We start from the raw sequence: 54,384 nt of genomic DNA, 5'->3' as shown, positions 1-54,384 counted from the left end.
GGGCTGTCTTTTTGGGACGAGCAAATTTAAGTCCGCCGAACCTCTGCTTCATGAGACAACTGTCTTCTTCCTTGTCTTCCTGTTCTAAGTGGAGCCGCTTTCTCATCATCGTGTTCGGACTGCTGCTACTGGGTGCTTTTCGTGTGATGGAAGATGGTTGGTCCTGGCGGTTGGTCCTTGAAGCGTGCGGAACGATTGCATTCTTCTGGTTACTGGATATGGTCTTTTCCTCCGATCTGGCAGATAAAGTGCAGGACTGTGGAGATCATCTGTTGGTCAGTCGTGGAGAGGTCACGGAACGAATCCCGCTGACCAATCTACGGTCGGTCGAGGTGGACTCCGACGGGGAGGTCATGACACTTCACTTCGTCAAATCCACTGCGTTCAGTCGGAAGATTGCGTTCAGCCCGGTGGCAAGCTTGCGGCTCAATCCGTTTCGCGAGCATCCGCTGGTCGAGGACCTGATGGACCGGGTCCATGCGGCCAGGCTATAGCGGAAATTTTCCACCCATGCAATCCACCCCTGTCAACTCGTCCCAGGCACCGCACCCCTCTGGTGGATATTCCCAAGCGCTCGACGTGCGGGGCGCCACGCGCTGGCTGGTCATCAGCGGGCAGATTCCCGTGGACCGGGCCGGCGGGGTGCCTGCCAGCTTCGCCGAGCAGGCCGACTTGGTGTGGGCCAACATCCTGGCCCAGCTCGATGCCGCGGGCATGGGCGTGGCCAACCTGGTGAAGGTGACCACGTTTCTCTCATCGCGCCAATACGCTCAGGAGAATGGTGAGGCGCGCCGGCGCGCGCTGGGCGGCCATGCCCCGGCGCTCACGGTCATAATCGCCGGTATCTACGATGAGACCTGGCTGTTGGAGGTCGAGGCGGTTGCGGCGGAGTGATCGGCCTTTCCGTGACGTGCATCAGCATCGAAGGTGTGCAGCGACATGCCTGAGGAGCCAACCACCGGCTGGGGATCGCTGGACTGCGCAGTGACTTCGAAGAGTTCCACCGTATCCGATGCGCTTATTTCGGGTTCCATCCGGGAGCGCGACAGCTGAAACACCACGGTGGCCACGTACGTGACAAACGCTGCCATGAGCGAGTGGTGGACAACCGCCAGCCAGTAGGCAACGGGGCTATCTATCCGGCCCGACATCGCTTTGCTGCTTCTGGAAATCACGTTGATTTCGCCACTCCAGAGGCCGGTGGCCACCATGGCGATCAGTCCGACGGCCAGGACCACGACGGGAACCAGCGCGGCACGGGCAAACCAATGCCCATACCGGTCCCACCAGGCGTTGGTCTTGCGCAACTGTTTCATCCGCGCCTCGGATTCGACGAAGGAGCGCTCTAGGCTGGTAAGCGATGCGTCGAGCTCCCGCTGCCGCGCCTCGTTCAGGATCTGCCCACGCGAATGGGCGGCAATGCTTTTCAACTGCGCTGGCGTGAGTTGGGGGTGAGGGCGGGTCATGGCGAAATTCTATGCACAGTGCATGGCCCAGGGGCCACGGCGAAAGGCCCTTGGCTGCGCAGTGCATTGCAGTGCAGTGCTCTGGTTGTGAGGAGATCGTCTGCTGTGCTCACTTCCCGTCCGGAAACCGCTCCACATGCACCTTCCCCTTGCGGCCGAAATAGCTCACATGCCGCCCCGCCAGCCATACCATGTAGCCCACACAGCCCGCTGCGCGTGAGAGCTCAAGGAACTCGGGGTACATGACCTCGCCGCGCTGCGCGCCCCGGATGGCGACCTGCACACCGGCCGCGTCGAAGCCCTGTGTGATGGGCGTGGCAGGCTTCTGCAGGGCCACGGTATGCGTCTCGCCACCGGGCAGGTAGTAGGTGGTCGCGTTGCTGCGGTAGTCCGCAAAATACGCCTCCGCGCCGGCCTCGGTGAGGGCCTGCATGATGGCGCCGAAATGGGCCGTGCCGTCCTTGGATGATTGGGCGCAGCGTTCGATGGTGGCGATGGTCGTTTCGTTCATGGGCATCTCGCTGTGGTGGGTTCTCGGAATCAGCTTCGCGGCACTTCCTGCCACTGGTGCAGACGCACCATCTCCTGCAGCAGGCGCGCGAGGCGCTGGCGCTCGGCCGCAGGCAGGTGGCCGAAGAACTGTTCGTCGTTGGCATCGGCCTTGGCGGCCAGCACGGGCACCAGGGCGCGGCCGGCCGGGGTGAGTGACAGGGTGTGGCTGCGCGCGTCCTGCAGTGCATCCGCACGGGCCACCAGGCCCTTGTCCTCCAGCCGCGCCACCACCTTGGAGACGGCGCCCTTGGTCATGCCCAGGGCCTGGGTCAGCGTGGCGTGGGTGGCGGGGTTGTCGGCACCGTCCGCATCGAACAGCGTGCGCAGCGCCACCCAGTCGGTGACGGAAACGCCCGATGCCTCCACCGCCTGCTGGAACCCGGCCGACACCTGGTTGGAGACAAAGCGCAGCCAGTAGCCCAGGTGGGCTTCGAGCGGGCTGGGGTGGGGTGATGGGTTTTTCTTCATGTTTTGTTTCTGTGGAAACTATCTGCGGCTGAAATTTAGTTTCTGAGGAAACAAATTGCAAGTGCCGTAGTCGTGTAGCCTGCCGTACCATGGATTCCCTGATCACCGCCGCCGCCCGTGCGCTTGCCGCCGGCGATGCGCTGGGCGCCCTGCAGCGGGTGGCCCTGCGCGATGACCCGCCGGCGCTGGCGCTGCGCGGCATTGCCATGGCGCAGCTGGGCGAGCACCCCCGGGCGCGCGAGCTGCTGCGCCGCGCGGCCAGGGGCTTTGGCGCGCACGAGGAGCTGGCCCGCGCCCGCTGCGTGGTCGCCGAGGCTGAGGTGGCCCTGGCCCTGCGCGACCTGAAAGGGCCGCCGCATGCCTTGGTGGCTGCAGCCACGGTGCTGGCAACCAGGGGCGACCGGGCCAATGCCCTGCAGGCAAGGCTCATCGCCGCGCGCCAGTGGCTGCTGATGGGCCGGCTGGGCGAGGCTGCAGCCCTGCTGGCCCCCATCGACCTGCGGGAGCCGGGCATGCCGCCCGCGCTGGCGGCCGTGGCGGCGCTCACTTTGGCCGAGCTGGCCCTGCGCTCGCTGCGCGTGGCAGCGGCGCGCGATGCGCTGGCCCAGGCCCGCGAAGCGGCAGCGCGCGCCCGCGTGCCTGCGCTGCTGGCCGAGGTCGAGGAGGCCCTGGCCGCGCTGCAGCGCCCCGCCGCGCGGCGCCTGCTGCCGGGCGATGGTGATGGCGGCGGTGTGGCGCGCGAGCAGTTGCTGCGCCTGGACGACGTCGCGGCGCTGCTCGCCTCGGATGTGCTGGTGGTCGATGCCTGCCGGCACCGGCTGGGATCGGGGTCGCAGGAGGAGGAGGGCAGCGGTGCGGCCCCTACCTGGCTGTCCCTCGCGCGCCGGCCCATCCTGTTTGCCCTGGCCCGCGAACTCGCCCAGGCCTGGCCCGGCGATGCCGAGCGCGACGCGCTGATCGCCAGCGCCTTTCGCACCCGCCACCCCGACGAAACCCACCGCGCCCGGCTGCGCGTGGAGCTGGGCCGCCTGCGCGCACTGGTCAAGCCCTGGGCCCGCATCGAGGCCACGGCGCGCGGCTTTGCGCTGCAGCCCCTGGATGGGCGCCCCGTGGCGGTGCTGGCGCCGCCCATTGCGGGTGAGCAGGCCTCGCTGCTGGCCCTGCTGGCGGATGGTGCTGCGTGGTCCACCTCTGCCCTGGCGCTGGCGCTGGGCGACAGCCAGCGCACGGTGCAACGCGCCCTGGCCGATCTGCAGGCGCAGGGCCGCGTGCGCTCCATCGGCCAGGCGCGTGCGCAGCGCTGGCTGGCCCCGCCCCTGGCGGGATTCACGCCAATCTTGTTACTCCCCGCTGCGCTGCCGATTGAATAGAGTTCACCCATCGCCCCCCCGAGCCGGGGTCCAACCAACACGGAGCACTCCATGCCAATCACCGACTGCAGCCCCGACAGCGCCAGCCGCACCGCGCCCACAGGAGTCCCCGCCCGCTCCGCCGAGATCGTGCGCGAGTACGGCCCCTTTGCGGGCGCCCGCACCGTGGCCGGCGTCACGCACGACGGCCAGCGCGTATGGGCCGCGACGGGCGCCAGCCTGGTCGCCTTCGACCCCGCCAGCGGCGAGACCACGCGCACCCTGGGCCTGCCCTGCGATGCGGGCACCGCGTTCGACGGCAAGCACCTGTACCAGATCGCAGAGTCGCGCATCGACAAGATCGACCCGGCCACGGGCGCCGTGGTGGCCTCCATCCCCGCACCCGGCAAGGGCGCCGACTCGGGCCTGACCTGGGCCGAGGGCAGCCTGTGGGTGGGCCAGTACCGCGACCGCAAGATCCACCAGATCGACCCCGCCACCGGCGCCATCCGCCGCACCATCGAATCCAACGCCTTCGTGACCGGTGTGACCTGGGTCGACGGCGAGTTGTGGCACGGCACCTGGGAGGGCGACGCCAGCGATATCCGCCGCATCGACCCGCAAAGCGGTGCCGTGATCGAGCGCCTGCAGATGCCCACCGGTACGGGCGTGAGCGGGCTCGAATCCGACGGCGCCGACCTGTTCTATGCCGGCGGCGGCGAAAGCGGGAAAGTCCGCGCAATTCGCCGCTCCAAAGCGGCATAGCGCCCGGCGGGCCAGCCGCGGCCCGCTCTCCCTTATCTCACCAAAAGCCCGTGCAGCAATTGCCCCATGTTGGGCAGTTGGAGCCGCGCATGGGCGCCTTATTCCCAACCCCCAAAGGAGCATCGCATGACCACCGCCACCCACAACCCCTCACTCCACCACCCCGTCGTTCCGCGCAGCGATTGGCTGGCCGCGCGCCAGGCCCTGCTGCTGCGCGAAAAGGAGCTCTCGCGCCAGCAGGACCAGATCGCCGCCGAGCGCCGCGCGCTGCCCTGGGTGCGGGTGGACAAGCCCTACCTGTTCGACACCACCGCCGGCCCGCGCACCCTGGCCGATCTGTTCGACGGCCGGCGCCAATTGCTGGTGCAGCACTTCATGTTCGGGCAGGGGTGGGAGCAAGGCTGCCCGAGTTGTTCTTACATGGCAGACCACATCGACGGCATGAACATCCACCTGGCCCACCGCGACATCACCCTGGTGGTGGTTTCGCGCGCGCAGCTCCCGCAGATCGAGCGTTTTCGCGCGCGCATGGGCTGGCGCTTTCACTGGGTGTCATCGCGCGGCAGCGACTTCAACCACGACTATGGCGTGAGCTTCAGCACCGAGCAGGTGGCGCGCGGCGAGGTGCCCTACAACTACACGGTGCAGCGCTTTCCGGCCGAGGAGGCGCCCGGCATCAGCGTGTTCTGCAAGGAGCCGGGCGAGGGCACGGACGTATTCCACACCTACTCCACCTACGGCCGCGGTGTCGAGGTGATGATGGGCGCCTACCCCCTGATTGACCTCACCCCCGCGGGCCGCAACGAGCGCAACCCCGAGTACACGATGGACTGGGTGCGCCACCACGACCGCTACGAGGGCGCCGTGCCCTTCCAGCCTGCGCCATCGCCGCTGGCTGCAGCGCCGACCGCTGCCGCGACCACGGCCGGTAGCTGCTGCCACGCCCAGGCCTGATGCAGGCCGGGAGCCCACGGATGGACACGCTGTGGCCCTGGCTCGCGATGGTCGGCACGGGCGCCCTGCATGGGCTCAACCCCGCCACCGGCTGGGCCTGTGCCGTCGCCTGGGGCCTGCGCTCTGGCGGCAATCGGGTAAAGGCGCAGCCGCTGCGCGCGCTGCTGCCCATTGCCATCGGGCATGCCGCATCGGTGGTACTGGTGGTGGCTGCGGCGGTGTGGGGCTGGGCGCTGCCGCGCAGCGTACTGCAGGCCGCCGCAGGATGCCTGCTGGTGGCTGCTGTGGCGGTGTACCTGTGGCGCCGCGCACCGTGCAAAGCCCGCACATCGGCCGGGCATGCGGGGCTGGTGCTGGGTGCGTTTCTCGGGTCCACGCTGCACGGCGCGGGGCTCATGCTGGTGCCGGCGCTGGCACCGCTGTGCCTGGGCAGCGGTGCCGCGGGGCAGGGCATGGATGCGCCAAGCCCGCTTCTGCTCGCGCTTGCGGCGGTGGCGGTGCACATGGCGGCCATGCTCGCGGTCACAGGCCTGGTGGCCACGGGTGTGTGCCGCTGGGTGGCGCTGCGCCGGCGCACACCTGCCCAAGCCTAGCCCAAGCGCTTTTCCTGCCGCAGCTGCGCGCCAATGCGCCGGATCTCCGCCTCGCCTTGCGCCAACGCCTCGCGGCTGGTGTGCACCGAGTAGCGGCCCATCACCAGCTCGTGCGGGTGCTTCACGGCCGAGCCCAGCACGAAGTGCGTGTCGCCCCGGGCCGTGAAGTCGATGGCACCGTTCGACTCCTCGAACACCGCAAGCTCCCCGGTATCCACGGCGGCGCCTGCATCCAGCGCGCCCGCTGCCACCGCCACCCATGCCACCGTGTGGCCAGCAGGCGGCACATAGCGCCAGTGCTCGCCATCGCGCAGCTGCACGGCCAGGTAGGTCATGGGCGAGGGTGCCTCGATGGGGCTCTGCGCCCCACCAAGACTGCCCAGCAGCACGCGGGCCGGGCCGGCCTGCGGGATCTCCTGGGGCGCCAGGTACTGGCTCAGCGCGGGCGCATTCTCCAGCGCCGCGGGCAAGGCCACCCAGAGCTGAAAGCCCAGCGATGGCGCATCGCCCGCCGGCGCACCGGTATGCCACACGCCGTTGCCCGCGCGCATCCACTCCACGCTGCCTGCGTGCAATGTGCCGCTCTTGCCGGTAGTGTCCTCATAGGACATATCGCCCGCCATCAGGTAGGTCAGCGTGGCAATGCCCGAATGCGGGTGCATGCCAAAGCCGCGAAAGGCGGCAGGCGAGTCCGACGCGAACAGGTCCAAAAAGACGAAGGGCTTGATCCACTCCCCCACGTCGCCAGGGCTCACGAGCCGCGTGATGGGGCCGTGCATGTTGCCGCGCGTGCGGTAGGCGATGGCGCGGGTTACCGTGGTAGCAGGCGCTTCGGCCAGGTTCGTGGTCATACAGCCTCCCTTGCGCTCTTGAGCGCCTTGGCCCACCAGGCCATGTCGTCGAGCAGGCCTTTGGCCGACTGGGCCAGGTGCGGGTAGTCATCGAAGCTTTTGCCCTGCTGCCAGACCCCGAGGAATTCGACCATGCCCATGTGCACGGCGTTGCGCACGGGGGCCATCTGCAGCTCGGTGGCTACCAGGCGCAGTTGCTCCACGGCGCGCGCCGCACCCACGCCGCCATAGCCGACAAAGCCGATGGGCTTGCGCGCAAACTCCTTGTACGCGTAGTCGAACGCGTTCTTGAGCACGGCCGTGGGGCCGTGGTTGTACTCGGCGGTGATCACCACCAGCCCGTCCAGCGTGGCCAGCTTCTGCGCCCAGCGCTGCGCGGCCTCGCTCTTCACCGGCGCCCAGGCGGGCGACAGCGCCTCGTCGAAAAAGGGCATGGGGTAGTCGCGCAGGTCGATCAGTTCGGCCGAGACATCGGTGCGCTGGCTGGCGATGCCGTGGAACCACTGCGCCGGCTTGTCGGCAAAGCGGCCTTCGCGTGTGGAGCCGATCACGATGCCGATGTGGGGCAATTGCGAGATTGTCATAGGTGGCAGTCCTTTCTGGGAGTGGTGAGGGGCGATGCACCCCGATGCCATGAAGGTTAGGGCGTACCCCATTGGTTGACTAGATGGCACAATGGGATTGCACTCATCCATTAATGAAAGGTATCTGTGACCACACCCGCGCTCGACCTGAACGACGTAGCCCTGTTCGTGCAGGTGGTGCGTTGCGGCAGCTTTGCCGAGGCCGCGCGCCGCCTGGGCGTGCCACCCAACACCGTGAGCCGGCGCGTGCAGCAGCTGGAGGCGCAACTGGGCACGCGGCTGCTGCAACGCTCCACCCGCAAGCTCACGCTCACCAGCGCGGGCGAGGCCTTTCACGAGCGCTGCGCCGGTGCGGTCGATGGCCTGCAGGAGGCCGGGCAGGAGCTGCGCCTGGGCAACGACGAGCCCACCGGCTCGGTGCGCGTGGCGGTGCCTGCGGATTTCTTCGATTTCTTTCCCATGGAGTGGATCGCTACCTTCCTGGCCGCGCACCCGCGCGTGCGGCTCGACTTCGTGCTCAGCGATGGGCGCTCCGACCTGATCGCCGAGCGCATCGACGTGGCGTTTCGCGGCGGCGAAGTGGGTGATTCGGGCTACGTGGGCCGCCAGCTCTTTGCGGCCCGGGGCGACTGCCTGGTGGCCAGCCCCGCCTACCTGGCCGCGCGCGGCATGCCAGCCTCGCTGGCGGACCTGGCCGCGCACGATGCCATTACGGCCAGCCACGCAGGCAGCAGCGGCACCTGGCGCCTGGTGGGCCCCGATGGCGCCGTGCACGAGGTGCAACAGGCCAGCGGCCGCTTTGGCGCCAACACCGCCCAGGCCCTGCGCCGCGCCGCCGTGGCCGGCCTGGGCATTGCGCTGCTGCCGGCCGGCATCTCCCGGCTCGATGTACAGGCCGGCCTGCTCGTGCCCGTGCTGCCCCAGTACCAGCGCAAGGGCCAGGGCCTCACCGTGCTGTACCCCAGCCGCCGCCACCTGCCGCTGGCGGTGTCGGCCTTCATCGCGCTGGTGGTGGACAAGCTGGGCGATCTGGAGAAGACGCCCGAGGGGCGGTGCTGACGGGTAGGGGCCGCTGCCTTACCAATTCGACGGCACGTACTTGTTGCCCGCCGCCTTATAGCGCTCGATCGCGGCCTGCAGCTGCGCCTGCTGCTGGCAACCGCTGGCGCCGCACTCGCTCGCCAGCGTGGCCAGGCGCGCCTGCGCCTTGTCCAGGTCGCCCTTCATCAGGTACAGCTCGCCCGAATACTCCAGCGCATTGCGGTGGCGCGGGTCGATGCGCAGCGCCTCGGCGTAGTGCTTCTCGGCGGCAGCCAGGTCCGGCGCCTTGCTGTTGCGCAGCGTGTAGCCCATCAGATTGTGCCAGTCGGCACTGCCGGTGTCGTTGATGCGCTTGAGCTCATCGAGCGCCGCTGGCCACTGCAGCGACCGCGTCAGGTAGCGCGCCTGGGCCAGCTTGTCCGCAGCCGGGGCGGGTGCCGGGGCCGCGGCGGGCGCGGCTGCGGGCCGTGCGGGGAACACCGGCGGGTGGTCGGCTGCATGCGCCGCTTGGGCGAGCAGCAGCGCCAGCGTGGCGGCGGACAGGGTGAGCAATCTGGCGGTGGGGGCAGTGGGGGTGGTGTGGGCAGTCATTGCGTTCTTCCTTCTTCAAATGGCGGTGAAACAAAAGGCACCGAAGCTACTTACGGCGGCGGAGGGCAGACGGATCACCGGGAGGCAGATTTTTTGTGCGCTGCCTCACCAGACCTTGACGCAGTGCCCGATGAGCGCGAACGACCCCGAGGGTGCCCCCCCGGCCTGCACCGCTGCCGGCTCGAAGCTCACCGCCAGCTGCGACACCGTGAAGAACAGCTTTTCCGACGTGTCGGGCAGGGTGATGCGGGCCGAGCCGCTGGCCGGCACCACGCCCACCGGCAGCGGTGCGCCGCCGTCCTTGGGCAGCGCCCACAGCTGGGCCACCTGCCCGGCAGGCACGGCCAGCGGCTGCAGCAGCTTGACCGTGAGCTGGCGCCCCTGGCGGCGCGAGCTGGCCACCAGCGTGGGCTTGCCGCCGGCATCGAGCAGCAGGCCCACATAGCTGGCGGGCAGCGCATCGGCCCGGGGCTCCAGGCCCAGCATGCCGGGCGCCACGCGTACCAGCACCGCGCACAGCAGCAGGCCGGCCAGCGCGCCCGCTATGGTGCGTCCCGACAGCAGACCCCGAAGGGCCAACAGCAGCCGCTGCCAGCCCGATTGCGCCATTGGTGGCTGGGGCGTGCCGAACAGGCGCCGCTCGATCTGCTGCCAGCTCGCCTCGGGCGGCTGCCTTGGCACGGTAGACAGGTCCAGCACCGCCAAGCGCTGGCGCCAGACATCGACCGCCATCGATGCGGCGGGCGACGACTGCAGCACGCGCTCGAAGCGGCGCCGCGCGGGGCCGGCCAGCGTGCCCAGCGCGTACTCGCGGGCCAGCCGGTCCAGGCGTTCGGGCATCAGGTAGTTCATGGCTGATAGTTCATGGCTGCGTCACCCCCGCAGCTTCAAGGCAGGACTTGAGCTGCTCCAGCCCGCGCCGCACCCAGCCCTTGGCCGTGCCCAGCGGGGCATTGAGCACCTGGGCAATCTCGGTGTGCACCATGCCCCGGTAGTAGGCCAGCGCCAGCGCCTGGCGCTGCGCGGCCGGCAGCGCGCCCATGCAGCCGGCGATCTTGGCCTTCACCAGGCTGTCGTCCAGCAGTTGCTGGGGTTCGTGGGCGGCATCGGCGGCCAACCTGTCCTGGGCGTCCGGGGCATCCTCGCCCAGGTCGGTGGTCGCGGCCCGCTCGGCCTTGCGCGCGCGCAGCGCGTCGATGGCCTTGTTGCGCACGATGTTGATCATCCAGGTCATCGGCGCGCCCGCACCCGGCCTGTAAGCTGCCGCGTTGTGCCAGATGTTCACGTAGGCCTCTTGCAGCACGTCGTCTGCCCAGTTTTCATTCCTCAATATACGCAGCGCCACCGAAAACAGACTTCCGCAGGTGGCCTGGTACAGGGATTTGAACGCCGCGCGGTCTTGCAGGGCAACGCGCGCCATCAGTTCGGGCAGGGGGGTGTCTGGGGCCATGGGTGGAGCGTTGCGGGTGTTCCGGCTGAGGGCAGGTCTGGGCGCAGGATACCAGCGCGGCGGATGGGTACCGTCGGCAAGGCGCCGGCCCGCAAGCGGGGCGATTCACCATTGCCGGGCATAAAAAAACCCGCACTCCATGGTGAAGTGCGGGCCAATGTGCTGTGTCTCTGCCCTCCCACCAGTCAGGGCAGCAGCGTGTGCCAGGAGCGTAAGCCCTGGGCCATCAGAAGTTGTGGCGCACCCCCATGGCGAACGAGCTGAAGTCGTTGCCGGCAGCCGATACGCCGTAGTTGGCTGCCTGGTTGTTGTTGATGCGGGTGTAGTAGGTATAGATCTTGGTCCGCTTGCTCAGGTGGTAGTTGTAGCCCAGCGTGTATTGGGTGGCGGCCGTGTTGTCCACGCGCGAGTAGTCGCCGGCGCGGCCCACGTTCAGGTGGAACTCGGACACATTCACGATGTAGGCGGCCGACAGGCGCACGTTGGTGCGGTTGCCGCCGTTGGCGACGAAGGCGTTCTTGTCGCGTTGCACGTAGGCGCCCAGCACGAACGGGCCGGTCGAGTACGAAGCGCGCACGGCAAACTGGCTCTGGTCGTCGAGCTTGGAGTAGCCGGCACCCAGGCCCAGCGCGCCGATGGCGTAGTTGGCGGCCAGGTCGACGCTGTTCTTGCCGCCCGTGCCGCTCACCTTCTCGTGCATGGCCCAGCCGGCCTCGAACGTGGCGCCACCGAAGCTCGGGGTGCGGTAGGCGATCTTGTTCACGTCGCGTGCCGGGTAGGCATACAGCGCATCTGCCGACGAACCGGTGTCGTGGTTGTGGTTGCTGATGTAGTCAGCGGTGGCGTAGTACGACTCTGAGGTGAAGTTGCCCATGCGCACCATGCCGAAGCCGCCGGAGAGGTTCACCTCGCTCTGGCGCGCGAAGACACCGTGGGAGTCCGTGGCACCGGTGCTGGAGTCAAAGCCGCTTTCCAGCTGGAAGCCCGCCTTCAAGCCGCCGCCCAGGTCTTCCTGGCCCTTGAAGCCGAAGCGGGAGGAGTTGTTGAACAGCCCGGTCTTGGACACGTCGCCATCCTTCTGGCGCTCGAACGTGGTGTTGATCCGGCCATACAGGGTCACGCTGCTCTGGGCAAACGCAGCAGTCGTGCCCACCAGGGCCAGCGCTGCAATGGCGCAGCGATTCATCGTTTTCATTGGCAAGGTTCCCTCTATCAAATTGTGTTTGATGACAAATAATCACAAACCAGAAAATGCGGGTATGCATTTCCTGGTCGTCCCTATCAGCAAGTTTGATGCCGAGGACGCTGTGATCGTTGCAGGTTGCAACGAAGAGGGATGCTATTGCCCTGCACTACGGGCCGCCACAGGGGTAAGTACTGCTGGCCCACAGTGACTGTCATGTGACAGGCAACGTGGCACATGACACCAGGCCGCGGGCGTGAGCGCGGTCCTGCACCGCAATGACGCCACCCCGGGCGCGGCTTTGCACGTCGGTAGCGCACGAAGCGGCTGCTTCAGGCACAGCGGCTGCCGAAATGCCATCGCACCTTGTGCCGCTGTTTCCGTCCGCCCATTGACAATCAAAAATATGTGTAATAAAGTCATCTACACACAAGCAAAAAAGAATCAACTTTCTCCATGCCCACCAGTACCCGCTTCGCCGTTGCAGTGCACGTCCTGACCGCCTTGGCCGTCAGCGATGGCACGCCCATGCGATCCGAAGATCTCGCGTACTCGGTCAACACCAGCGCTGTGGTGATACGGGGCCTGCTGTCGCGGCTGGGCGAAGCCGGATTCACCCGTTCGCAACTGGGCGCTGGCGGCGGGGCGATGTTGGCCAAGGCTGCTGGCGACATCCGGCTGCTGGATGTGTACGAAGCCGTCGAAGACCCCGAGCTTTTTTCGCTCCATCGCACACCGCCGTGCGAGAACTGCGCGGTGGGCGGCAATATTCTGCAGGCGCTGCAACCCACCCTGGCCCGGGCGCGCAGCGCCCTGGAGCAAGAGCTGGCCAAAACCACCGTTGCAGATGTCGCTGGCGAAGTGGCCCGGCTCGGCAAGTTCTCCATCCCTCTCGTCTGGTGACTGCGGACGTCTATTTTTTGTTCAAAAATGTCATAGTGACAGTGACACACATTCATTAAAAACCAGAATTTCCTGGTTTTCATCGAGGGAGCTGCCTGGATTGCGAGGGGCGGGCAGCTCCGGTTTTTCATCCCCCTGCATACCTTCAAAGGAAATCAAATGACTATCGGCATCATCGGCTCCGGCGCCCTGGGCTCCAACTTCGCCCGCGCTCTCGCCAAAAACGGCATCTCGGCCACCATCGCCAACAGCCGCGGGCCTGAATCGCTGGCAGCGCTGGTCGCAGAGATCGGGCCCTCCATCAAGGCAGGCACCGTGCAAGAGGCTGCAAGCGCAGACATCGTGATGGTTGCCGTGCGCTGGACCGACGCGCAGAAAGTGCTGGGCGGCTTGCCGGCCTGGAACGGCCGCATCGTGATCGATGGCACCAACCCCGTGGAATTCATCGACCCCGCATCGCCGGACGCCAAAGACCCAGGCAATCCCCTTGCCGCCTATGGCATCAAGGCCGTGGACCTGGGAGGAAAGCACTCCAGCCAGATCATCCAGCAGTTTGCAGCAGGGGCCCGGGTCGTCAAGGCGTTCAACCACCTGGACGTCAACGTGCTGCAGCAGCCGGCGGTGGCAGGGGGCAAGCGTGTCTTGTTCTACTCGGGCGACGATGCCGCCGCAAAGGCCGAGGTGCGCGGCATCATCGAAGCCACCGGCTTCTTCCCGATCGACCTGGGCGCGCTCGATGTCGGTGGGCCGCTCGCCTCGCTGCCTTTCGGCGCGCTGTCGATGCACAACCTCGTGAGGATCTAGGCGCGGTCGAGGCCCTGTGCGGATTCGGCATGGCGATTTCTGCCAGCCGCAGCCCGCACAGCCCCGTCAACCCGGAATCCGCGCGATCACCTTGATCTCAAAGTCGAACCCTGCCAGCCAGGTGACCCCGAGCGCCGTCCAGTTGGGGTAGGGGGCGCTGGGGAAGACATCGTTCTTCACGGCCAGAACCGTCTCGAACTGCTTCTGCGGATCGGTGTGGAAGGTGGTCACATCCACGATGTCGCCGAGGCTGCAGCCGCCTGCCTTCAGCGTCGCTTGCAGGTTGGTGAAGGCCAGGCGCACCTGGGCTTCGAAGTCGGGCTCGGGCGAGCCGTCGCTGCGGCTGCCGACCTGGCCAGAGACGAACAGCAGATCGCCGGACTGGATGGCTGCCGAGTACCGGTGGTTGGCATACAGATCCTGGCGACCGGCGGGGAAAATGGCTTTGCTTTGGCTCATTGGGGGCTCCATGGGTGGGTTGGTGCAGTCACTGTAGCCCTGGCGATTGTTTGGATAAAGCCACCATCTCCTGCATCACTGTTTGTAAAATAAGGACAATCTTTGGGAGAGCCCTGTGGACAGGTTTGACGGCATGCGGGCCTTTGTGCGGGTGGTCGAGTCGGGCAGCTTCACCAAGGCAGCCGACAACCTCGGCTTGAGCCGCACCACGGTGACCCAGCTGGTGCAGCAGCTGGAGGCGCGCCTGCAGCTCAAGCTGCTGCACCGCACGACCCGCCGGGTCAACGTCACCACCGATGGCGCCGTCTACTACGAGCGGGTGGTGCGCCTGCTGGCGGAGCTCGAAGACATCGAAGGCAACCTCCCCGGCGCCCCCACGGCCCCGCGCGGCCTGCTGCGCGTGGACGTGCCCAGCCCCCTGGCCAACATCCTCCTGGTGCCGGCGCTGCCCGCTTTCCATGCCCGCTTCCCCGACATCCAGCTCGACATGGGCGCCAGCGACCGCAAGGTCGACCTGATCGGCGATAACGTCGATTGCGTGGTGCGCGGCGGCGAAATCAAGGACCAAGGGCTGGTCGCACGCCACGTGGGCGACCTGCAGCTGGGCGTGTATGCCGCACCGTCCTACCTGTCGCAGGCGGGCACGCCCTCGCACCCCGATGAACTGCGCGACCCGCGCCACCGCATCGTGCGCTACCGGTGGGACGGAGACCTGCCTTGCGCCATGCGCAAGGGCCGCGAGACGGCCAAGGTCGGCGGGCGCTACGTGCTGGCCATCGACGACGGCAACACCTACCTCACCGCCGGCTTGTCCGGCCTGGGCGCGCTGTGGCTGCCCCATTACATGGCCCGGCAGCATGTCGCCAGCGGTGCGCTGGTGCCGCTGTTCACGGACTGGCGCATCGATGCCATGCCCCTGTATGTGGCCTACCCGCCCAATCGCTATGTGAGCAAGCAGCTGCGGGTGTTCATCGACTGGGTGGTGGAGCTGATGGCGGTGCATGCGCCACGGGGCGGGTAGGGGGCTTGGTGCGAGTGGCGAGTCAGCTACCTTTGCAATCGATGAGGTTCAGTGGGCTGCTTTGTGCCCACTACAGCCGCTGCTACGATGGCGTCGATCGGTCGAGGCGAAGCCAGTGCCCGTAAAAACCCGATCCAGCCTGTGCGGAAGTTTGCAAGAGGAATTACATTGGGTTTTGTATGAGAAATTTTCCTTGGTGCGCTGCACTCGTACTGTCTGTTTTTGCTTCAAGCACTGCTACCGCCCATGATGCGGTCGAAAAATCCGGCCGAATTCATGCGGCCATAGGTGCGGTGTTCCCTGGTAATCAGTTCAGCATCCGAGGGGGTAATGAGGGTGATATGGATGGGGATGGCGTTAACGACTATGCGGCCATCGTTGTTCTTTCTGGGGCTAAAGACGGGCGACAGGAGGAAAGGCTGGTGGTTTTTTCGGGCGCACTGGATGGTGGTTACAAACCAATTTCCGTATCTGGCCAATTCTGCGAACCTGACAAGTTTTACAACATAAGCATGGAAAAAAATGCGCTGATTGTCCAAGCAGTCAGCTATGCCGATGCTTCTCGAGCGGAAAGCGTTACCCGAAAATTTCGATATAACGCAAAAATCAGTGACTTTGAGCTTATCGGTATGGAAGAGCTTTCCGTTGGATACGATAAAAATTCCAGCTACAGTGTCAGCGTCAACTACTTGACGAAAGTAGTCCGATACTCTCGTCACTTAGGTAAGAGCTACATCAAGCGGAGCACTACAGCTGACGGGGGTGAAAAAATTGTGGAGTACTCGCGCCGCTCCGGCAAGCACAAGGAGATCAAGGCGCAGTTCGAGAATTCGACAATATTCAGGTTGCAAGGTTTTGATTGCGGAGGCAACAGCGCGCCAGACACCGGTGTTTATATCGACGAAAATTTCAAAGTACACACCCGGACGTTGGCGCCGTGAAACCTATCAAGTGATTCCACACAGACAACGCACAGTATTCAATTACCGCTGCGCGGCCTTTGCTGAGTGCTGATGACCTGCGACATTGGGCGTCCGCTTTCACCTGATGCCACCGGTCGATCCTGGCTGGTTTTCGTCATGGTAGCGGCGGCTGAATGGCGCCCTTGGCAGTCCCAAAAGCAGTTGCAGAATGCGCAAACGAGTCCCTCGCGCCTTCATCAGCACACCAGGAGTCCTCGACGGCATGCGCAGCGCAGCACGCTGGCGGTGTCCAAGTGGCTTCCGGACCTTGCCACTGCCAGCCCGCCAATTGCACAGGGGAGCGGGCGCGGGTTGCTCGACGCTGACAGCGACTCAAGCCTTCACTTCAACCACCTGTTCAAAGCCGCCGAAGATCATGCGTTTGCCGTCGAAGGGCATGGGCGGGTTGCCGGGTGCGGACGGGTCCATGCGCGGGTCTTCCATCATCTTCTTCATGCCCGCGTCGCGTGTGGCCTTGTCCGGCCATTCGACCCACGAAAAGGCCACCGTTTCCTCGGCCGTGGCCTGGACCGCGCGGCGGAAATCGGTGACTTTGCCGTCTGGGACGTCATCGCCCCATCCCTCGATCACCCGGATGGCGCCCAGCTCAAGGAAGATCGGGTCGAGCTTGCGCGCGTGCTCGATGAACTTCTGCTTGTTGGCGGTGGGGACTGCAATCACGAAACCGTCGATGTAAGACATGTCTTGACTCCTGTTGGGTTGACGACCATCCGACGCGCCCGCCTCTGGGCGTAATCACACGACGAACGACCGTACGCCCAATCGACACGAGGCGCTTGGAAAGACACGGTTTTTTACCAGTGCTGGTGCGATGCCACTGCAGGACGCCTGTTGCGTCGGCTGCCGCTGCGCTGTCGGCAAGGTGCCCATTACCCCCGCGAACAACCCTATCGATGCCGAGAGTTCACGCTTCAGTGTTCCGCAGCTCCGTGCTCCGCCCACCCCTTGGCCACGCACTCCGCATCGAACTGCTTTGCCAGGTCGGCCAGCGCAATCGACCCCAGCCGCGCGATCAGCAGGGCCTCGGCCTGGCGCAGGGCGTCGTCCAGGGCGGCATTGACCACGCGCTCCACCGCGCATTTGGGGTTGTCGCTGCCATTGCCGATGGCAAACAGGTGCGGCCCGCCCACGGCGTTGTGGATGTCGAGCAGCGTCACCTGGGCCAGGTCGCAGGCAATGGTCCAGCCACCGCCATGGCCCTTTTCTGAGCGCACATAGCCCGCATCGCGCAGGCCCGCCATCGTGCGGCGCACCACCACGGGGTTGGTCTGCAGCATGGCGGCGATCTGCTCGGAGGTGAAGGGCGCATCGTGCCGCGCCATGTGCAGCAGCACGTGGAGCATTCGGGACAAGCGGCTATCACTGCGCATAAGGGTGGGTCCAGTCCTGGTGTGGTCTTGAATCATTGTAAGTTGCATGAATTGGCGCGCATGGCTATCATGAACCTTCAAAAGTATCATGACTCGAAAAAGGAACCCAACATGCACTACGACGCCATCGTGATCGGCGGCAGCTATGCCGGCCTGGCTGCCGCAACCCAACTGGCGCGGGCGCGCCGCCGCGTGCTGGTGGTGGACGGTGGCCAGCGCCGCAACCGCTTTGCCGAGCATTCGCACGGCTTTCTCACGCAAGATGGCACGCCTGCGGCCGACATCGCGGCCCAAGGGCGCGCGCAGCTCATGGCCTACCCGACGGTCGAGTGGCGCGAGGGCAAGGTCACGGCTGCCGAGCGGGCAGGGCAGGGCTTTCGCATCGAGGTGGATGGGGCAGCATCAGCGCCCGAGCCCATCGAAGCCCGCCGCCTGGTGCTGGCCACCGGTGTCATCGACCACCTGCCCGAGGTGCCCGGCCTGGCCGAGCGCTGGGGCCGCCATGTGTTCCACTGCCCATACTGCCATGGCTACGAGCTGAACCAGGGCCGCATCGGCGCCTTGGGCGTGTCGCCCTTCTCCATGCACGTCGCGCTGATGCTGCCCGACTGGGGCCTGGCCACCTTCTTCCTGAACGGGGCCTTCGAGCCCGATGCGGACCAGCTGGCGCAGCTGCAGGCACGCGGCGTGGTGCTGGAGCGGGGGCTCATCGACCGCATCGAGGGCGCCATGGACATCGTGATGCGTGACGGCCGCGTGATCCCGCAAGACGGCCTGTTCACCCTGACCCGCGTGGAGGTGGCCAGCCCCATTGCCCAGGCGCTGGGTTGCGAGTTCGAAGACGGGCCCCTGGGCCGCACCATCAAGACCGACGCCATGAAGGCCACCACCGTGCCCGGCGTGTACGCCTGCGGCGACGCGGCGCGCCAGGGCGGCTCGCTGCCGCTGGTGGTGGGCGACGGCACGATGGCGGGCGCGGCCACGCACCAATCGCTGATCTTTGGCGGGCACTGAAAAACGCGCTCATGTATCTGAAAGAAACCAATTGGTCTTAATAAAACTAATTGGTAGAAATAATTACCAAACGGTCATACAATCCGGTCGCGCCCATCTTGGCGTGTGAGTTCCATCCCCACATTGAGGAATGAAATCATGAAGAAGACCCTGGTTGCTCTGGCCCTTACCGCAGGCGCCACCTTCAGCGCAATGGCGCAAGACATCGTCGACACCGCCGTGAAGGCCGGTAACTTCAAGACCCTGGTGGCTGCAGTGCAGGCCGCCGGCCTGGTGGACACGCTCAAGGGCCCCGGCCCGTTCACCGTGTTCGCGCCCACCGATGAAGCCTTTGCCAAGATCCCCAAAGCCACGCTCGACGGCCTGCTCAAGGACAAGGCGGCGCTCACCAAGGTGCTCACCTACCACGTGGTGCCGGGCAAGGTCATGGCCAAGGACGTCAAGGCCGGCAAGGTCAAGACCGTGCAGGGCCAGGAGATCACCGTGTCCACCAACATGGGCGTGATGGTCGACCAGTCCAAGGTCGTCGCCACCGACGTCGCCGCCAGCAACGGCGTGATCCATGCCATCGACACGGTGATGATGCCCAAGTAAGCATCCAGTCGCGTGCGCGCCTGCCCGTGCACAGCCACCGGGCGGCGCAGATTCAAGGGGTCCTGTCCGGCAGGCCCCTCTCTTTTCATCCACTGTCTGACAGCGAGGAGAGATTCCCATGAACACTGCATTCAACCGCCGTACCGTCCTTATGGTCGCCGCCCTGGGGGGCAGCACCACCATGCTGCAGGCCTGCGGGGGCAGCGACGACGAACCACAGCGCAACATCGTCGAGCTGGCGCAGAACACCCCGGAGCTGAGCATCCTGGTCGAGGCCGTGGTGGCAGCGGGGCTGGCGCCCACGTTGAGCACTGGCAGCCTCACCGTCTTTGCACCCACCAACGCCGCCTTTGCCGCACTGCTTGCCGAACTGGGCCTGAGCAAGGAGGCGCTGCTGGCCAACAAGCCCCTGCTCACCGCCGTGCTTACCTACCACGTGCTCGGCAGCCGGGTGGTGCGCGCAGACGTACCCCTGGGCAAGGCCATCACCCCGGTGTCGGGCGGCTTCTTCAAGATCGAGTCCGCCAACGGCCTCAAGATCACCGATGGCCGCAACCGCGTCACCACCATCACCAGCACCGACATCCAGGCCAGCAACGGCGTAGTGCACCTGGTGGACCGCGTGCTGCTGCCTGCAGACAAGGACATCGTGGCCACCGCCATGGCGGTGCCCGACTTCAGCATCCTCGTCGAGGCGGTCGCTGCCGCCGGCCTGGTGGCCACGCTGAAAGGCCCCGGCCCGTTCACCGTGTTCGCGCCCACCAATGCCGCCTTTGCGGCGCTGCTGGCCGAGCTGGGCCTGACCAAGGAGGCGCTGCTGGCCAACACCGCCTTGCTGACCCGCGTGCTCACCTACCATGTGGTGCCGGCACGGGTGCTGAAGGCCGAGGTGCCCGTCAACACCGCCATCGCCACCGTGCAGGGCCAGAGCTTCACCGTCAACCCCAGCCTCGTGATCACCGACCAGAGCCTGCGCACCAGCCGCATCATCGGCACCGATGTGTTTGCCAGCAATGGCGTGGTGCATACGGTGGACCGGGTGCTTTTGCCCAAGTAGGCTGGCCGCACCCTCTGCGCAGTACCCCAGAAACCACGCCGCCGGGCTTCTGGGGGCTGCAACGGATTTTTTGAGTTCATCGCCCATGCCCACCACCGCATCCCCCTGGCTTCGCCGCGCCGCACTGGCCTTGCTGGCCTCCACGGCACTGGCCTTGGCCGCCTGTTCTTCCACGGCACCGCCGCCCGGCATCACCCCCGTCACGCCGTTTGACCTGGCGCGCTACGAGGGCCGCTGGTACGAGGTGGCGCGGCTCGACCATTCCTTCGAGCGCGGCATGACGGACGTGAGCGCCACGTACCAGCGCCAGGCGGACGGCAGCGTGCGCGTGCTCAACCGGGGCTTTGATACCACCAAGGGCAGCCAGGGCGGCGAATGGCGCCAGGCCGTTGGCAAGGCGCTGTTCACGGGCGATGCGCAGACCGCCTCGCTCAAGGTGTCGTTCTTCGGGCCGTTCTACGGCGGCTACCACGTCGCCGCGCTCGACGCCGACTACGGCTGGGCCCTGGTGGTGGGGCCCGACCGCAGCTACTGCTGGATCCTGTCGCGCAGCAAGCAACTGGCCCCGGGTGTGCGCGAGCAGCTCATCGCCCGCGCCAGCGCGCTGGGCATCGACACCCAGGCGCTGATCTGGGTGACCCAGCAACGCACCGACCCGCAGCCATGAGCGCAGCACCCCACACCCGCCTGCAGATCGCCGTGGTCGGGGCCGGCCTGGCCGGCCTGTCATGCGCGCAGGCACTGCTGCAGGCAGGCCACGCCGTGCAGGTGCTGGACAAGAGCCGGGGCCCCTCGGGCCGCATGGCCACGCGGCGGGCCCAAGACGAGGCCACCGGTGCCTGGCAGTGCGACCATGGCGCCCAGTATTTCACCGCACGCGACCCGGCCTTTCGCGCCGAAGTGGCGCGCTGGCAGGCAGCCGGCGTGGCCGCACCATGGCCTGCACGCCTGGCCAGCTTTGACGGCACGGCCTGGACCACGCCGCATACCCCGCTGGAACGCTTTGTGGGCACGCCGCGCATGACCGCGCCGGCCGCCTGGCTGGTACAGGGCCTTGGCGACAACGCGGCCACGCAGTGGCAGACCACCGTGCAGCGGCTGCAGCACACTGGCGATGGCTGGGCCATCACCTCGGCAGAGCAGGGCCTGCATGCGGTGCGCTATGACCGCGTGGTGCTGGCCATGCCCGCGCCGCAGGCCGCGGCGCTGCTCGCACCGGTGGCGCCCGATGGCGCTGCCCTGGCCGCCAGTGCCCGCATGCGCGGCAGCTGGGCGGTGATGCTGCGCTATGCCGCACCTGTGGCCTTGCCCTGGGATGGCGCCTTCATCAACGCCGGCCCGCTGCGCTGGGTTGCCCGCGACAGCAGCAAGCCCGGCCGCACCGGTCAGGAGACCTGGCTGCTGCACGCCAGCCCCGAGTGGAGCGAGGCGCACATCGAAGACAGCGCCGAGTCGGTCACCGCAGCCCTGCTGGCCGCATTTGCCGCGCTGGGCGGGCCGCCGCCCGTGGCCGCCACGGCCCACCGCTGGCGCTATGCCGACACCGAGCCCGCGCTGCACCAGGGCTGCTGGTGGAGCAGCACCCTGGGCCTGGGTGTTTGCGGCGACTGGCTGCACGGCGGCAAGGTCGAAGGCGCATGGCTCAGCGGCCGCGCGTTGGCGCACCAGATGCTGCAGCCCGCCTGACCGGCCCACGCCATTGATCGCCCCCCATGCGTATGCGCAAGAAGCACGACCTGCCGCAGAAAACCTGCCTGCACTGCGGCCTGCCCTTCACCTGGCGCAAGAAGTGGGAGAAGGTGTGGGACGAGGTCAAATACTGCTCTGACCGCTGCCGCAACGAGCGCAAGCGCGCCGGGGGCACGCCATGACCGCCCCCCGCACCGTGCTCTTCTGGTTCCGCAGCGACCTGCGCCTGCACGACCAGGGCGCGCTGGCCGCCGCCCTGGGCAGCGGCGCCACCCACCTGGTGCCCGTGCACTGCCTGCCCCCGGCCGACGAGGCAACGCCCTGGGGCTTTGCCCGCCGAGGGCCGCACCGCTGTGCCTTCGAGGGCGCTGCGCTGCGCGACCTGGCGGCCGGCATGGCCCGGCTGGGCAACCCCTTGCTGCAGTGCCAGGGCCAGCCCGCTGCCGTGCTGCCCGCGCTGGCCCGCGCCGTGGGCGCCACCACCGTGGTGTGTGAAGCGATTGCCGCCCCCCATGAGCAGGCCGAGGTGGCCGCCCTGCGCACCGCCGACCTGCAGGTGCAGACTGTGTGGCACAGCAGCCTGCTGCAGCCCTGCGATCTGCCCTGGCCCGTGGGCGACCTGCCTGGCGTGTTCACCACCTTCAGGCAGTCGGTGGAGCAGGCCGGCATACAGCCACCGCAGCCCCTGCCGGCGCCTGCGGCCTTGTTGCCACCGCCCGCAGCGCTGACCGATGCGGTGTGGCAAGAGGTGTTGCACACGGCCGGCGCCGTGGGTGCGGCGCAAGGGCAGGGCGGGCCCGGTGGCGGAGTCGGGGTGGGCGAGGGCGCCGGCTGCGACGTGCGCTCCTCCTTCCCCTACGGCACCCCCGCCTGCGATGGGGGTGAAACCGCCGCACTGGCCCATGTGCAGCAGTACCTGGCCAGCGGGCAAGCCCACACCTACAAGGCCACCCGCAACGGGCTCACGGGGTTGGCCTACTCCAGCAAGTTCTCGCCCTGGCTGGCCACGGGCGCGCTCTCGGCCCGGCATGCCATGGCCGCGCTGCGCCGGTTCGAAAGCGAGCACGGCGCCAACGAGGGCACCTACTGGCTCTGGTTCGAGCTGCTGTGGCGCGACTACTTTCGGCTGCTGCACCTGCAGCACGGGCGCACCCTGTACCGTGCGCGCGGCCTCTCGGCCCAGCCGCTGGCGCCCCACAATGCAGCCGGGTTCGCGCGCTGGTGCGCTGGCGATACGGGCGAGCCGCTGGTGGACGCCGCCCTGCGCGAGCTGGCCGCCACCGGCTACCTCAGCAACCGCCTGCGCCAGGTGGCCGCCAGCTACCTCATCCACGACCTGCAGGGCGACTGGCGCGCGGGCGCCGCGTGGTTCGAATCGCAACTGGTGGACTATGACCCGTACAGCAACCAGGGCAACTGGCTCTACATCGCCGGGCGCGGCACCGACCCGCGTGGCGGGCGCCGCTTCAACCCCGCCAAGCAGACGCAAGACCACGACGCCGACGGCAGCTACCGCCGCCTGTGGGGCACGGCATGAGCCCCGCACCCACTCATACCCTGCGCCTGGTGCTGGGCGACCAGCTCAACCCGCAGCACAGCTGGTTTGCCACACCCGATGCCGGCGTGGTGTACGTGCTGATGGAGGTGCGGCAAGAGACCGATTACGTGCTGCACCATGCGCAAAAGATCCTCGCCATCTTTGCCGCCATGCGCGACCTGGCGCGGCACCTGCGCAGCGCCGGGCACCGCGTGCGCTACGTGGCCATCGACGACGCCAGCAACCGCCAGTCCGTGCCCGGCAACCTGGACGCCCTCATGGCGCACTACGGCGCGCAGCGGCTTGAGTACCAGCACCCAGACGAATGGCGGCTCGACGAACAGTTGCGACACTGGTGCGCAGAGCAGCCCTTTGCCACACAGGCCGTGGGCAGCGAACATTTCTTCACCACCCGCAGCGAAGTGGCCGAGGTGTTTGAAGGCCGCAAGCAGTGGCTCATGGAGCACTTCTACCGCCGCATGCGCCACCAGCACGGCGTGCTGATCGACGAGGCCGGCGAGCCCGAGGGCGGCCAGTGGAACTACGACCACGACAACCGCAAGCCCTGGCCCGGCACCCCGGCCACGCCGCCCGATGCGCGGCCCGAGCACGACCACAGCGCCCTGTGGGCCACCATCGTGGCCGCTGGCGTGCAGAGCTTTGGCAACCCGCAGGCCGGGCAGCTGCGCTGGCCGCTGAACCGGGCCGAGGCCCTGGCCGCGCTCGACCACTTCATCGCCACCACGCTGGCGCACTTTGGCGAGTACGAAGACGCCATGAGCACGCGCAGCCCGCACCTGTTCCACTCACTGCTGTCGTTTGCCCTCAACACCAAGATGCTGCAGCCGCGCGAGGTGGTGCAGCGCGCCCAGGCCGCATGGCAGGCCGGCACCGCGCCGCTGGCGGCGGTGGAGGGCTTCATCCGCCAGATCCTGGGCTGGCGCGAGTACGTGCGCGGCATCTACTGGGCCCACATGCCCGGCTACGACGAGCGCAACGCCCTGCGCCACACCACGCCGCTGCCGCAGTGGTTCTGGACCGGTGATACCCGCATGCGCTGCCTGCAGCATGCCGTGGGGCAGTCGCTCGACGGGGCCTACGCCCACCACATCCAGCGGCTCATGGTCATCGGCAACTTTGCCCTGCTGGCCGGGCTGGACCCTGCCGCCGTGCACCGCTGGTACCTGGGCGTCTACATCGACGCCTTCGAGTGGGTGGAACTGCCCAACACCCTGGGCATGAGCCAGTTCGCCGACGGCGGCCTGCTGGCCACCAAGCCCTATGTCAGCAGCGCCGCCTACATCGACCGCATGGGTGACTACTGCAAAGGCTGCCACTACGACAAGAAGCTGAAAGTGGGCGAGCGCGCCTGCCCCTACAACGCGCTGTACTGGGACTTCTTTGCCCGCAACGAAGCCACGCTGGGCAGCAATTTCCGCCTGGGCATGGTGTACCGCCAGTTGCAGAAAATGCAGGGCCCGCAGTTGGAGGCGCTGCGTGGGCATGCCAGCCACCTGCGCGCGAACCTGGACGCGCTGTAAAGCGCAGCGTGCCATGCGTGTTTTGGTCAGGCGCTGGCCTGCGTATCGACGGAACGCACAGCGCTCTTGAATTGCATCGGCCCTCGGCCTAGACTGAGGTGCTGGAAAATGCGGCCAGGCGCTGTCGAGTATCCATGCCCCTCCCGCAAGTTTGCAATACTGGACCATTGAGGACCGCACAATGACGACCGTTGCCAGACGAGAAAAAATCCTTGCCGCACTTCAGACTGCATGCATCTGTATCGCGGTTGAATTGGTCATTGTGCTGCTGCTCGGCACCCTCACGGACTCGTACCTGGGCGCAGTGGCGGTATCGCTCGCCATCCTAGGCCCCGCATCCTTGTGGCTTGCTCCATCGGTGTACGGCCGCGTTCTCCGCTCGAATCCAGGAGTTGAGGCCAGAGCGTAAGCGAAGCTTGACGTCCTGGAGCGCCGAAATCCGCAAGCCATTTCCAGGAGGAGTCAGTGCCCGGAATATCCTGCCTGGTCCAGTTTGTCCCGCAGGTATCTGCGGGATACTTCACCACGTCAGGCGTCAACAAACATGCGCTGCACGGCTCTCGGTAGCTGAGCGGGCTGCAGCCAAGTTCTCAAACCGCAGCCCACTTGACCACATCCGATGAATGAAGCCGAACTCAATGCAGGACTCTGCGCCACGCCGCAATACCGCTACGCGGATCGCCTCGGCAATCAACTTTTCGTGGCTGGCCAGGTGCCTCTCGATTCCCATGGCCACTTGGTAGGCCCACAGGACCCGGGCGCACAAGCCTTGCAGTGCTTGCGCAACTTAGAGAGGCTCCTCGCAGTGCACGAATTTCAAGTCAAGGACATTCGACAATTGGTCGTGTACGTGATCGGAGATCAAGCAAGTCTCTCTGCGACATGGTCAGCGGTCGCAGACTGGTTTGGTGGCCAGGTTCCGCCAGCGACACTGCTCGGTGTTGCCGCACTGGGTTACGTGGGACAACTCGTAGAGATTGACGCCACAGTGATCAAGGCCTGAGGGCATCGCATCACATCACACGGCGCCTGACCCTTGCATCGATGGGATCGGCATCTATTGACGGGACAGAACACTGGCCTGACGCTTACTGTTCGCCGGTTTCGTTTTTCTTCTTCTTGTCTTGGTCGTAGTGCCACTTGATGGCGAAAAACATGCCCGTGCCGAACACGAGAACCTTGAACACAATGAAGACTACAGGGACCCAATCCATCTTTTCCTCGCTATCACTTGACACTATTTGCCGTGATCGTAGCAAGCCTGAAGGTAAATAGCGCTGGACTTTTTGTCTCACCCACCAGGAACAAGGCGAGCTCAATGGAGTGCTCCTGGAAAGGCCGAAGGGGTTAGGTAACCCAGCTGTCTGATCCTCCTGGTAGTCCAGGTTTCGTCCGCACCCCTCTGGCACAGCTGCATTGGCGCAGGTGCATTTGGGTGATAATGAGAATACTTCCCATCTGCAAACAGGGGCTGCCCTGGCCATCGGCCTGGCTGCCGGCGAGGGATCTGTCCTCCATCCGCTGGCCGTGGGCCGAAACGTGGTTGCCCACTACTACCGAGAACTGCTGCACTTCCTCACCCGCTCCGTGAAGGACCGCGACACGGCGGCCGACCTGGCGCAGGAGAGTTTTGTGCGCATGTACGCGGCCGAGCACGCGGGGCAGGCCATACGCGACCCGCGCGCGCTGCTTTACCGCACGGCGCGCAACCTCGTCACCGATCACCACCGCCGTGGGGTGGTGCGCGCCCAGGCAGGCGAGGTGGCCAGTGCAGGCGAACCTGCCGAAGCAGACGCATGCGCCGCACCCGCGGCCTTCGAGCCCGAGGTGGCGCTGTCCTCGGGCCAGGGTCTGGCGGCCATGCTGGCCACCATCGACGCCCTGCCTCCACGCTGCCGCGAGGCTTTCATCCTCTACAAGTTCGATGGCCTGTCGTACGCCGAGGTGGCCGAGCGCATGGGCATTTCGGTGCGCACGGTGGAAATGCAGCTGCAGATCGCGATGAAGGCCTGTTGGCAGTGCCTGGACGAGATCAACGGCCGCACGGCGCAGCGCGGCCGATGAGGGGCTGCAACAACTGTTTACCATCGCCCGGTACCGTGTTGGCGCCGGCCCGCGCGTCTACCTATTCGAATCCCTGCTTTCTGCCATGACCCCGCTGCAGCCCCCGCCAACCGATGACGATGCCATGCACCTGCGCGAGGAGGTGCTCGGCTGGTTCATACGCCGCGACCGCGATGGCTGGAATGGCGACGACGAGGTGGCCTTCCAGGCCTGGCTGCAGGCCGACGAACGCCACCGCAGCCGCTACACGCACTGGCAGGCGCGCTGGGAGGCGATGGATGCGATCCCGGCCGATGCGGTCGCGCAACTGCGTGGCCGGCTGGCACGCGACAAGGCCGTGCAGCAGGCCTATGCCCAGGCCGGGATGCCGGTTGTGGCCCGCCAGGGCGAGGAGGGGGATGAGAGGGAGGGGGCCGGACCGACGCGCCGCAGGTTGCTGGTGCCTGCCCTGGCCATGGCTGGCATGGCGGCCATCACCGCCGGAACGGGGCTGCTGGGCTGGCGCCAATGGCAGGCCCAGCCTGTGTTCACGCAGGCCTTCAGCACCGTGCGCGGGCAGCAGGCCGAAGTGCCGCTGCCCGATGGCAGCCGGCTGCGCCTGGGCACCGCCACGCGGCTGGAAGTCACTTACTACCGCCAGCGGCGCCAGGTGCGCCTGCTCGACGGCCAGGCCGTGTTCAGCGTGCAGGCCGATGCGGACCGCCCGTTCGAGGTGCTGGCGGCCGCCACGCGCATCACCGTGGTCGGCACCCGCTTCGCAGTGCGCCACACGCCGGACATGGCGGTTGACGCGGGCGTGCATGTGCTGGTGGAGGAGGGGCGGGTGCGGGTGGCGAGGGCGGCCGTCGCACCGGGGCCGGGCGAACTGGAGCTCACGGCCGGCCAGCAGGTGGCGAGCGATGCGCAGGGCGCATTGGCTGCCGTCATGCCCGTGCCGGGCGATGGCATCGCGCCCTGGCGCGAGCACCGCGTGAGCTTTGTTGATATGCCGCTGGGCCACGCACTGGCCGAGATGGAGCGCTATGGCAGCACGGGCCTGGTGCTGAGCGACCCGGCCGTGGCGGCGCTGCGCCTGTCCGGCACCTTCGACCCGCGCGACACGCGCACCCTGCGCAGCGTGCTGCCCAGCGCCTTGCCGGTGCGCCTGCAGGAGCAGGGCGCAGTGACAGAAATTCTGCCCGCTCGTTAAGGCGTGTCATCATTCATTTCACCCCCGCGAAAGTCTGCAGCGCGGTGCAGTGCAAGGCGCCCTGAGTGCCGTGTAGCAAGGCTACACAAGCGAAGGGCAACGCCGCAATGTGCCGCGCTGCAGGCTTTCCCTTCGGGCTGGCCCCGGCATGCGGCGTCTGCTTTGTCGCTCGGCTTGCCAATAGCCCGCTATTGGCTGCGCCGCGCTTCGCGCATCCATCCGCATGCCGGGGCAAGCGCGGGGGCGAAATGAATGATGACACGCCCTAGCCTTTGCTGCTTTGGCAAAAATTTCTGCGGATCTTTACCGTAGTCCAGTCCTCTGGCGCGTCTACCGGAACAGGACGCATTCCTGCCCCGACCCATGACCCGAGGATTTTCCGAAATGAACCGCCCGAACTTCCGGCCCGCACCGCTTGCGCTGGCCCTTGCCTTCGCTTTTGGTTGTGCTCCCGCCGTTGCCCAGAGTGTCCCTGCGGCTGTTGCACTGCAGATCCGCATCGCCGCGCAGCCCCTGGCCGAGGCCCTCAACGACTGGGCGCGCCAGACGCGCGTGCAGATCATCGTGCAGCAGAGCCTGGTGGCCGGCAAGTCGGCGCCGGCCGTGGCGGGCGTGCTCGCACCCCAGCAGGCGCTGGAGCGCCTGCTGGCCGGCAGCGGCCTGGTGGCGGTGCCCGAAGGGGCTGCCATGGTGGTCCGGCCTGCGCCCGCCCCGGGCAGCGGCGCGGCCCTGCCGGCCGTGACGGTCACCGCCGACGCCTCGCCCCAGGCCCCCACGGGGCCGGTGGCCGGCCTGGTGGCCCGGCGCAGCCTGGTGGCAACCAAGACCGACACGCCGATCATGGAAGTCGCGCAGTCCATCTCGGTGGTCACGCGCGACCAGATGGATGCGCAGGGCGTGCAGACGGTGGAGCAGTCGCTGCGCTACACCTCGGGCGTGCTGACCGAGGTGACGGGCTACGATCTGCGCTATGCGAGCCTGAACATCCGCGGCTTCGACGCCACGCTCTACCGCGATGGCCTGCGCGTGTTCAAGACCGGCACCTACGGCGACTGGCTCACCGAGCCGCAGGGCGTGGAGCGGGTGGAGGTGCTCAAGGGCCCCTCGGCGCTGCTGTATGGACAGGGCGGGCCAGGCGGGGTGGTGAACCAGGTCTCCAAGCGGCCCACGGCCGAGCCGCTCAACGAGGTCAACGCCTCGGCGGGCAGCCATGGGCGCTACCAGACGGGCTTTGACATCGGGCGCCCGCTCAATGCCGATGGATCGCTGCTGTTTCGCATCAACGGCATGGCGCGCGACGCCAAGACCCAGACCGAGCATTCGCAGGATGACCGCCTCTACATTGCGCCCGCGCTGACCTGGAAGCCCTCGGCCCGCACCAGCTTCACGCTGCTGGCCGACGTCACGCGCGACCACATGACGCCCAAGAGCTGGTGGCCCAACCAGTCGCTGCTGGGCAGCTATGTGGGCGGGCGCATCCCGGTGAATGCGTTCGCCGGGGAGCCCGGTTTCGATCGCTACAACCGCGACATGGTATCGGTGGGCTACCTGCTCGAGCATGCACTGGACGACAGTCTGACCCTGCGCCAAAACCTGCGTCATGCGAGCTACGAACTCGACTACCAGCACGTGTATGCCACGGCCGTGCGCCCTGACCAGCGCAGCGTCACGCGCGACTCGCTCATCTCGCGCAGCAAGAGCCATGTGACCACGCTGGACACCAGCCTGCAGAAGGACTGGGCCACCGGCGAGCTCCGGCACAAGCTGTTGTTGGGCATCGACTACCAGGACTTCTCAGGGCAGGAGGACATCGGCTTTGGCCGCGCGCCGGTGCTCGATTTCGTGAACCCGGTCTACGGAGAGGCCTTCACCGCGCCGGTGACGGTGCGCAACACTGCCAAGGTGCAGCAGGTCGGCCTGTACGCCCAGGACCAGATGCGCTGGGGCCCCTGGGTGGTGAACGCCGGCCTGCGCCACGACCGGGCCGAGACCGAGCGCGGCACCGCAGCGGCCACAGCGTCGGCACGCGATTCCAAGACCACCGGCAGTGCGGGCGTTCTCTACCTGCTGGACAGCGGACTGGCCCCGTATGCGAGCTATTCCACCTCGTTCGTGCCGGTGGTCGGCGCCAACTACCGCAGTGCGCCGCAACCCGAAAGCAGCGAGCAGTTCGAGGTAGGGCTCAAGTACCAGCCATCGGGCTCTGAGCAGCTGTACACCGCCTCGCTGTTCGACCTGCGCCGGCAGAACGTGACCACGCTGGACCCCACGTCGGCCGCGCTGCGGGTGCAGACCGGCGAGGTGCGCTCGCGCGGGCTGGAGCTGGAGGCCAAGGCCCGGGTCACGGCGGGGCTGGATCTGCTGGCCAGCTACACCTACCTGGATGCCAAGGTCACGCGCAGCAACGATGCGCAGGAACTGGGCAAGCGCCCGTTCCAGACCGCGCGCAACACCGCCAAGCTGTGGCTGGGCTATGCGCTGCCCGGTGATGGCCTGCGTGGCTGGAGCCTGGGTGTGGGCCTGCGTCGCGTGGGCCCTACGGTGGCCGATACCTACAACCGCTACTGGAACGAGGGCTACACCCTGGTGGACGCGGCGCTGCACTACGCCAGGGGGCCCATGCGCCTCTCACTGAATGTCGCGAACCTGGGCGACAAGGTCACCACCGCCAACCGCGCGCAGTTCTATGGACAGGGCCGCAGCGTGATGGCGACGGTAGGCTACCGCTGGTAGCCCTGGGAAGCGACTCCACGGCGGGGTACGGAACTCGCTGTTCATGGTGCTGAAAGCAGTGGCAGGGGTGCCAGGCTTGATGCCATGGAGAGCCGAATTGCGCGCGCCTTATTCCGCTGCGTCAGCCCCCTCGCGAGCCGGCCACGCCTGCATCGCCGTGGTGGCCACGCGCAGCAGCTTCTCGCGCGGCGCGCCGTCGCGTGCCAGGGTCGATATGCCCTGTATCACCGCCATCACATGCCCGGCCAGGGCATTGGCGTCGGCGTTGCTCGGCAGCTCGCCGCTGGCGATGGCCTTGGCAATGCGCTGCTCCAGCATGGCCTCGATGCTGCGGCGCAGGCAGGCCAGGGTTTCCTTGACCTCGCTGGCTGCGTCCGAGCAACTGATGGCCGAGCTGGCCAGCAGGCAACCAGCCGGCGTGTCCGCCCCGCTGGAGCCGATGGCCGCCGCCTGCAGCAGGCCCCAGGCGGCCTCGCGCGCCGAGGCCGCGCCGTCGATGATGGTCTGCGAGGTGACCGGGCCGCCGGACACATAGTGCCCCACGGCCGCCAGAAACAGCCCTTTTTTGTCGCCAAACACCGTGTAGATGCTGGACGGCGTGACCCCCAGCGCGGTGGTCAGGTCGTTGAGCGAGGTGGCCTCGTAGCCATGCTGCCAGAACAGCAGCATGGCCTGGTTTAGCGCCACGTCCCGGTCGAACGACAGGGGGCGGCCTTTGCGGCGGTGGGCAGCGGATTCCTTGGTTTTCATAGCGAGCACTATGAAATCGATTGCCCCATTTGGCAAGGGCTGCTATATTTTCCTATCAATCACTAGGAAATTAATCCATGTCCCTCACCGACTACCGCACGCTGGGCCGCTCGGGCCTGGCCGTCAGCCCCCTGGCGCTGGGCACCATGACCTTTGGCGCGCCCCGCTGGGGCTCGGGCGAGGACGCCTCGCGCAGTGTGTTCAATGCCTATGTGGAGGCCGGCGGCAACTTTGTGGACACGGCCGACGTGTACTCCAGCGGCGCCAGCGAGGAAATGCTGGGCGGCTTCATCGCCGAGCGCGGCCTGCGCGAGCGCGTCGTCATCGCCACCAAGGCGGGCTTCTCGGCAGGGCAGGGGCCGCATGCCGGGGGCAACGGCGCCAAGCATGTGCATGCCGCACTGCACGGCTCGCTGCGCCGCCTGCAGACCGACCATGTGGACCTGTACTGGGTGCATGTGTGGGACTCGGCCACCCCGGCCGAGGAACTGCTGGAGACCATGGCCGCCCTGGTGCGCAGCGGCAAGGTGCGCTACTGGGGCGTCTCCAACGCGCCAGCCTGGTACGCCGCCCAGTTGGCCACGCTGGCCGCTTTGCGGGGCCTGCCCCGGCCCATCGGCCTGCAGTATTTCTACTCGCTGGCCAACCGCGACATCGAGGACGAGCATGTGCCCCTGGCCGGCGAATTCGGCATGGGCATCGTGCCCTGGAGCCCGCTGGCCTTCGGCTTTCTGGCAGGCAAGTACGACCGGGCCACGGTGGAGGCCGGCGCACCCCGCGCAGGCGGCCTGCCGCGCGAAGTGGCCGCAGCCGGCCAAGAGCGCCCGGCCGGCGACAAGCGGCTGGACGGCGCCAATCCGTTCGGCGATTCCCTCTTCACCGAACGCAACTGGGCTATCGTGGATGTGCTGCGCCGCGTGGCCGCCGAAGCCGGGCAGACCCCCGCGCGCGTTGCCCTGGCCTGGGTCACCGGGCGGCCCGGCATCACCTCCACCCTCATGGGTGTGAGCAGGGTGGAGCAGGTGGCCGACAACATTGCCGCGCTGGATGTGGTGCTGTCCCCAGAGCACCGCGCGACGCTCGACGAGGTGAGCGCATCGGCGCCGCGCATGCTCTACAACCTGTTCACCCCGGCCGCGCGCCAGCAACTGGTGTCGGGCGGGGATGCGGTCGCGCCCTGGCGTGCCTGAGCTGCAGCGGGGAATGCCCGCGTTGCAACGGCCCTTGAGCTGCGCAGCAGCGCCGTAGCTTTACGCTGCGCAGACCTCTAGGACCAGCCCCCGCAGCCAGCGGTGCGCCGGGTCGGCATGCAGGCGCGGGTGCCACAGCAGTGACACGGTGATCTCGGGCACCGGCACAGGCAGGGCAAAGCTGTGCAGGCCCGCGCGCAGGCCGGCGGTGTGGCGCTCGGGCACGGTGGCGATCAAATCCGTGGCGCGGGCCAGCGCCAGCGCGGTGGCAAAGCCGCTCACGATGGTGGCGATATCGCGCACCAGGCCCAGCGGGCCCATCACCTGCTCGATGGGCCCTTGCTCCAGTCCGCGGCGTGACACGGCGATGTGCCGGGCGGCCACGTAGCGCTTTGTCGTCACCTTGCCTTTGCTCAGCGGGTGCCCCGCGCGCACCACGCCCACGAAGCGGTCGCGCAGCAGTGCCTGCACCCGCACCTCGGGGCCCATGGCGGGGCCGAGCACGCCCGTTTCCAGGTCCACCTCTCCATCGCGCAGCGGGGTGCTGTCCTTGTCGGGCTTTTGCACAAAGCGCAGGCGCACGCCCGGCGCCTCGGCCGCCACGCGGGCGATCAGCGCGGGGCCGAAGGTCTCGGCAAAGCCATCGCTGGTGCGCAGGGTGAAGGTGCGCGTGAGCTGCGCCAGGTCGGGGGCCTGGGCCGGGCGCAGCACGGCCTCGGTGTCGTGCACCAGCTGGCCCACGCGCTCGCGCAGCTCCAGCGCGCGGGGCGTGGGCACCAGGCCGCGCCCGGCGCGCACCAGCAGTGGGTCGCCCGTGGTCTCGCGCAGGCGCGCCAGCGCCCGGCTCATGGCCGAGGGGCTCAGGTGCAGGCGCCTGGCGGCGCGCGCCACATTGCCTTCGGTCAGCAGCACATCCAGGGTGACGAGCAGGTTCAGGTCGGGGCGGGGCACGCACCGAACATACCAGATGGCATGGCGTCCGGTGCACTGATCGAATGCAAATGCTGCGCCTTCCGCTATCTCCGATGGGCGCCTACGCTCGGTACATCCCTCTGAATCCTGCCGCCGCACCATGACCCAAACCGCCCCTACCACTCCCCCTAGCACCCCGTCCCCCGCCGCACCGCGCGGTGTGCTGGCCAGCCTGTCGCTGGCGATGCTGCTGTCCTCGCTGGGCACCAGCATCGCCAATGTGGGCCTGCCCACGCTGGCGCAGGCCTTTGGCGCCAGCTTTCAGCAGGTGCAGTGGGTGGTGCTGGCCTACCTGCTGGCCATCACCACGGTGGTGGTCAGCGTGGGGCGCCTGGGCGACCTGCTGGGCCGCAGGCGCTTGCTGCTGGCGGGCATTGCCTTGTTCACCGGGGCATCGCTGCTGTGCGGCCTGGCGCCATCGCTCTGGCTGCTGATCGCCGCGCGCGCCGTGCAAGGCCTGGGCGCCGCCGTGATGATGGCGCTGGCCATGGCCCTGGTGGCCGACGCGGTGCCCAAGGCGCGCACCGGCAGCGCCATGGGCCTGCTGGGCACGATGTCGGCCGTGGGCACGGCGCTGGGGCCCACGCTGGGCGGGGCGCTGATCGCGGGCTGGAGCTGGCCGGCGCTGTTCTTCATCAACCTGCCGCTGGGCGGGGCTGCGCTGTGGCTGGCACACCGCTGCCTGCCGGCGGACCGCGAGCGGGCCGCCACGCAGCGCCCGCGCTTCGACATCGCCGGCACCGTGCTGCTCGCGGCCACACTGGCCGCCTATGCGCTGGCCATGACGCTGGGGCGCGGCCATTGGGGTGCGCTGAACACAGCTTTGCTGGTAGGCGCCGGTGCGGGCCTTGCCCTGTTCGTGGGGGTGGAGCACCGGGCAGGGGGCCGCGCAGGCGGCGCCGCGCCGCTGGTGCCCCTGGCGCTGTTCAAGGGCCCGGCGCTGGGCGCCGGCTTTGCCATGGGGACGCTGGTCACCACGGTGGTCATGGCCACGCTGGTGGTGGGCCCGTTCTACCTGTCTGGGGCGTTGGGGCTGGGCGCTGCCCAGGTGGGGCTGGCCATGTCGTGCGGGCCGCTGGTGTCGGCCCTGGCCGGCGTGCCCGCCGGCCGCCTGGTGGACCGCCTGGGAACCCAGCGCACCACCGTGGCTGGGCTCATCGCCATGGCGGCAGGCTCGGCTGCGCTGGCGCTGCTGCCGGCGGTGTGGCCGGCTTCGGGCGTGCTCGGCTATGTGGCAGCGCTGGCCGTCATCACCGCTGGCTACGCGCTGTTCCAGGCTGCCAACAACACGGCGGTGATGGCGGCCACGGCGCTGCAGCCGCAGCAGCGCGGCGTCACCTCGGGCCTGCTCAACCTGTCGCGCAACCTGGGCCTGGTCACCGGTGCATCGGCCATGGGTGCCGTGTTTGTCTGGGGTGTAGGCGGGCAAGGGACAGCCGCAGCGATGCCCGGCGAGGTGCTGCGGGGCATGCAGGCCACCTTCGGCGCGGCGGCTGCGCTGGTGGTGGGGGCGATGTGCATTGCGTTGGTGGCGCGGGCGTCTTCGCGCCACGGGGACTGACAGGCCGGGGGAACCTCCTGCCGGGCAATGAGTCTGTTAGCGTGTCACCCTTTCACCGCATTGCATGAACCTCATCCAGCGCATTTCCGCCGCGATCCTTGCGGCCGTGGCCAGCAGCGGCTGCACCATGGCGGCCGACACCTTGTCGGGCTGCATTGCGGTAGGGCCCGGCCGGTTCGACCTGCGCACGGCCCCGGACCAGATCTATTTTGTCGAGGTCAACCGCGAGGTCATGGAGCAGATCAAGGCGCTGCAGGGCGATGCCCCCTTGTGGGTGGCACCCGTTCGGGTCAAGGCTTCTGTACGCAAGCACGAACAGGCCGGCCCCGCCGGCAAGTACGGCGCCATTGCCAAGGTCACCGAGCTGGCGGCATCGGACGATCTGACCCTGTGCCGTTGAGCGGGCATTGCCCGCTTGGTGTTTGCTGGCGGTGTGCGGTATGCTTTTTCGCATGACTGCCACACCCCTGCCCACGCTCCGCTCCCTGGCCGCCACCGCGGCGCTGCTGCTGTGCTGCCTTGCGGGTGCGGCGTCGGCCCAGGCTGCGGCAACGACCGCTGCCGCCGACCCTGCCACCGTCTACACCCATGGCGAGTTCCGCGCCGTCTCGCAGGAGCCGGGCAGCCGCGACACCTTTGCGCACATCAAGGTGGCGCCGGGCGTCAAGATTCCGTTTTCCACCATCACCTTCCGTGTGCGCGATGCGGCTCTGCTCAAGGGCCTACAGCCCGGCACGCGCGTGGAGTTCCGCTCCGAGCGGGTCGAGGGCGAGAACGTGCTGGTGGCCATCCGGCCGCGCCAGCAGTGATGGATGAACGCATTGGGGCTTTGGTCGCGTCCACCATCGACCACCTGGGCAATCCCGAACTTTCCGTGGCTGAGATAGAAGCCGCAGTGCTGGCCCTGTCGGATGGCGACGCCATGCTGGCGCGCCGGCTCATCGACGTGGTGCCCGAAGGCTTTGGCCTGGTGCTGGTATCGCACATCGAGAGCGCTCAGAGCATGCAACTGCCCACCGCATTCTCGGTGCAGAACACAGCGGGCGACTGGGTGGAGTTTCCCTTCCAGTGCGAGCCCATCTTCATCGCCGCCGTGCTGGCTGCGCAGCAGATGTTCCACACCGGCCCGCGCCTGAAGTTCCAGACCGTTACCGACCGCAGTGCCTTGCTCAACACGGTCAACAATGCGCTCAACAATGGCGGCTCGCTGGAAGCATCGACCCTGGCCGGGCCCCGTTTCCTGGGCATTGCTGCTGCTGTGTATGACCGAGTGGAGTAGCCAACGGTGGTGAAAATTCCGCGACGCAATAGAAGCCCTCGCAAGAGCTCCTTTCTGCTGGAACTCACCCAGCGCATCCCGCCCGGCTGGCTGGTTGCGATTGTTTTCTCTGGGGTCATCGGCTCATTTGCGCTGCTCATTGCATTTGCAAGCCTCTTTGTGCCTCCGCAGAGCAGCAGCGAAGCCGCGCAATGCCGTCAGCGCTGCCTGCCCCGGGCCGGCGTTATGCAGGATGACAAGGATTACCCCATGTCCGCCAGAGGCCAGTACCGAAAGGTATGCAGGTGCAACTGATGCCCGCACAGGCTTCCCGGGCCGTATCGGGGGTTCAGGGTAAGAGGGTATGTCCGACGTGACTGCGCACGGCACTCGCCAATAATCCGGTACCCTCCACCGCCAGCCAACACGCCATGGACCTTGCGCTTTCCCCTCCGCCGGATGACGTGAGCATCCTCACCGCGCTGGCCGACCCCCGGCGCCTGGCCGCCGTGCAGCGCACGGGCCTGCTCGACAGCCCGCCCGAAGAGAACTTCGACCGCCTCACCCGCCTGGCCTCTCGGCTCACGGGGGCGCCGGTGGTCTTTGTCTCGCTGCTGGACCAGGGGCGCGATTACCACAAGAGCCTTGTCAGCCCCGTTGCAGAGGCACCCGGCAGCAGCCGCGTGCGCATGGGCCGCACCTTCTGCCACTACGTGGCCGTGACCAAGGTGCCCCTGGTGATCGAAGACGCCACGCTGCTGCCTGTGTTTCGTGACGTGCCCAGCGTCAAGGCCATGGGCGTGCGCGCCTATGCCGGCGTGCCGCTGCTCACGGAAGAGGGCGACACCCTGGGCACCTTTTGCGCCATCGACTTTGTGCCCAAGCACTGGACCGAGCAGGATATCGACGTGCTCACCGAGTTCGCCCACTCCGCCCTGCGCGAGATCCGCCTGCGCATGGCCCTGCAGCACGCCGATGCCGTCAACCAGCAGCTGGTGGAGCAGATCCAGCGCGTGGACGAGCTGAACATGAAGCTCGAAGAGCTCGCCATCACCGACCCCCTGACCGGCCTGCGCAACCGCCGCGCCTTCGACAGCCACATGGCACAGGAGCTGGCCGTCGTGCAGCGCCGCGGCACGCCGCTGAGCCTGCTCATGCTCGACGTGGACCACTTCAAGCGCGTCAACGACACCCTGGGTCATGATGGCGGCGATCGCGTGCTGCAGGCCATTGCCGGCCACCTGAAGGCCTGCGCCCGCACGGTGGACGTGGTGGCCCGCGTGGGCGGTGAAGAGTTCGCCGTCATCCTGCCCAGCACTGGCGAGGCCGGTGCCCGCGAAGTCGGCGAGCGCATGCGCCAGGCCGTGGAAAACGGCCCATGGGACGAGATGCCCGTGACCATCAGCGTGGGCGTTGCCACGCTGGTGGATGGCGAAGATGCCGAACGCATCTACGGGCGCGCAGATGCCGCGCTGTACGCGGCCAAGCAGGCGGGGCGCAACCGGGTGCAGCAGGCGTAAGGCCAGTCGTCACCGGGGAGGCGGACGGCGGCCCCATTCCGCCCGCGCCGTTCATCCCGCGTTCATCTTCTGCTCATGCCCTTGTCATCTGGCATTCAGGCCGCGTCCATACCGCTTTGGTGAACTGTAGGTCTCCCAGGCAGCCACCCGGCAGCTGGGGGGACCAACCATTTCAACCAGAGAAAACCATGAAAACATCCATCTGTATCGCCGTCGCCAGCCTCCTGGTGGGCGCAGCTGTTTTGCCTGCCGCCGCCAAGGGCCCGGTCGTCAACCACGCCATCTCTGAAGGCGAGGTGCTGGCGGCCCAGCAGGCCTGGTGCAAGGCGCTGGTCGACATCAGCACCACCAACACCGCCAGCGGCCCGGTGGCGGCCAAGGCGCTGGCCGAGAAGGTGATCGACGCCGCCTACGGCTACCAGATGGGCGCCGTGCTGTTCAAGCCGACCCTGACCACCACGCCCCAGACCTTCCGCACCACCCGCGAGGGCGCGCTGGCCTATTTCGTGGGCGGCAACCCCGCCTACCCCAAGGACACGGGTTTTGCCCTCAAGGGCTGGACCCAATGCGAGATTGCCAATGCCGCCGTGTTCATCGCCGGTGACTCGGCCAACACCATGGGCAACGTGATGTTCACCGACAAGGCCGGCAAGGTGACCACGGTCGACAAGACCTGGGCCTTCGTCAAGGATGACGCGGGCAAGCTGCGCATCGTGGTGCACCACTCGTCGCTGCCGTTCACCGGCAATTGATGGGTGGCGGGGCCAGGTACCCGCGCCCCGCGCCCGGCCTGGCAGGCGCACCGCCGGCGCGCCTGCCAGGCTTCATAATCCGAGCCTCCCGACCAGGCCTTTCGCCCCCATGTACCGCGCACGACTCTCCCTGGCCTTTGCCGCCCTGGTGGCCCTGGTCTGCATCCAGGCCGCCTTTGTGTACTGGGGCGCCAACCGCGTCAATGACTACGCCCAGCACAGCCGGCTGGCCAGCGACATCCAGGCCGAGCTGCTGGACCTGTCTGCCAACAAGCAGCGCCTGCGCGTGTGGGCCATGCAGCGCCTGATGAACACCGATGCCCAGCCCGAGCAGCGCGAGCGCCTGGTGGCCTGCATGGTTGCCAGCGCCGCCAACCTCGACGACCTGGTGCGGCGCGACCTGGCGCTGTGGACCGAGCTGGTGCGCCGCGAGGGCGTCAGCATGCCCGCCGAAGTGCCCCAGCTCGTGGGCGTGACCGAGCTGCTGCGCGACAACATCCAGGCGGTGGAGGCGCGGCTGGCGCAACTGGTGCCGCTGGAGCAGGGCGCCGACTTTCCCGCCCTGTGGGGCGAGCTCACCCAGGTGTTCGACATGGCGCGCGGGCGCGACCTGCGCGAGCTGATCAACGGCGCCATCGCGCACCAGCGCGCGGCCGTGCCGGTGGCGCGTGCCGCCACCGAGCGCGGGCTCGATGTGCTGCGTGCGCAGGCCATCGGCATGGCCCTCATCACGCTGGTGGTGGCCGTGGTGCTGGCGCTGCACCTCAAGGGGCGCCTGCAGCGCCCGCTGGACCGGCTGCTCGAAGGCACGCAGGCCCTGCAGGCCGGCGCGCTGGACCACCGCGTGGCCACCGGCTCCAACGACGAGTTCGACCGCGTGGCCCAGCACTTCAACGCCATGGCGGCCGAGCTGCAGCAGCACCGCGCGCGCGCCGACGCCGCGCGCCGCGGGCTCGAAGACGCCGTGCAGGCCCGCACCCAGGAGCTGAGCGCCGCGCACGACACCTTGCAGCGCCTGGACCAGCGCCGCCGCCAGCTGTTTGCCGACCTGGGCCACGAGCTGCGCACCCCCGCTACCTCTATCCGCGGCGAGGCCGAGATCGCGCTGCGCGGCGGCGACAAACCGGCCGACGAATACCGCCAGACCCTGGCACGCATCGTGGGCGGGGTGGACCAGCTCACCCGCGTGATCCACGACCTGCTGCTCATCGCCAAGGCCGAGGCCGACCAGTTGGTGATGCACCCGGCCCCGGTGGACCTGCGCGCCTTGTTGGGCGACGCCGCAGAGCAGGGCGCCGCCCTGGGCGCTGAACAGGGCGTGCAGGTGCAAATGCTGGACGACCCCGAAGAGGGGTGCGATGGCAGCGGCGCACTGCCCACCGGCCTGGTCACCGTGCTGGCCGACGCCGACCGCCTGCGCCAGGCGCTGGTGATCGTGCTCGACAACGCGGTGCGCTATTCGGCGCGCGGCACCACCGTGCGCATCGGCCTGCAGGGCATGGCCGGGGCGAGTGGGGTGAGTGGGGTGAGTGGGGCGGTTCAGGTCGCGGTAGTGGTGCGCGACGAGGGCATTGGTATCGATGCGGACGAACTGCCCCGCGTGTTCGAGCGCTTTGTGCGCGGGCGCCGGGCGCGCGCCCACCGGGCCGACGGCACGGGCATCGGCCTGTCCATCGCCCAGGCCATCGTGCAGGCGCACCAGGGCCGCGTCGATATTGCCAGCGTGCCGCAGCAGGGTACGGTGGTGCGCATCGTGCTGCCGTTGGTGGCGGCCTCACCACCCGGCGCCGCGCAGGCCGCAGGCATGCAGCCGAGGGTGCTGGCATGAATAACCAGATCCTGGTGGTGGAAGACGATGCGCGCGTGGCCGACTTTCTGGTGCGCGGCCTCAAGGCCGAGGGCTACCGCGTGGAGCTGGCCCGCACCGGGCCCGAAGGCCTGGCCCTGGCGCGCAGCGCCGAGCCCGGCGTGCTGTTGCTGCTGGACCTGATGCTGCCCGGCCTGAGCGGGCTGGAGCTGTGCCAGACCCTGCGCGCCGAAGGCCGCCACATGCCCATGCTGATGCTCAGCGCGCTGAGCAACACCGAAGACAAGGTCAACGGCCTGCGCCTGGGTGCGGACGACTACCTCACCAAGCCCTTTGCCTTCGAAGAACTGCTGGCCCGCATCGAGGCCCTGCTGCGCCGGGGCCGCGAGCAGCGCCCGCGCGCCAGCACCCTGCAGGTGGCCGACCTGGTGCTGGACCTGGAGCGCATGCAGGCCAGCCGCGCCGGCCAGCCCATCGCGCTCACCGCCCGCGAGCTGGCCTTTCTGGAACTGCTGATGAGCGCGCCGGGCCGCGTGTACAGCCGCGAACGCATCCTCTCCAACGTCTGGGGCACCAACGAAGATCCGCTGACCAACGTGGTCGACGTCTACGTGCGCCGCCTGCGCAGCAAGATCGACGAGGGCCACGCGCTGGCCCTGATCAAGACCGTGCGCGGCTTTGGCTACCGGCTGGACGCGACGGCGGATTGATCCTGGCCTGCGGTTGCTGGTTCAGGTGGACAACGAGCCAAACCGTCAGCCAGGGCGATGCGGCCAGCGCCACCAGGTTGGCCCAAACAGACAGCTTCATGGGGCTGCGTGCGTAGACCGCCCCCAGAAAATGCAGCAGCCCCAGCGCGCAGACCCCGATGGCCGCCGCGCATGCCGCAGCGGGTCGTTGTGCGGGTGCCACCAGCGCGCAGAGAAACACCGCCATCAGGCCGGGCATCGATGCCCCGCCAATGTCCAGCACCAGGCGGGCGGCCAGCAGCAGGCCGCATCTCACGCTGACAGGGTCACTGCCGTAGCCTGCCAGCGGCGGCGGGCAAGCCGCCATGGGGGTGTGTGCGAAGACCCACCACATCCAGCAGCCGAGCAGCACTGCGCCGACGAACACAACGGGCAGGGCGCACCAGCGAAGCCCGGTTTTCAGATAGTGCATAGCTTCTTGTAGAGAACGAACGGTGCGCCAGTGTTGCCCCGTTCTGTGAGGCCTGTATGAAGTGCTGGTCCGCGCTATGCTCTCCAAGGCACATGCCACTGGCGGCCACTGCAAGACCGCCCTGGCTCGCCGATCACCCCACCTGGCTTGCATGACACCTGACCACACCACTGCGCCCCCCGGCGCCGACTTCCCCTTCTACAACGGCCAGCCCGTGGCGCTGGGTGCGCGCCAGTGGTGCTTCATCCTGCTGGCCTTGGCGGCGGCCTATGGAGCGCTGTACATCCCCGCCATGGTGGCGTGGCGCGTGTCTGGCGGGTGGGCTGCCGTGGTCCCGGCCCTCGTGTTCCCGCTGTTGCCGCTGCTAGCACTCAGGGCGGTGGCGGGGCCGCAGTGGCAGGTGCTGTTCAGGCGCATGGGCTGGCGCGACCTGGGGCTGGCCGTCGGCCTGGTGTTCCTCAGCATCGGTGTGACGGTGGCCGTCGCCCTCATCGTCGCGCACTTCTTCGGCGCCGTGCCCAATCCCGTGATCAAGGCACTGGCCGGCATGGGCACGAAAGAAAAGCTGGTCTTCATGGCCAGCACCATCCCGCACCTCATTGGCGAAGAGATCCTCACCGTGCTGCCCTTCCTGGCGCTGCTCACCTGGCTGGCCGGCCCGCTGCGCTGGCCACGGCGCCGGGCCATAGCAGGCGCTTGGGTGTTGGCGTCGGTGCTGTTCGGCGCCCTGCACCTGCCCACTTACGGCTGGAACGTGGCGCAGAGCCTGATCATCATCAGCACCTCGCGCGCGGTGCTGTGGCTGGCCTACCTGCGCACCAAGAACCTGTCGGTCGCTGCCCTGGCGCACATCCTCAATGACTGGTTGCTGCTGGGCTTTGTGCTGGTGCTGGGGGCCGTGATCGGCTGAGCAGGGTCAGCACCGCACCCTGGGCGATGGCCGCACCGCCTGCGCCACGAGCAAGGCCGCAAGCCAAGGCGACGCTGCGCTGGTCACGCCCACGGCGACGACCAGGGCCGCAGGCCGCAGGCTGTGCGTACTGACCAGCATGTACAGCAACGCCAGGGCGCTGGTACCGATGGCGGCGATGCGTGCGGTAGTCACCTTGTTCGCGGGCGCCATGGCGGCGCACAGCAGCACGGGCAGGGCGCCCGTGAGGGCCGCGCCAACGATGTCCTTGGCCAGGTAGACCACCAGGGGCCAACTGCATTTCTTGTCGCCGCTGGCGCCGCCGTACCAGACCAGGTCGGGCGGGCAACGGGCCAGCGAGAAGTCGCCGAGCTTCAGCCACAGCCAGATGCCCAGGCCCATGGCGCCGGCGAAGACGAAGGGTTGGGCGGCGCGGCGCAGCGGGTGGGGTACGAGGTTCATTGGGGGCGTATACAACGGGTGCACGGGCATGTGCATGCCGAGTGTTGCCCACGGCGGTGAGGCCAGTGTGAAGTGTCAGTCCTCCGAAATGTTTTTTAATGCGCTTTCTACCGCACCCTGCCCGTACCCCCATGACCCTTGCGCAGACCCCCGCAGCCACGCCTGGCGGCGCGGACTTCCCCTTCTACAACGGCCGGCCGCTCGCCCTGGGTGCGGGCCGCTGGTGCGTGCTGCTGCTGGGCGCAGCGCTGGGCTTTGCCGCGCTCTACCTGCCCATGCCTGCAGCCTGGGGGGGCTGGGGATCGATGGTGCCGGCCATCCTGTTCCCGCTGCTGCCCTTGCTGGCGCTGCGGGCGGTGGCCGGGCCGCACTGGCAGGTGCTGTTCAGGCGCGTGGGCTGGCGCGACGTGGGCCTGGCCCTGGGCGTGGCGCTGCTCAATATTGCGGTGACCGTGTTGGTGGCCCTGCTGGTCGACCGCCTGTTTGGCGAGGGCACATCCAACCCCGCGTTCGGCGCACTCGGGCACATGGACACGGGCGAGCGCGTGGCCTTTTTTGCGCGCACCATACCCCAGCTCGTCGGCGAGGAAATCATCACCGTGCTGCCCTTCCTCGCCGTGCTCGGCTGGTTGTCGGGCCCGCTGGGCCTCAGCCGGGGCCAGGCCATCGTGGGGGCCTGGCTGGTGTCTGCGCTGATCTTCGGCGCCCTGCACCTGCCCACCTATGGCTGGAACGTGGCGCAGTGCCTGCTGGTGATCGGCTCGGCGCGGCTGGTGCTGTCGCTGGCCTACCTGCGCACCAAGAACCTCACGGTGTCGGCCATGGCCCACATCGCCAATGACTGGCTGCTTTTTGCCGGGGGCATGGTGCTGGGTAGTGCCGTCGGCGCCTGAGCGGCCATCTTGGTACGCGACGTGCGGCCCATCTTGGCCCTGCAGCGCGCTCTTGTTCTTCGTTGCCTTACCATCCCATGCGACCTGCAGATTGCCTGCAGCGCAATGCATGCGCGTGCACCGGGCTGCAGAACACAATGACAAGGAAAAGATGCCATGGGCGCGTATGACTATGATTTGTTCGTGATCGGCGGGGGCTCCGGCGGCGTGCGCGCCGGCCGCGTGGCCGCATCGCTCGGCAAGCGCGTGGCCGTGGCCGAGGAGCACCGCTTTGGCGGCACCTGCGTCATCCGTGGCTGTGTGCCCAAGAAGCTGTTCGTCTACGCCTCGCAGTTCCACGAGCACTTCGAGGACGCTGCGGGCTACGGCTGGCAGGTGGGTACGCCCACGTTCGACTGGAAGGCGCTCATCGCCGCCAAGGACAAGGAGATCGCCCGGCTCGAAGGTCTGTACCGCCGTGGCCTGGACACCAACGGCGCCGAGATCATCGACAGCCGCGCCGAGCTGGTCGACGCCCACACCGTGCGCCTGGTGGCCAGCGGCAAGACCGTCACTGCCGAACGCATTGTCATCGCCACGGGCGGTGCACCCAACCCGCATGCTGCGCTGCCGGGGCACGAGCTGTGCATCTCGTCCAACGAGGCCTTCGACCTGCCGCAGCTGCCGCGCGCCATCCTGATCGCCGGCGGCGGCTACATCGCCGTCGAGTTCGCCAACATCTTCCATGGCCTGGGCGTTCAGGTCACGCTGATCTACCGTGGCCAGGAAATCCTCTCGCGCTTTGACCACGACATGCGCCAGGGCCTGCACAAGGCCATGGTGGACAAGGGCATCCGCATCCTGCTCACCGATGTCATCGAGAACGTGGCCCAGGTGGAGGGTGGCGGCGGCCTCATCGCCACGACGAAGAACGGCGAAACCATCGCCGTCGACACCGTCATGCTGGCGCTGGGCCGCGACCCCAACACCCGCGGCCTGGGGCTGGAGGCGGCCGGCGTTGCCATGGACGAGCGCGGCGCCATCATCGTCGACGCGTACTCGCGCACCAACGTGCCCAGCATCTGGGCGCTGGGCGACGTGACCAACCGCGTGCAGCTCACGCCCGTGGCGATCCACGAGGCCATGTGCTTCATCGACACCGAGTACCGGGGCAAGCCCACCGTACCCGACCACGACCTGATCGCCACCGCCGTGTTCTCGCAACCCGAGATCGGCACCGTAGGCCTGTCGGAGGAAGATGCCGCCCAACGCTACGCCGAGGTCGAGGTCTACCGCGCCGAGTTCCGCCCAATGAAGGCCACGCTGTCCGGCCGCGCGGAAAAGACGATCATGAAGCTCGTCGTCGATGCCGCCAGCCGCAAGGTGCTGGGCGCCCACATCCTCGGCCACGACGCGGGCGAGATGGTGCAACTGTTGGGCATATCGCTCAAGGCCGGCGTCACCAAGGACGATTTCGACCGCACCATGGCCGTACACCCCACGGCGTCGGAAGAGCTGGTGACCATGTACCAGCCGAGCTACCGCTTGAGGGATGGGCGACGGGTCTGATGGGCTGCGGCGCAGGGCGGGGGCACTCCACGGCTTTGCAGTCAGCCTTGGCTTTTGCACAGGACTGCAATCGTGAGGAGTGCATGCATCAGATGCGCGTCACGGGCCGATGATGCATGACCTGCCCAGCTGTGACCCGCCGCAAGGGCACCAAATCCGATTGAATGCTGCGCTGTTCGAGCGCGTGCTGGTGTGCTTGCAAACCATTCGGTAGCCGTTTGTGAGTAGTACATGCTGGCCGCAGACGCCGGCATCCGGAGCCCCCGATGGAGAGATTCCTCAAGTCGATGCACAAGCGGCTTATTGAATGTCGGGCATGCAGCATATGCAAGCGCTGTCGAGGTGATTGTGCGGGCCCATCATGTTGACCGTTGTTCCAATCGAGCTTTGACTGCTCCCATTGTTAACAACTGTCCAAACCACATTCTCCACAAAGCGGCTATTGATTTTTTCACCTACACTTGGTTTCAAATTGCATCGTTGCGACTGCGTTTTCCATATGCCCCAGTGAGTTTTTTCGCAACCGGCCACCTCAGTTGCATCAAAACTGACGAAAAGTGCGAGGCATTTTTCTGGTCGCCAGCCCGCGGTATCTCGATCTGCAAGTCAGATTCGCGATCCTGCCCTTGATGCCAGAAGCGAAGGAGAGTCAAAGTGTCAGCAGCCGCGTTACCCCCCAATGAATCTGACCGCGTTCGGTCGTTGTCTGCGCTTGGAGTCCTGGACTCAGCGCCTGAGCGCGAGTTTGATGCGCTGGTGCAGGCGGCAGCGCTGGTGTGCGGTGTGCCCATTTCCCTCATCAGCCTGATTGACACCAATCGCCAGTGGTTCAAGGCGAATGTCGGGCTTCCAGGGGTCACCGAGACCCCCCGCGAGGTGGCCTTTTGCGCACACGCAATATTGGAAGATGGAATCTTCGAAGTGCCCGATGCGACGCTTGATCCTCGCTTTTCTGGCAACGCGCTGGTTACAGGCGCCCCCGATATCCGATTCTATGCAGGCGCCACGCTGCGCCTGCGCGACGGGTCCCATGCGGGCACTTTGTGTGTCATCGACCGCCAACCCCGCAAGTTGGACGCGCAGCAGCGCGAGATGCTTGGCCATCTGGCAGTGGCCGCTGTCCAGGCCCTGGAAGGCCGGCGTGCGTTGCTCGCCGAGCGCGAACTGCGCGAAGTAGCCACGCGCGCAGCGGTTGTGCTGCACAACAGCTTGGATGCCATCGTCACTCTGTCGATGGACGGCAAGGTTACCCACTGGAACGCTGCTGCGAAGCGCCTGTTTGGGTACAGTCCTTCCGAGATGCTGGGACAGTCCGTAACGAAGCTGGTGCCGCCCCATCTGGCCGTCGCAGAAGGCGACTGGAAGGCCAAGCTGAGCAAATCGTTGAATGGTTTCAACTATCAAACCAGCCGGATGCACCGAACTGGCCATCCAATAGCTGTTTCGATTAGCCTGGCGCCGATTCGCAATGCCTTTGGTGAGCTGACGGGTGCAACCGAGATCATCCGTGATATCCGGGAACAAGTGCGCGCTGCTGAAGTTCTGGCCGACAGTGAGGCCCGTTTCAAGGCCCTCAGCGAGGTGTCGCCATTGGGGGTATTCGCCGCTGATTCACATGGTGCCTGCACCTACACCAACGGTCGCTGGCAAGGCATCTACGGGCTTACGTCTGAGCAAAGCCTGGGCGATGGCTGGGCAACAACCTTGCACCCAGATGATCGTGCGTCCGTGTTTGCCGAGTGGCAGCGCACGGCAGCATCGGGTGTCGAGTTCGACATGGAGTTCCGAATTCTGCGCCCCGACGGGCAAACGCGCACTGTGCGCTCGCGCGCCAGAGGCCATGTGGGCAGTGATGGACATGTGACAGGCTATGCGGGCGCTGTCGAAGACGTCACCGAGCAGCGGGCCACAAGTTTGAAGCTGGTGACCAGTGAGCTGCGTCTGCGCCGCTTGTACGAGTCAACGCCTGCAATGCTGCACTCGATCGATCCCAAAGGCCATCTTGTGACGGTGACAGGCCATTGGCTGGACACCCTTGGCTACACGCGAGAAGAAGTGATCGGGCGCCCATCCACCGACTTCCTCACGCAAGCTTCAAGACAACACGCCAAATCCATTTTGCCGCGGTTCTTTGAGCAGGGGCGTTGCGACGATGTGCCTTACCAGATGGTGTGCAAGAACGGCAGCATCATCGACGTCCTGTTGTCGGCCGTGCTTGAGCGTGACGCTGCAGGCCAGCCGCTGCGCAGCATGGCTGTTGTAAGGGACGTCACCGAGCGGCTGCGCGTGGAGCGAGCGTTGCACGAAGAGCGGTTCCGGTTGGCGTCCATCATCGAGGGGACATCTGCCGGCACCTGGGAGTGGAATGTCCAGACTGGAGAAGTCAAGGTCAATGAGCGCTGGGCCAATATCCTCGGGTGGTCGCTGAAAGACCTTGGTGCGGTAAGCAACCAGTTCAGGGCCGATATTGCTCACCCCGACGAGCTGGCGCAAACTCGACAGCTGTTGCGAGACCACTTTGGCGGTCGCCGTGATGTTTATGTGGCGGAGATCAGGTTGCGCCGGCGCGATGGCAGTTGGGTCTGGGTAGAGGATCGTGGGCGCCTCATGACACGCACGCCGGATGGACGCCCAGAGTGGGTATTCGGAATACATGTGGATATCACCGAACGCAAGCGCCAGGAAGAGGCGCTGCGCAAAAGCGAGCAATTGCTGAACCGCACCGGCGAAGTTGCCGGCGTGGGCGGCTGGGAGCTGGATCTACTGACGGGTGTGTTGGCTTGGTCGGCCCAGACGCACCGAATCCATGGTGTACCCCCCGGCTACCGGCCGGTGTTGTCAGATGCCATCAACTTCTACGCACCCGAGGCACGTCCGGTTCTCCAGGCCGCAATCAACCGGGCAATGGACACCGGGGAGGGCTGGGATCTCGAGCTGCCCTGCTTCAAGGCGACCGGAGAGCAAATCTGGGTGCGCGCAGTGGGGGCTGCCGAATGCGACGGCGGCAAGCCAGTCAGACTTTCTGGGGCACTCCAGGACGTCACAGCACTGCGCAATCTCTCCAGGGAACTTGCTGCGCAGCATGAGCTACTGCGGGTTACGCTTCAATCCATCGGTGACGCTGTCATCACCACCGACGCCTCCGGCACGGTGACGTGGCTGAATCCGGTGGCCGAACGCATGACGGGCTGGCTCAATTCGGAGGCCAAGGGTCGTGCGGTTGATCAGGTTTTTCACATAGTCCACGAAGAGACCCGCAGGCCTGCGGAGAATCCTGTCGGCATCTGCCTGCAGCAGGGCAAGGTGGCTGGCTTGGCAAACAATACCGTACTGATCTCGCGCAATTGCGAGGAATTCGGCATTCAGGATTCAGCCTCACCCATTCGCAATGATCGTGGTGAAATGCTGGGTGTGGTCCTTGTATTCCACGACGTGACCGAGCAGCGCCGCATGAGTGGTGAGATGAGCTACCGTGCCACGCACGATGCTTTGACGGGACTGGTCAACCGCGCCGAGTTCGAGACCCGGCTGCGCCGAACGTTGAACAAGGCGCATGAGGATCGTAGCGAACATGCGCTTTTGTTCATCGACCTGGACCAATTCAAGCTGGTCAATGATGCCTGCGGCCACTCGGTGGGCGACCAACTGCTGCAGCAGGTAAGCAGGCTGCTGGGCGAGACCGTTCGCGCGCGCGACACGCTGGCCAGGCTGGGCGGTGACGAGTTTGCGGTGATTCTTGAAAACTGCTCGACTGAGCAGGCGCAGCGAGTGGCGCAGCAGATCTGCGAGCGCATGGATGACTTTCGCTTCATGCACGATGAACGGCGCTTTCGCATTGGTGCCAGCATCGGCCTCGTTCCCTTGGACAGCCGCTGGGGCACTACCTCTGCAGTCATACAGGCCGCTGACACCTCATGCTATGCGGCCAAGGAAGCCGGCCGCAACCGGGTGCACGCCTGGTTCGATACCGACCAGGCCATGCGCGCACGCCACGGCGAGATGCAATGGGCTGCGCGTCTGGAACAGGCCTTGGACGAGAGTCGCTTTGTGCTCTATGCGCAGCGTCTTGAAGCCCTCGACCAACAGTCCCACGGCCTGCATGCCGAAGTGCTGCTTCGCATGATAGACACAGACGGAAGTGTGGTGCAACCCGGTGCCTTTTTGCCGGCCGCCGAGCGGTTTCACTTCGCCTCGCGGATCGACCGATGGGTTTTGCGCCATTCCATAGACACGCTGAGTTCACTGACGAGCCTTTCACCCGTCGATACCTTGTGCGTCAATCTGTCGGGGCAGTCCATCGGCGATAGAGCTTTTCACCGCCAGGCCATTGACACTTTGACCGCTGCGGGACATGAAGTGTGCAAGCGGCTTTGTCTGGAGATCACGGAGACTGCAGCTGTCACCAACATGGCTGACGCCGCGATATTCATTGATCAAGTTCGTGCGTTGGGTGTGCGGATCGCGCTTGACGATTTCGGCGCTGGAGCATCGTCGTTCGGCTACCTGAAAAACCTCAAAGTCGACTTTCTCAAAATCGATGGGCAGTTCATCCGTGACCTCATCGATGATCCGCTTGACGATGCTGCCGTGCGATGCTTCGTTGATGTGGCGCGAGTGGTGGGTGTCAAAACAGTCGCCGAGTTCGTCGACCGATCCGAATTGCTTGATCGGGTGCGCGAAATCGGCATCGACTTTGCGCAGGGCTTTCTGCTGCACAGGCCAGAGCCCATACAGTTGGTACTGGGCATTCTTCAGCCTGGACCGGTGGTGGAGGTCTTTAACGAGGAGCAGGCGCAGCAGAAGGTCTCCAAGCGAAACGCTCAAAAACCCAGGATCGTTAGGTAGTACCGACAAGCCCAGTGTGGGTACCTGGGCGCCGGGCGTGCTGTCCGGCCAGGCCGGTTTTGCAACGAGGTCGACTGCCCAAAGCGGGGCGGTTGGCGCGCTTGGAGTTTTTTTGCTCTATTGCCCTATGCGTATTGTGCCAGGCCGTGGCCGAATGACCAGTTCTCCTTGGCCACTTCGACCAGGCTGATGAACACATCGTCCGGCCGCAAGCCGGGGCTCTCGCCCAGCAATTTGGCGATGCGCTGGTACAGCGCCTTCTTCTGCTCCAGCGTGCGCGTGTTGTTGGCGGTGATCTGGATAAATACCAGATCATCACTGCGCGCTACCCCCATGTAGGTGGGGTTGTAGCTGAAGTTGGCCGCATCGTGCTCGGTGATGACCATGAACTTGTCATCCTCGGGCACATTGAAGGTCTCGCGCATGGCCTGGTACAGGCTGTCGCAAAGGGCCTGGCGGTAGGCCTCGGGTTTGCCGGAGCGCATGGCGATGTGAAGCAGGGGCATATCGGTCAACTCTGTAAAGTGGTGATGGCGCCATGCTAATCATCACGGTTTGTTATTGCAATTTATACCAGTGATAATGGTTGCATATGGCCAAAGACGCGCAGCAACCGCAGCCCCAGCAACAACACCGCCCCCTCGACCTCGATGCTGTCGAAGCCTTCGTACGCATTGCCGAGCTGGGCAGCTTTACCCGCGCGGCCGAGGCCATGCAGACCACCCAGGCAGCAGTGAGCCTAAAACTCAAGCGCCTGGAAGACCGCCTCGGCTGCCGCCTCATCGAGCGCACCCCGCGCCATGTCGAGCTGTCGGCACGCGGCGCGGCCTTTCTGGCACCCGCACGCGAACTGCTCGCCGTACACCAGCGCACCCTGGCCACCTTTGCCGAGCAACGCGACCGCGAGCGCATTGCCATCGGCATCAGCGACCACGTGGCCGGGCCCGACCTGCCCGCCCTCATAGCCCGCATGAACGCACACGACCCGGGCCTCGTGATCGAGATCCGCATCGGCTCATCGGGCGATCTGCTCCAGGCCTACGACCGGCGCGAACTCGACGTAGCGATCGTGCGCTTTCACGCCGACCGCAGCGATGGCGAGGTGCTGGCCGAAGAGCTCTTTGGCTGGTTCGCTGCGCCCACATGGCAGCACCGCGCGGGCGAGCCACTGCCCATCGTCACGCTCGCTGAGCCTTGCGGTGTGCGGGTGATGGCCAGCCAGTTGCTCGACGAGGCTGGTGTGCCCTGGAGCGAGGCGTTTGTGGGGGGCGGGGTGGCGGCTGTGTCAGCGGCTGTCATTGCCGGCCTGGGCGTGGCGGCGCTGGCTGCGCGCATGCTTCCACTGGGGGCGGTGGATGTGGGTGCGCGGCTGGAGTTGCCGGCGTTGCCGCGGCTCCCGGTGGTGCTGCATTCGCGGGTGCGGGGTGGGCGGGGGAGGGAGGCTGTGGGGGTGTTGGGGCTGGCGTTTGGGGGGTAGTGCGGCAAGTCCGGCAAATGCTGCTGGCGCTATGGTTTCCTATACCGACAAACGCTGCAAAGCCAACTCACCGGCCCCATTGGTGGCGTGCATGCAACTCAAATCGGTGAACCGTCTCCCCCATTTGGGTGGAATGCGCAACGCAGCGTATGGACGGCCATGCCCGAGATCATTCGTCCTCTCGGCGTCGTTCATTTCGTACGGCAGAATGCTCCCACAAAATGATAGGGAGGGCTGTGCGATCTTTCGGCGCTACTTTCTGCACCGTCGATGGTGAACTGGTTGGTCGCTGGGACATGTCGGTGTCCAGGCCCTCCGCCAAGTGGCTTGAATACTGCGAAGAGATCTTGGCGGCAGGAATTTAACGTCCAGCATATGCAAAATCACACAGTGGGGTTTCATCAATCCGCCGGTGGAAAAATAACTACTCAAGTCGGGCCATGGAATTTTACACGATGGCCTTTGGAAATTTTGGGGAAATGCAGGTCATTTTTCGAATGGTCGACCATCGTGCTAGATACGACCAGAAATGCCCACATCTTCTGAAGGCGATCAGCATGGATATTTATTTGGGTGACGGCGTGGGGCCGGAGTGCTACTGACAGCACATTTCCTGTGGAATGGCGAGCAGGTTGCTCGATCAAGTCCGATTTCACGAATTTCAAGGAGTCAAGAGGAATGAAATTTCTAAGGGTTGTTGGTTTTCTAATATGCTCGATGTGTTTGGGAACGCTTGCTGCGCAAGGTACATCCCCTTCTATTGCGCCAATTGACTATGGTATCAAGGGGATCGGAGCCTTGAGCCCTGATCAGAGTCGTGCTTTGTTGAACTGCTATCTTGCCGGAGACGCAGCCACAAAGATAGTCGAACTCCGCGGCGAAGGAAAGAGCAGCGATGAAATCATCAAGCACTATGAAAAATCGGTGGATAAGGGTTGGATGAAGCTCATCCATGACGTGCTGCCCTTTGTCGTCAAAGACAATCCACCAGCATCGACTCAAGTCGAATATGGGAGCAATTTCTATGGGAAGTGCTTGGATGAGGATCTGAACGAAAAAGCCCTGCAGGTGGCGTTGTACTGCTACAGGTTGAATCAGTTCTCATTGCTGGCGTTTAGTTTCCGGAGTATCGGAGATCCGATGGAGGCCGCTTATACAAAGATGCCTGTTCATGAAAAAGTTAAATTGGTTACTGACGAACTTCTGATGCGAGCCAAAAAAACTGACAAATCCAAAGAAGTGCAATTTCGAGCGCAGACGTATTACGGGTGCCTGGGGCATCCGGAAATAAATCCGATGGCTCCAAGATAAGTAAGCGTGCGGTGAATATACTTTCGGCTGGAGCGAAGGGGCAGGCATCACGGCCAAGGCGCTCCTGGCGAGCAGGCTCATAAGGCACCCGTGTATATCAACTTGTCCAGCCCTGGCATGACGGTCCAAAAAACCCTACATGACAGCGTAGGAGAGGCCACCAACGCTGAGCGCTCGCAAGAACTGCGGATTGTCTAGGAGCGAGCCCAGCCTTACCAATCGCCTGTACAGCCCCTTCTTGTACCCCCATGGCGTTGAGAACCATAGGCAGAGAGCCCTCCAAGGAGGGCGGCGATCAGTCTTAACCTCCACAATAGACTGGCGCAGATCTGGGCTACCCGGTGAATTGCCGACTACATCAAAATTGGGACACATAATGAACTACGACGCTCTTCACACACAGCTCGGACGCTTTGTGCTGAAGTTTCAAACGGTAGAGGCTGCAATGGTCGAACTGACCGTGCAGATTGTGAATGCGGACTCAGAGTACGTGGCGACCCTCGTAGCGGAGTTGGAGTTCAATGCGAAGGCGCGGGCGCTTGATGTTATCTACACACGCCATGCCCAGATCTTTGGCTTGTCTGAAAAAATCCCGCACGCGGAGTTTCATAAGCTAATGGTCAGAATTCAGAAGCTCGCCACGCGACGCAACGATCTCGTTCATTCGTTTTACAACCTTCTGATCACCGCTGATGGTGAGGAAGCTTTGGCGCGTACCCCTACGCGATTGAGGCCAAGTGATGGTGTGAGGGAACAAGAAGGAGAAGACATACTTCCAGATAAACTTGAGGCGGAGATTGCGGAGATGGGATTGATCCTCAATCCACCGAACTTAAGCCAATCTACCCCTTGTAAGCCATATGCGAATGCGGCTTCACATGGCGCCTGGGTCTGGGCTGAGATCGGCCCGCCACCCGGCGCACCAGATTCTTGCCCGGCAACGCAATCGCCTCTGCAATCAAGTCCTGAATGACCAGCAGCGCACGCGCTAGCCAACGCCGTATCACGAGCGTTGCGTATGCGGGGCGGCGTCCGGTAGCGCCTTGACGGGGCCGCTGTTCAGTCCAGCGCCACTGCCAGCAAGCGCGAAGCGCACGCCGGATCATCCGCATCCGTGACCATCAGCAGCCGGTCACCCGCCGGCGCAATGCCCTCGACCTTG

General features: G+C 66.2%; 60 protein-coding genes (2 of these 60 only partly in view). 42 read left to right on the top strand and 18 right to left on the bottom strand.

Annotation, left to right across the window (positions count from 1 at the left end; genetic code table 11):
* The 3 genes in view from QYL93_RS08250 to QYL93_RS08240 are tightly spaced (at most 20 nt apart) and all read left to right on the top strand, a layout consistent with a single transcriptional unit that may run on beyond the window.
* Positions 1–30, top strand: the 3' portion of a protein-coding gene (locus tag QYL93_RS08250) for a hypothetical protein (protein ID WP_305743208.1). Its footprint begins 420 nt before the window's first position; 30 of the gene's 450 nt are visible here — the last part of the coding sequence; the start codon falls outside the window, past its left edge; its stop codon occupies positions 28–30.
* A gap of 20 nt (positions 31–50) precedes the next feature.
* Positions 51–494 carry a hypothetical protein gene (locus tag QYL93_RS08245; RefSeq protein ID WP_305743207.1) on the top strand — a complete coding sequence of 148 codons (444 nt, stop codon included), beginning with the start codon at positions 51–53 and terminating at the stop codon, positions 492–494.
* A 16-nt stretch (positions 495–510) separates the two neighbouring features.
* Positions 511–894, top strand: a complete 384-nt coding sequence (locus QYL93_RS08240; RefSeq protein ID WP_305743206.1) for a RidA family protein — start codon at positions 511–513, stop codon at positions 892–894.
* Here the strand turns inward: QYL93_RS08240 and QYL93_RS08235 are convergent.
* The 3 genes from QYL93_RS08235 to QYL93_RS08225 form a co-directional block, all read right to left on the bottom strand.
* A complete protein-coding gene (locus QYL93_RS08235) occupies positions 846–1,466 on the bottom strand; it encodes a hypothetical protein (RefSeq protein ID WP_305743205.1) in 621 nt (206 codons plus the stop codon). The two genes, QYL93_RS08240 and QYL93_RS08235, sit on opposite strands and share 49 nt — an antisense overlap.
* Before the next feature lie 109 nt (positions 1,467–1,575).
* Positions 1,576–1,977, bottom strand: a complete 402-nt coding sequence (locus QYL93_RS08230; RefSeq protein ID WP_305743204.1) for a DUF1398 family protein — start codon at positions 1,975–1,977, stop codon at positions 1,576–1,578.
* A gap of 29 nt (positions 1,978–2,006) precedes the next feature.
* Positions 2,007–2,486 carry a MarR family winged helix-turn-helix transcriptional regulator gene (locus QYL93_RS08225; RefSeq protein WP_305743203.1) on the bottom strand — a complete coding sequence of 160 codons (480 nt, stop codon included), beginning with the start codon at positions 2,484–2,486 and terminating at the stop codon, positions 2,007–2,009.
* An 89-nt stretch (positions 2,487–2,575) separates the two neighbouring features.
* Between QYL93_RS08225 and QYL93_RS08220 the strand changes: the two genes are divergently transcribed.
* The 4 genes from QYL93_RS08220 (at position 2,576) to QYL93_RS08205 (ending at position 6,147) form a co-directional block, all read left to right on the top strand.
* The gene (locus QYL93_RS08220) at positions 2,576–3,856 is read left to right on the top strand and encodes a helix-turn-helix domain-containing protein (protein WP_305743202.1); all 1,281 of its coding nucleotides are present in this window, start codon (positions 2,576–2,578) and stop codon (positions 3,854–3,856) included.
* 51 nt (positions 3,857–3,907) lie between these two features.
* Entirely contained in the window at positions 3,908–4,600 is a 693-nt protein-coding gene (locus QYL93_RS08215; protein ID WP_305743201.1) for a hypothetical protein, read from the top strand.
* A gap of 126 nt (positions 4,601–4,726) precedes the next feature.
* On the top strand, positions 4,727–5,554 hold the full coding sequence (locus QYL93_RS08210) for a thioredoxin family protein (RefSeq protein WP_305743200.1): 828 nt from the start codon (positions 4,727–4,729) through the stop codon (positions 5,552–5,554).
* Between the two features lie 20 nt (positions 5,555–5,574).
* Entirely contained in the window at positions 5,575–6,147 is a 573-nt protein-coding gene (locus QYL93_RS08205) for a hypothetical protein (RefSeq protein WP_305743199.1), read from the top strand.
* Here QYL93_RS08205 and QYL93_RS08200 read toward each other — a convergent pair.
* Positions 6,144–6,998, bottom strand: coding sequence for a pirin family protein (locus QYL93_RS08200; RefSeq protein WP_305743198.1), 855 nt, complete (start codon positions 6,996–6,998; stop codon positions 6,144–6,146). The two genes, QYL93_RS08205 and QYL93_RS08200, sit on opposite strands and share 4 nt — an antisense overlap.
* On the bottom strand, positions 6,995–7,582 hold the full coding sequence (locus QYL93_RS08195) for an NADPH-dependent FMN reductase (protein ID WP_305743197.1): 588 nt from the start codon (positions 7,580–7,582) through the stop codon (positions 6,995–6,997). The genes QYL93_RS08200 and QYL93_RS08195 overlap by 4 nt, the downstream gene beginning before the upstream one ends.
* Positions 7,583–7,708: 126 nt before the next feature.
* On the opposite strand from QYL93_RS08195, the gene QYL93_RS08190 reads away from it, so the two are divergent.
* Positions 7,709–8,641, top strand: coding sequence for a LysR family transcriptional regulator (locus tag QYL93_RS08190; protein WP_305743196.1), 933 nt, complete (start codon positions 7,709–7,711; stop codon positions 8,639–8,641).
* Positions 8,642–8,659: 18 nt separating this feature from the next.
* On the opposite strand, the gene QYL93_RS08185 is transcribed toward QYL93_RS08190, so the two are convergent.
* From QYL93_RS08185 to QYL93_RS08170, 4 genes are all read right to left on the bottom strand, one after another.
* A complete protein-coding gene (locus tag QYL93_RS08185) occupies positions 8,660–9,214 on the bottom strand; it encodes a lipopolysaccharide assembly protein LapB (protein WP_305743195.1) in 555 nt (184 codons plus the stop codon).
* Between the two features lie 105 nt (positions 9,215–9,319).
* Positions 9,320–10,066 (bottom strand): anti-sigma factor domain-containing protein, encoded by a 747-nt coding sequence (locus tag QYL93_RS08180; protein ID WP_305743194.1) that lies wholly within the window; start codon positions 10,064–10,066, stop codon positions 9,320–9,322.
* A gap of 10 nt (positions 10,067–10,076) precedes the next feature.
* Positions 10,077–10,664, bottom strand: coding sequence for a sigma-70 family RNA polymerase sigma factor (locus tag QYL93_RS08175; RefSeq protein WP_305743193.1), 588 nt, complete (start codon positions 10,662–10,664; stop codon positions 10,077–10,079).
* A gap of 226 nt (positions 10,665–10,890) precedes the next feature.
* Positions 10,891–11,859: a porin gene (locus tag QYL93_RS08170; RefSeq protein ID WP_305743192.1), complete on the bottom strand. Its 969-nt coding sequence runs from the start codon at positions 11,857–11,859 to the stop codon at positions 10,891–10,893.
* 444 nt (positions 11,860–12,303) lie between these two features.
* On the opposite strand from QYL93_RS08170, the gene QYL93_RS08165 reads away from it, so the two are divergent.
* Together QYL93_RS08165 and QYL93_RS08160 are read left to right on the top strand one after the other, a co-directional pair.
* Positions 12,304–12,750 carry an Rrf2 family transcriptional regulator gene (locus QYL93_RS08165; protein WP_305743191.1) on the top strand — a complete coding sequence of 149 codons (447 nt, stop codon included), beginning with the start codon at positions 12,304–12,306 and terminating at the stop codon, positions 12,748–12,750.
* Between the two features lie 159 nt (positions 12,751–12,909).
* Positions 12,910–13,554 (top strand): NADPH-dependent F420 reductase, encoded by a 645-nt coding sequence (locus QYL93_RS08160; protein ID WP_179679967.1) that lies wholly within the window; start codon positions 12,910–12,912, stop codon positions 13,552–13,554.
* A 66-nt stretch (positions 13,555–13,620) separates the two neighbouring features.
* Here QYL93_RS08160 and QYL93_RS08155 read toward each other — a convergent pair whose 3' ends face one another.
* On the bottom strand, positions 13,621–14,013 hold the full coding sequence (locus QYL93_RS08155; protein WP_305743190.1) for a RidA family protein: 393 nt from the start codon (positions 14,011–14,013) through the stop codon (positions 13,621–13,623).
* A 115-nt stretch (positions 14,014–14,128) separates the two neighbouring features.
* On the opposite strand from QYL93_RS08155, the gene QYL93_RS08150 reads away from it, so the two are divergent.
* Complete coding sequence (locus tag QYL93_RS08150; protein WP_305743189.1) at positions 14,129–15,034, top strand: LysR family transcriptional regulator; 906 nt, start codon at positions 14,129–14,131, stop codon at positions 15,032–15,034.
* A 179-nt stretch (positions 15,035–15,213) separates the two neighbouring features.
* A complete protein-coding gene (locus QYL93_RS08145; protein WP_305743188.1) occupies positions 15,214–15,975 on the top strand; it encodes a hypothetical protein in 762 nt (253 codons plus the stop codon).
* A 354-nt stretch (positions 15,976–16,329) separates the two neighbouring features.
* Here QYL93_RS08145 and QYL93_RS08140 read toward each other — a convergent pair whose 3' ends face one another.
* Together QYL93_RS08140 and QYL93_RS08135 are read right to left on the bottom strand one after the other, a co-directional pair.
* Positions 16,330–16,698 carry a DUF1428 domain-containing protein gene (locus tag QYL93_RS08140; RefSeq protein WP_305743187.1) on the bottom strand — a complete coding sequence of 123 codons (369 nt, stop codon included), beginning with the start codon at positions 16,696–16,698 and terminating at the stop codon, positions 16,330–16,332.
* A 230-nt stretch (positions 16,699–16,928) separates the two neighbouring features.
* Entirely contained in the window at positions 16,929–17,387 is a 459-nt protein-coding gene (locus tag QYL93_RS08135) for an Rrf2 family transcriptional regulator (protein ID WP_305743186.1), read from the bottom strand.
* Between the two features lie 111 nt (positions 17,388–17,498).
* On the opposite strand from QYL93_RS08135, the gene QYL93_RS08130 reads away from it, so the two are divergent.
* The 13 genes from QYL93_RS08130 (at position 17,499) to QYL93_RS08065 (ending at position 30,805) form a co-directional block, all read left to right on the top strand.
* Positions 17,499–18,401 carry an NAD(P)/FAD-dependent oxidoreductase gene (locus QYL93_RS08130; protein ID WP_305743185.1) on the top strand — a complete coding sequence of 301 codons (903 nt, stop codon included), beginning with the start codon at positions 17,499–17,501 and terminating at the stop codon, positions 18,399–18,401.
* Between the two features lie 138 nt (positions 18,402–18,539).
* Complete coding sequence (locus QYL93_RS08125) at positions 18,540–18,995, top strand: fasciclin domain-containing protein (RefSeq protein ID WP_305743184.1); 456 nt, start codon at positions 18,540–18,542, stop codon at positions 18,993–18,995.
* A gap of 118 nt (positions 18,996–19,113) precedes the next feature.
* On the top strand, positions 19,114–20,052 hold the full coding sequence (locus QYL93_RS08120; RefSeq protein WP_305743183.1) for a fasciclin domain-containing protein: 939 nt from the start codon (positions 19,114–19,116) through the stop codon (positions 20,050–20,052).
* An 85-nt stretch (positions 20,053–20,137) separates the two neighbouring features.
* A complete protein-coding gene (locus QYL93_RS08115) occupies positions 20,138–20,719 on the top strand; it encodes a lipocalin family protein (protein WP_305743182.1) in 582 nt (193 codons plus the stop codon).
* Positions 20,716–21,738, top strand: a complete 1,023-nt coding sequence (locus QYL93_RS08110) for an NAD(P)/FAD-dependent oxidoreductase (RefSeq protein ID WP_305743181.1) — start codon at positions 20,716–20,718, stop codon at positions 21,736–21,738. Before QYL93_RS08115 ends, QYL93_RS08110 begins: the two co-directional genes overlap by 4 nt.
* Before the next feature lie 26 nt (positions 21,739–21,764).
* Positions 21,765–21,923: a DUF2256 domain-containing protein gene (locus tag QYL93_RS08100; RefSeq protein ID WP_305743180.1), complete on the top strand. Its 159-nt coding sequence runs from the start codon at positions 21,765–21,767 to the stop codon at positions 21,921–21,923.
* A complete protein-coding gene (locus tag QYL93_RS08095) occupies positions 21,920–23,278 on the top strand; it encodes a DASH family cryptochrome (protein ID WP_305743179.1) in 1,359 nt (452 codons plus the stop codon). Before QYL93_RS08100 ends, QYL93_RS08095 begins: the two co-directional genes overlap by 4 nt.
* A complete protein-coding gene (locus tag QYL93_RS08090) occupies positions 23,275–24,819 on the top strand; it encodes a cryptochrome/photolyase family protein (protein ID WP_305743178.1) in 1,545 nt (514 codons plus the stop codon). Before QYL93_RS08095 ends, QYL93_RS08090 begins: the two co-directional genes overlap by 4 nt.
* Positions 24,820–25,000: 181 nt before the next feature.
* The gene (locus tag QYL93_RS08085) at positions 25,001–25,228 is read left to right on the top strand and encodes a hypothetical protein (RefSeq protein ID WP_305743177.1); all 228 of its coding nucleotides are present in this window, start codon (positions 25,001–25,003) and stop codon (positions 25,226–25,228) included.
* 210 nt (positions 25,229–25,438) lie between these two features.
* The gene (locus QYL93_RS08080) at positions 25,439–25,822 is read left to right on the top strand and encodes a RidA family protein (protein WP_305743176.1); all 384 of its coding nucleotides are present in this window, start codon (positions 25,439–25,441) and stop codon (positions 25,820–25,822) included.
* A 536-nt stretch (positions 25,823–26,358) separates the two neighbouring features.
* Positions 26,359–26,883: an RNA polymerase sigma factor gene (locus QYL93_RS08075; protein ID WP_305743175.1), complete on the top strand. Its 525-nt coding sequence runs from the start codon at positions 26,359–26,361 to the stop codon at positions 26,881–26,883.
* Between the two features lie 85 nt (positions 26,884–26,968).
* Positions 26,969–28,072 carry a FecR family protein gene (locus tag QYL93_RS08070; RefSeq protein ID WP_305743174.1) on the top strand — a complete coding sequence of 368 codons (1,104 nt, stop codon included), beginning with the start codon at positions 26,969–26,971 and terminating at the stop codon, positions 28,070–28,072.
* A gap of 384 nt (positions 28,073–28,456) precedes the next feature.
* The gene (locus QYL93_RS08065; protein WP_305743173.1) at positions 28,457–30,805 is read left to right on the top strand and encodes a TonB-dependent siderophore receptor; all 2,349 of its coding nucleotides are present in this window, start codon (positions 28,457–28,459) and stop codon (positions 30,803–30,805) included.
* A 108-nt stretch (positions 30,806–30,913) separates the two neighbouring features.
* Here QYL93_RS08065 and QYL93_RS08060 read toward each other — a convergent pair whose 3' ends face one another.
* Entirely contained in the window at positions 30,914–31,555 is a 642-nt protein-coding gene (locus tag QYL93_RS08060) for a TetR/AcrR family transcriptional regulator (RefSeq protein WP_305743172.1), read from the bottom strand.
* 77 nt (positions 31,556–31,632) lie between these two features.
* Here QYL93_RS08060 and QYL93_RS08055 point away from each other — a divergent pair, with 77 nt between their 5' ends.
* Positions 31,633–32,745, top strand: a complete 1,113-nt coding sequence (locus QYL93_RS08055) for an aldo/keto reductase (RefSeq protein WP_305743171.1) — start codon at positions 31,633–31,635, stop codon at positions 32,743–32,745.
* Positions 32,746–32,805: 60 nt separating this feature from the next.
* Here the strand turns inward: QYL93_RS08055 and QYL93_RS08050 are convergent, their stop codons facing one another.
* On the bottom strand, positions 32,806–33,696 hold the full coding sequence (locus QYL93_RS08050; protein WP_305743170.1) for a LysR family transcriptional regulator: 891 nt from the start codon (positions 33,694–33,696) through the stop codon (positions 32,806–32,808).
* Positions 33,697–33,817: 121 nt separating this feature from the next.
* Here QYL93_RS08050 and QYL93_RS08045 point away from each other — a divergent pair, with 121 nt between their 5' ends.
* The 8 genes from QYL93_RS08045 (at position 33,818) to QYL93_RS08010 (ending at position 41,325) form a co-directional block, all read left to right on the top strand.
* Positions 33,818–35,278 carry an MFS transporter gene (locus QYL93_RS08045; protein WP_305743169.1) on the top strand — a complete coding sequence of 487 codons (1,461 nt, stop codon included), beginning with the start codon at positions 33,818–33,820 and terminating at the stop codon, positions 35,276–35,278.
* Between the two features lie 64 nt (positions 35,279–35,342).
* Positions 35,343–35,678: a hypothetical protein gene (locus QYL93_RS08040; RefSeq protein ID WP_305743168.1), complete on the top strand. Its 336-nt coding sequence runs from the start codon at positions 35,343–35,345 to the stop codon at positions 35,676–35,678.
* Positions 35,679–35,730: 52 nt separating this feature from the next.
* Positions 35,731–36,087, top strand: a complete 357-nt coding sequence (locus tag QYL93_RS08035; protein WP_305743167.1) for a copper-binding protein — start codon at positions 35,731–35,733, stop codon at positions 36,085–36,087.
* Positions 36,087–36,557, top strand: a complete 471-nt coding sequence (locus QYL93_RS08030; RefSeq protein ID WP_305743166.1) for a hypothetical protein — start codon at positions 36,087–36,089, stop codon at positions 36,555–36,557. The genes QYL93_RS08035 and QYL93_RS08030 overlap by 1 nt, the downstream gene beginning before the upstream one ends.
* A gap of 410 nt (positions 36,558–36,967) precedes the next feature.
* Positions 36,968–38,056 (top strand): sensor domain-containing diguanylate cyclase, encoded by a 1,089-nt coding sequence (locus tag QYL93_RS08025; RefSeq protein WP_305743165.1) that lies wholly within the window; start codon positions 36,968–36,970, stop codon positions 38,054–38,056.
* Positions 38,057–38,244: 188 nt separating this feature from the next.
* Positions 38,245–38,808: a hypothetical protein gene (locus QYL93_RS08020; RefSeq protein ID WP_305743164.1), complete on the top strand. Its 564-nt coding sequence runs from the start codon at positions 38,245–38,247 to the stop codon at positions 38,806–38,808.
* Between the two features lie 109 nt (positions 38,809–38,917).
* Positions 38,918–40,636 (top strand): cell wall metabolism sensor histidine kinase WalK, encoded by a 1,719-nt coding sequence (locus tag QYL93_RS08015; protein ID WP_305743163.1) that lies wholly within the window; start codon positions 38,918–38,920, stop codon positions 40,634–40,636.
* Positions 40,633–41,325, top strand: a complete 693-nt coding sequence (locus tag QYL93_RS08010) for a response regulator transcription factor (RefSeq protein WP_305743162.1) — start codon at positions 40,633–40,635, stop codon at positions 41,323–41,325. The genes QYL93_RS08015 and QYL93_RS08010 overlap by 4 nt, the downstream gene beginning before the upstream one ends.
* Here the strand turns inward: QYL93_RS08010 and QYL93_RS08005 are convergent.
* A complete protein-coding gene (locus QYL93_RS08005) occupies positions 41,276–41,776 on the bottom strand; it encodes a hypothetical protein (protein WP_305743161.1) in 501 nt (166 codons plus the stop codon). The two genes, QYL93_RS08010 and QYL93_RS08005, sit on opposite strands and share 50 nt — an antisense overlap.
* Positions 41,777–41,927: 151 nt before the next feature.
* Between QYL93_RS08005 and QYL93_RS08000 the strand changes: the two genes are divergently transcribed.
* A complete protein-coding gene (locus tag QYL93_RS08000; protein ID WP_305743160.1) occupies positions 41,928–42,686 on the top strand; it encodes a type II CAAX prenyl endopeptidase Rce1 family protein in 759 nt (252 codons plus the stop codon).
* 6 nt (positions 42,687–42,692) lie between these two features.
* On the opposite strand, the gene QYL93_RS07995 is transcribed toward QYL93_RS08000, so the two are convergent.
* Positions 42,693–43,148 carry a hypothetical protein gene (locus QYL93_RS07995; protein ID WP_305743159.1) on the bottom strand — a complete coding sequence of 152 codons (456 nt, stop codon included), beginning with the start codon at positions 43,146–43,148 and terminating at the stop codon, positions 42,693–42,695.
* A gap of 131 nt (positions 43,149–43,279) precedes the next feature.
* Here QYL93_RS07995 and QYL93_RS07990 point away from each other — a divergent pair, with 131 nt between their 5' ends.
* From QYL93_RS07990 to QYL93_RS07980, 3 genes are all read left to right on the top strand, one after another.
* Positions 43,280–44,041: a CPBP family intramembrane glutamic endopeptidase gene (locus QYL93_RS07990; RefSeq protein ID WP_305743158.1), complete on the top strand. Its 762-nt coding sequence runs from the start codon at positions 43,280–43,282 to the stop codon at positions 44,039–44,041.
* Between the two features lie 156 nt (positions 44,042–44,197).
* Positions 44,198–45,589, top strand: coding sequence for a glutathione-disulfide reductase (gene gor / locus QYL93_RS07985; RefSeq protein ID WP_305743157.1), 1,392 nt, complete (start codon positions 44,198–44,200; stop codon positions 45,587–45,589).
* Positions 45,590–46,243: 654 nt separating this feature from the next.
* Complete coding sequence (locus tag QYL93_RS07980; protein WP_305743156.1) at positions 46,244–50,434, top strand: PAS domain S-box protein; 4,191 nt, start codon at positions 46,244–46,246, stop codon at positions 50,432–50,434.
* Between the two features lie 125 nt (positions 50,435–50,559).
* On the opposite strand, the gene QYL93_RS07975 is transcribed toward QYL93_RS07980, so the two are convergent.
* Positions 50,560–50,940 carry a tautomerase family protein gene (locus tag QYL93_RS07975; RefSeq protein WP_305743155.1) on the bottom strand — a complete coding sequence of 127 codons (381 nt, stop codon included), beginning with the start codon at positions 50,938–50,940 and terminating at the stop codon, positions 50,560–50,562.
* Positions 50,941–51,026: 86 nt separating this feature from the next.
* On the opposite strand from QYL93_RS07975, the gene QYL93_RS07970 reads away from it, so the two are divergent.
* The 4 genes from QYL93_RS07970 to QYL93_RS07955 all read left to right on the top strand — a co-directional run bounded on the left by QYL93_RS07970 (position 51,027) and on the right by QYL93_RS07955 (position 54,195).
* Positions 51,027–51,911, top strand: a complete 885-nt coding sequence (locus QYL93_RS07970; RefSeq protein ID WP_305743154.1) for a LysR family transcriptional regulator — start codon at positions 51,027–51,029, stop codon at positions 51,909–51,911.
* A 440-nt stretch (positions 51,912–52,351) separates the two neighbouring features.
* Positions 52,352–52,513, top strand: a complete 162-nt coding sequence (locus tag QYL93_RS07965) for a hypothetical protein (RefSeq protein WP_305743153.1) — start codon at positions 52,352–52,354, stop codon at positions 52,511–52,513.
* Positions 52,514–52,589: 76 nt separating this feature from the next.
* Positions 52,590–53,222, top strand: coding sequence for a hypothetical protein (locus tag QYL93_RS07960; protein ID WP_305743152.1), 633 nt, complete (start codon positions 52,590–52,592; stop codon positions 53,220–53,222).
* Positions 53,223–53,598: 376 nt separating this feature from the next.
* Positions 53,599–54,195 carry a hypothetical protein gene (locus QYL93_RS07955; RefSeq protein ID WP_305743151.1) on the top strand — a complete coding sequence of 199 codons (597 nt, stop codon included), beginning with the start codon at positions 53,599–53,601 and terminating at the stop codon, positions 54,193–54,195.
* Positions 54,196–54,281: 86 nt separating this feature from the next.
* On the opposite strand, the gene QYL93_RS07950 is transcribed toward QYL93_RS07955, so the two are convergent.
* Positions 54,282–54,384: the final stretch of a hypothetical protein gene (locus QYL93_RS07950; RefSeq protein ID WP_305743150.1), read on the bottom strand. Its footprint extends 833 nt past the window's final position; only the last 103 of its 936 coding nucleotides appear in the window; its start codon lies off the right edge, out of view; its stop codon occupies positions 54,282–54,284.

Source organism: Acidovorax sp. A1169 (assembly GCF_030704685.1).
In the GTDB taxonomy this organism is placed as follows: Bacteria; Pseudomonadota; Gammaproteobacteria; order Burkholderiales; family Burkholderiaceae_C; genus Acidovorax.
This window is presented reverse-complemented; position numbering and strand designations above follow the sequence as displayed.

Coding starts and splice junctions, on each gene's coding strand:
- QYL93_RS07970 (WP_305743154.1), top strand. CDS start 51,027: ATGGCCAAAGACGCGCAGCAACCGCAGCCCCAGCAACAACACCGCCCC.
- QYL93_RS08120 (WP_305743183.1), top strand. CDS start 19,114: ATGAACACTGCATTCAACCGCCGTACCGTCCTTATGGTCGCCGCCCTG.
- QYL93_RS08095 (WP_305743179.1), top strand. CDS start 21,920: ATGACCGCCCCCCGCACCGTGCTCTTCTGGTTCCGCAGCGACCTGCGC.
- QYL93_RS08235 (WP_305743205.1), bottom strand. CDS start 1,466: ATGACCCGCCCTCACCCCCAACTCACGCCAGCGCAGTTGAAAAGCATT.
- QYL93_RS08090 (WP_305743178.1), top strand. CDS start 23,275: ATGAGCCCCGCACCCACTCATACCCTGCGCCTGGTGCTGGGCGACCAG.
- QYL93_RS08175 (WP_305743193.1), bottom strand. CDS start 10,664: ATGGCCCCAGACACCCCCCTGCCCGAACTGATGGCGCGCGTTGCCCTG.
- QYL93_RS08215 (WP_305743201.1), top strand. CDS start 3,908: ATGCCAATCACCGACTGCAGCCCCGACAGCGCCAGCCGCACCGCGCCC.
- QYL93_RS08170 (WP_305743192.1), bottom strand. CDS start 11,859: ATGAAAACGATGAATCGCTGCGCCATTGCAGCGCTGGCCCTGGTGGGC.
- QYL93_RS07990 (WP_305743158.1), top strand. CDS start 43,280: ATGACCCTTGCGCAGACCCCCGCAGCCACGCCTGGCGGCGCGGACTTC.
- QYL93_RS07960 (WP_305743152.1), top strand. CDS start 52,590: ATGAAATTTCTAAGGGTTGTTGGTTTTCTAATATGCTCGATGTGTTTG.
- QYL93_RS08155 (WP_305743190.1), bottom strand. CDS start 14,013: ATGAGCCAAAGCAAAGCCATTTTCCCCGCCGGTCGCCAGGATCTGTAT.
- QYL93_RS08140 (WP_305743187.1), bottom strand. CDS start 16,698: ATGTCTTACATCGACGGTTTCGTGATTGCAGTCCCCACCGCCAACAAG.
- QYL93_RS08245 (WP_305743207.1), top strand. CDS start 51: ATGAGACAACTGTCTTCTTCCTTGTCTTCCTGTTCTAAGTGGAGCCGC.
- QYL93_RS08065 (WP_305743173.1), top strand. CDS start 28,457: ATGAACCGCCCGAACTTCCGGCCCGCACCGCTTGCGCTGGCCCTTGCC.
- QYL93_RS08060 (WP_305743172.1), bottom strand. CDS start 31,555: ATGAAAACCAAGGAATCCGCTGCCCACCGCCGCAAAGGCCGCCCCCTG.
- QYL93_RS08110 (WP_305743181.1), top strand. CDS start 20,716: ATGAGCGCAGCACCCCACACCCGCCTGCAGATCGCCGTGGTCGGGGCC.
- QYL93_RS08015 (WP_305743163.1), top strand. CDS start 38,918: ATGTACCGCGCACGACTCTCCCTGGCCTTTGCCGCCCTGGTGGCCCTG.
- QYL93_RS07955 (WP_305743151.1), top strand. CDS start 53,599: ATGAACTACGACGCTCTTCACACACAGCTCGGACGCTTTGTGCTGAAG.
- QYL93_RS08025 (WP_305743165.1), top strand. CDS start 36,968: ATGGACCTTGCGCTTTCCCCTCCGCCGGATGACGTGAGCATCCTCACC.
- QYL93_RS07995 (WP_305743159.1), bottom strand. CDS start 43,148: ATGAACCTCGTACCCCACCCGCTGCGCCGCGCCGCCCAACCCTTCGTC.
- QYL93_RS08080 (WP_305743176.1), top strand. CDS start 25,439: ATGAATGAAGCCGAACTCAATGCAGGACTCTGCGCCACGCCGCAATAC.
- QYL93_RS08165 (WP_305743191.1), top strand. CDS start 12,304: ATGCCCACCAGTACCCGCTTCGCCGTTGCAGTGCACGTCCTGACCGCC.
- QYL93_RS08055 (WP_305743171.1), top strand. CDS start 31,633: ATGTCCCTCACCGACTACCGCACGCTGGGCCGCTCGGGCCTGGCCGTC.
- QYL93_RS08160 (WP_179679967.1), top strand. CDS start 12,910: ATGACTATCGGCATCATCGGCTCCGGCGCCCTGGGCTCCAACTTCGCC.
- QYL93_RS07975 (WP_305743155.1), bottom strand. CDS start 50,940: ATGCCCCTGCTTCACATCGCCATGCGCTCCGGCAAACCCGAGGCCTAC.
- QYL93_RS08200 (WP_305743198.1), bottom strand. CDS start 6,998: ATGACCACGAACCTGGCCGAAGCGCCTGCTACCACGGTAACCCGCGCC.
- QYL93_RS08085 (WP_305743177.1), top strand. CDS start 25,001: ATGACGACCGTTGCCAGACGAGAAAAAATCCTTGCCGCACTTCAGACT.
- QYL93_RS08070 (WP_305743174.1), top strand. CDS start 26,969: ATGACCCCGCTGCAGCCCCCGCCAACCGATGACGATGCCATGCACCTG.
- QYL93_RS08125 (WP_305743184.1), top strand. CDS start 18,540: ATGAAGAAGACCCTGGTTGCTCTGGCCCTTACCGCAGGCGCCACCTTC.
- QYL93_RS08195 (WP_305743197.1), bottom strand. CDS start 7,582: ATGACAATCTCGCAATTGCCCCACATCGGCATCGTGATCGGCTCCACA.
- QYL93_RS08005 (WP_305743161.1), bottom strand. CDS start 41,776: ATGCACTATCTGAAAACCGGGCTTCGCTGGTGCGCCCTGCCCGTTGTG.
- QYL93_RS07965 (WP_305743153.1), top strand. CDS start 52,352: ATGGAATTTTACACGATGGCCTTTGGAAATTTTGGGGAAATGCAGGTC.
- QYL93_RS08010 (WP_305743162.1), top strand. CDS start 40,633: ATGAATAACCAGATCCTGGTGGTGGAAGACGATGCGCGCGTGGCCGAC.
- QYL93_RS08020 (WP_305743164.1), top strand. CDS start 38,245: ATGAAAACATCCATCTGTATCGCCGTCGCCAGCCTCCTGGTGGGCGCA.
- QYL93_RS08000 (WP_305743160.1), top strand. CDS start 41,928: ATGACACCTGACCACACCACTGCGCCCCCCGGCGCCGACTTCCCCTTC.
- gor (WP_305743157.1), top strand. CDS start 44,198: ATGGGCGCGTATGACTATGATTTGTTCGTGATCGGCGGGGGCTCCGGC.
- QYL93_RS08225 (WP_305743203.1), bottom strand. CDS start 2,486: ATGAAGAAAAACCCATCACCCCACCCCAGCCCGCTCGAAGCCCACCTG.
- QYL93_RS08040 (WP_305743168.1), top strand. CDS start 35,343: ATGAACCTCATCCAGCGCATTTCCGCCGCGATCCTTGCGGCCGTGGCC.
- QYL93_RS08185 (WP_305743195.1), bottom strand. CDS start 9,214: ATGACTGCCCACACCACCCCCACTGCCCCCACCGCCAGATTGCTCACC.
- QYL93_RS08220 (WP_305743202.1), top strand. CDS start 2,576: ATGGATTCCCTGATCACCGCCGCCGCCCGTGCGCTTGCCGCCGGCGAT.
- QYL93_RS08205 (WP_305743199.1), top strand. CDS start 5,575: ATGGACACGCTGTGGCCCTGGCTCGCGATGGTCGGCACGGGCGCCCTG.
- QYL93_RS08230 (WP_305743204.1), bottom strand. CDS start 1,977: ATGAACGAAACGACCATCGCCACCATCGAACGCTGCGCCCAATCATCC.
- QYL93_RS08180 (WP_305743194.1), bottom strand. CDS start 10,066: ATGAACTACCTGATGCCCGAACGCCTGGACCGGCTGGCCCGCGAGTAC.
- QYL93_RS08130 (WP_305743185.1), top strand. CDS start 17,499: ATGCACTACGACGCCATCGTGATCGGCGGCAGCTATGCCGGCCTGGCT.
- QYL93_RS08045 (WP_305743169.1), top strand. CDS start 33,818: ATGACCCAAACCGCCCCTACCACTCCCCCTAGCACCCCGTCCCCCGCC.
- QYL93_RS08035 (WP_305743167.1), top strand. CDS start 35,731: ATGACTGCCACACCCCTGCCCACGCTCCGCTCCCTGGCCGCCACCGCG.
- QYL93_RS08240 (WP_305743206.1), top strand. CDS start 511: ATGCAATCCACCCCTGTCAACTCGTCCCAGGCACCGCACCCCTCTGGT.
- QYL93_RS08145 (WP_305743188.1), top strand. CDS start 15,214: ATGAGAAATTTTCCTTGGTGCGCTGCACTCGTACTGTCTGTTTTTGCT.
- QYL93_RS08135 (WP_305743186.1), bottom strand. CDS start 17,387: ATGCGCAGTGATAGCCGCTTGTCCCGAATGCTCCACGTGCTGCTGCAC.
- QYL93_RS08100 (WP_305743180.1), top strand. CDS start 21,765: ATGCGTATGCGCAAGAAGCACGACCTGCCGCAGAAAACCTGCCTGCAC.
- QYL93_RS08210 (WP_305743200.1), top strand. CDS start 4,727: ATGACCACCGCCACCCACAACCCCTCACTCCACCACCCCGTCGTTCCG.
- QYL93_RS08115 (WP_305743182.1), top strand. CDS start 20,138: ATGCCCACCACCGCATCCCCCTGGCTTCGCCGCGCCGCACTGGCCTTG.
- QYL93_RS08030 (WP_305743166.1), top strand. CDS start 36,087: ATGGATGAACGCATTGGGGCTTTGGTCGCGTCCACCATCGACCACCTG.